Source organism: Luteibacter sp. 621 (assembly GCF_050435445.1).
In the GTDB taxonomy this organism is placed as follows: Bacteria; Pseudomonadota; Gammaproteobacteria; order Xanthomonadales; family Rhodanobacteraceae; genus Luteibacter.
The window spans coordinates 169,552-211,874 of sequence record NZ_JBNDKI010000006.1 but is presented as its reverse complement, the minus strand read 5'-3'; the positions used below and the strand labels follow the sequence as shown (position 1 = coordinate 211,874).

At 65.3% G+C, this 42,323-nt stretch carries 43 protein-coding genes and 1 tRNA gene (1 of these 44 running past the window's edge); 23 read left to right on the top strand and 21 right to left on the bottom strand.

Annotated elements, in window-relative coordinates:
* Positions 1-157 precede the first annotated feature (157 nt).
* Together ABIE56_RS09495 and ABIE56_RS09490 are read right to left on the bottom strand one after the other, a co-directional pair.
* Complete coding sequence (locus ABIE56_RS09495) at positions 158-1,528, bottom strand: FAD/NAD(P)-binding protein (protein WP_429243564.1); 1,371 nt, start codon at positions 1,526-1,528, stop codon at positions 158-160.
* 46 nt (positions 1,529-1,574) lie between these two features.
* Positions 1,575-2,153 carry a cysteine dioxygenase gene (locus ABIE56_RS09490; RefSeq protein WP_429243563.1) on the bottom strand — a complete coding sequence of 193 codons (579 nt, stop codon included), beginning with the start codon at positions 2,151-2,153 and terminating at the stop codon, positions 1,575-1,577.
* A 159-nt stretch (positions 2,154-2,312) separates the two neighbouring features.
* Here ABIE56_RS09490 and ABIE56_RS09485 point away from each other — a divergent pair, with 159 nt between their 5' ends.
* A complete protein-coding gene (locus ABIE56_RS09485; protein WP_429243562.1) occupies positions 2,313-2,603 on the top strand; it encodes a hypothetical protein in 291 nt (96 codons plus the stop codon).
* A gap of 111 nt (positions 2,604-2,714) precedes the next feature.
* Here the strand turns inward: ABIE56_RS09485 and ABIE56_RS09480 are convergent, their stop codons facing one another.
* Together ABIE56_RS09480 and ABIE56_RS09475 are read right to left on the bottom strand one after the other, a co-directional pair.
* Positions 2,715-3,377, bottom strand: a complete 663-nt coding sequence (locus tag ABIE56_RS09480) for an energy transducer TonB (protein WP_429243561.1) — start codon at positions 3,375-3,377, stop codon at positions 2,715-2,717.
* Positions 3,378-3,560: 183 nt separating this feature from the next.
* Entirely contained in the window at positions 3,561-4,388 is an 828-nt protein-coding gene (locus ABIE56_RS09475) for a universal stress protein (RefSeq protein WP_429243560.1), read from the bottom strand.
* A gap of 113 nt (positions 4,389-4,501) precedes the next feature.
* Here ABIE56_RS09475 and trhA point away from each other — a divergent pair, with 113 nt between their 5' ends.
* Entirely contained in the window at positions 4,502-5,167 is a 666-nt protein-coding gene (trhA, locus tag ABIE56_RS09470) for a PAQR family membrane homeostasis protein TrhA (RefSeq protein ID WP_429243559.1), read from the top strand.
* A 102-nt stretch (positions 5,168-5,269) separates the two neighbouring features.
* Here the strand turns inward: trhA and ABIE56_RS09465 are convergent, their stop codons facing one another.
* The 3 genes from ABIE56_RS09465 to ABIE56_RS09455 all read right to left on the bottom strand — a co-directional run bounded on the left by ABIE56_RS09465 (position 5,270) and on the right by ABIE56_RS09455 (position 8,357).
* Positions 5,270-7,033: a DUF885 domain-containing protein gene (locus tag ABIE56_RS09465; RefSeq protein WP_429243558.1), complete on the bottom strand. Its 1,764-nt coding sequence runs from the start codon at positions 7,031-7,033 to the stop codon at positions 5,270-5,272.
* 71 nt (positions 7,034-7,104) lie between these two features.
* Entirely contained in the window at positions 7,105-7,587 is a 483-nt protein-coding gene (locus ABIE56_RS09460) for a DUF456 domain-containing protein (RefSeq protein ID WP_429243557.1), read from the bottom strand.
* On the bottom strand, positions 7,587-8,357 hold the full coding sequence (locus ABIE56_RS09455; RefSeq protein ID WP_429243556.1) for a DUF3298 domain-containing protein: 771 nt from the start codon (positions 8,355-8,357) through the stop codon (positions 7,587-7,589). The genes ABIE56_RS09460 and ABIE56_RS09455 overlap by 1 nt, the downstream gene beginning before the upstream one ends.
* A 95-nt stretch (positions 8,358-8,452) precedes the next feature.
* Between ABIE56_RS09455 and ABIE56_RS09450 the strand changes: the two genes are divergently transcribed.
* Positions 8,453-9,103, top strand: coding sequence for a serine/threonine protein kinase (locus ABIE56_RS09450; protein ID WP_429243569.1), 651 nt, complete (start codon positions 8,453-8,455; stop codon positions 9,101-9,103).
* A gap of 9 nt (positions 9,104-9,112) precedes the next feature.
* Here the strand turns inward: ABIE56_RS09450 and ABIE56_RS09445 are convergent, their stop codons facing one another.
* Positions 9,113-9,889 (bottom strand): ferredoxin--NADP reductase, encoded by a 777-nt coding sequence (locus ABIE56_RS09445; protein WP_429243555.1) that lies wholly within the window; start codon positions 9,887-9,889, stop codon positions 9,113-9,115.
* 241 nt (positions 9,890-10,130) lie between these two features.
* On the opposite strand from ABIE56_RS09445, the gene ABIE56_RS09440 reads away from it, so the two are divergent.
* Both ABIE56_RS09440 and ABIE56_RS09435 read left to right on the top strand, forming a co-directional pair.
* Complete coding sequence (locus ABIE56_RS09440) at positions 10,131-10,523, top strand: hypothetical protein (protein WP_429243554.1); 393 nt, start codon at positions 10,131-10,133, stop codon at positions 10,521-10,523.
* A complete protein-coding gene (locus tag ABIE56_RS09435; protein WP_429243553.1) occupies positions 10,520-11,044 on the top strand; it encodes a hypothetical protein in 525 nt (174 codons plus the stop codon). Before ABIE56_RS09440 ends, ABIE56_RS09435 begins: the two co-directional genes overlap by 4 nt.
* A gap of 93 nt (positions 11,045-11,137) precedes the next feature.
* Here the strand turns inward: ABIE56_RS09435 and ABIE56_RS09430 are convergent, their stop codons facing one another.
* On the bottom strand, positions 11,138-14,164 hold the full coding sequence (locus ABIE56_RS09430) for a TonB-dependent receptor (RefSeq protein ID WP_429243552.1): 3,027 nt from the start codon (positions 14,162-14,164) through the stop codon (positions 11,138-11,140).
* A gap of 686 nt (positions 14,165-14,850) precedes the next feature.
* On the opposite strand from ABIE56_RS09430, the gene ABIE56_RS09425 reads away from it, so the two are divergent.
* The 3 genes from ABIE56_RS09425 (at position 14,851) to ABIE56_RS09415 (ending at position 20,962) form a co-directional block, all read left to right on the top strand.
* On the top strand, positions 14,851-17,022 hold the full coding sequence (locus tag ABIE56_RS09425) for an ATP-binding response regulator (protein WP_429243551.1): 2,172 nt from the start codon (positions 14,851-14,853) through the stop codon (positions 17,020-17,022).
* Positions 17,019-17,870, top strand: coding sequence for an alpha/beta hydrolase (locus ABIE56_RS09420; protein ID WP_429243550.1), 852 nt, complete (start codon positions 17,019-17,021; stop codon positions 17,868-17,870). The genes ABIE56_RS09425 and ABIE56_RS09420 overlap by 4 nt, the downstream gene beginning before the upstream one ends.
* 62 nt (positions 17,871-17,932) lie before the next feature.
* Entirely contained in the window at positions 17,933-20,962 is a 3,030-nt protein-coding gene (locus ABIE56_RS09415) for a sensor histidine kinase (RefSeq protein WP_429243549.1), read from the top strand.
* Here the strand turns inward: ABIE56_RS09415 and ABIE56_RS09410 are convergent.
* Positions 20,959-22,740, bottom strand: a complete 1,782-nt coding sequence (locus ABIE56_RS09410) for a glycoside hydrolase family 97 catalytic domain-containing protein (RefSeq protein WP_429243548.1) — start codon at positions 22,738-22,740, stop codon at positions 20,959-20,961. The genes ABIE56_RS09415 and ABIE56_RS09410 overlap by 4 nt on opposite strands.
* Positions 22,741-22,859: 119 nt before the next feature.
* Between ABIE56_RS09410 and ABIE56_RS09405 the strand changes: the two genes are divergently transcribed.
* Complete coding sequence (locus ABIE56_RS09405) at positions 22,860-23,693, top strand: methyltransferase domain-containing protein (protein ID WP_429243547.1); 834 nt, start codon at positions 22,860-22,862, stop codon at positions 23,691-23,693.
* Between the two features lie 43 nt (positions 23,694-23,736).
* Here ABIE56_RS09405 and ABIE56_RS09400 read toward each other — a convergent pair whose 3' ends face one another.
* Together ABIE56_RS09400 and ABIE56_RS09395 are read right to left on the bottom strand one after the other, a co-directional pair.
* On the bottom strand, positions 23,737-24,225 hold the full coding sequence (locus ABIE56_RS09400) for a hypothetical protein (protein WP_429243546.1): 489 nt from the start codon (positions 24,223-24,225) through the stop codon (positions 23,737-23,739).
* Positions 24,226-24,356: 131 nt separating this feature from the next.
* A complete protein-coding gene (locus tag ABIE56_RS09395; protein WP_429243545.1) occupies positions 24,357-25,169 on the bottom strand; it encodes a plasmid replication/partition related protein in 813 nt (270 codons plus the stop codon).
* A 190-nt stretch (positions 25,170-25,359) separates the two neighbouring features.
* Here ABIE56_RS09395 and ABIE56_RS09390 point away from each other — a divergent pair, with 190 nt between their 5' ends.
* Positions 25,360-25,770: a DUF1801 domain-containing protein gene (locus tag ABIE56_RS09390; RefSeq protein WP_429243544.1), complete on the top strand. Its 411-nt coding sequence runs from the start codon at positions 25,360-25,362 to the stop codon at positions 25,768-25,770.
* Here the strand turns inward: ABIE56_RS09390 and ABIE56_RS09385 are convergent.
* Positions 25,767-26,402 (bottom strand): FMN-binding negative transcriptional regulator, encoded by a 636-nt coding sequence (locus tag ABIE56_RS09385; protein ID WP_429243543.1) that lies wholly within the window; start codon positions 26,400-26,402, stop codon positions 25,767-25,769. The genes ABIE56_RS09390 and ABIE56_RS09385 overlap by 4 nt on opposite strands.
* Positions 26,403-26,434: 32 nt before the next feature.
* The gene (locus ABIE56_RS09380; protein WP_429243542.1) at positions 26,435-27,052 is read right to left on the bottom strand and encodes a LysE/ArgO family amino acid transporter; all 618 of its coding nucleotides are present in this window, start codon (positions 27,050-27,052) and stop codon (positions 26,435-26,437) included.
* A 101-nt stretch (positions 27,053-27,153) separates the two neighbouring features.
* On the opposite strand from ABIE56_RS09380, the gene ABIE56_RS09375 reads away from it, so the two are divergent.
* Complete coding sequence (locus ABIE56_RS09375; protein WP_429243541.1) at positions 27,154-28,059, top strand: LysR family transcriptional regulator ArgP; 906 nt, start codon at positions 27,154-27,156, stop codon at positions 28,057-28,059.
* Here ABIE56_RS09375 and ABIE56_RS09370 read toward each other — a convergent pair.
* Both ABIE56_RS09370 and ABIE56_RS09365 read right to left on the bottom strand, forming a co-directional pair.
* Positions 28,041-28,721 carry a class I SAM-dependent methyltransferase gene (locus ABIE56_RS09370; protein WP_429243540.1) on the bottom strand — a complete coding sequence of 227 codons (681 nt, stop codon included), beginning with the start codon at positions 28,719-28,721 and terminating at the stop codon, positions 28,041-28,043. The two genes, ABIE56_RS09375 and ABIE56_RS09370, sit on opposite strands and share 19 nt — an antisense overlap.
* Before the next feature lie 50 nt (positions 28,722-28,771).
* Complete coding sequence (locus ABIE56_RS09365; protein ID WP_429243539.1) at positions 28,772-29,800, bottom strand: thioredoxin family protein; 1,029 nt, start codon at positions 29,798-29,800, stop codon at positions 28,772-28,774.
* 170 nt (positions 29,801-29,970) lie between these two features.
* On the opposite strand from ABIE56_RS09365, the gene ABIE56_RS09360 reads away from it, so the two are divergent.
* Positions 29,971-30,354, top strand: a complete 384-nt coding sequence (locus ABIE56_RS09360) for a VOC family protein (RefSeq protein WP_429243538.1) — start codon at positions 29,971-29,973, stop codon at positions 30,352-30,354.
* A 92-nt stretch (positions 30,355-30,446) separates the two neighbouring features.
* Here ABIE56_RS09360 and ABIE56_RS09355 read toward each other — a convergent pair whose 3' ends face one another.
* Complete coding sequence (locus ABIE56_RS09355; protein WP_429243537.1) at positions 30,447-31,415, bottom strand: beta-propeller fold lactonase family protein; 969 nt, start codon at positions 31,413-31,415, stop codon at positions 30,447-30,449.
* Between the two features lie 292 nt (positions 31,416-31,707).
* On the opposite strand from ABIE56_RS09355, the gene ABIE56_RS09350 reads away from it, so the two are divergent.
* The 6 genes from ABIE56_RS09350 (at position 31,708) to ABIE56_RS09325 (ending at position 36,603) form a co-directional block, all read left to right on the top strand.
* Entirely contained in the window at positions 31,708-32,601 is an 894-nt protein-coding gene (locus ABIE56_RS09350; RefSeq protein ID WP_429243536.1) for an alpha/beta hydrolase family protein, read from the top strand.
* 88 nt (positions 32,602-32,689) lie between these two features.
* The gene (locus ABIE56_RS09345; protein WP_429243535.1) at positions 32,690-33,049 is read left to right on the top strand and encodes a hypothetical protein; all 360 of its coding nucleotides are present in this window, start codon (positions 32,690-32,692) and stop codon (positions 33,047-33,049) included.
* A gap of 69 nt (positions 33,050-33,118) precedes the next feature.
* Entirely contained in the window at positions 33,119-34,099 is a 981-nt protein-coding gene (dusA, locus tag ABIE56_RS09340) for a tRNA dihydrouridine(20/20a) synthase DusA (RefSeq protein ID WP_429243534.1), read from the top strand.
* A gap of 69 nt (positions 34,100-34,168) precedes the next feature.
* Positions 34,169-34,456 carry a PepSY domain-containing protein gene (locus ABIE56_RS09335; protein WP_247433309.1) on the top strand — a complete coding sequence of 96 codons (288 nt, stop codon included), beginning with the start codon at positions 34,169-34,171 and terminating at the stop codon, positions 34,454-34,456.
* Positions 34,456-35,148 carry a response regulator transcription factor gene (locus ABIE56_RS09330; protein WP_036115892.1) on the top strand — a complete coding sequence of 231 codons (693 nt, stop codon included), beginning with the start codon at positions 34,456-34,458 and terminating at the stop codon, positions 35,146-35,148. Before ABIE56_RS09335 ends, ABIE56_RS09330 begins: the two co-directional genes overlap by 1 nt.
* A gap of 54 nt (positions 35,149-35,202) precedes the next feature.
* A complete protein-coding gene (locus ABIE56_RS09325; RefSeq protein ID WP_429243533.1) occupies positions 35,203-36,603 on the top strand; it encodes an ATP-binding protein in 1,401 nt (466 codons plus the stop codon).
* Positions 36,604-36,658: 55 nt separating this feature from the next.
* Here ABIE56_RS09325 and ABIE56_RS09320 read toward each other — a convergent pair whose 3' ends face one another.
* Together ABIE56_RS09320 and ABIE56_RS09315 are read right to left on the bottom strand one after the other, a co-directional pair.
* Positions 36,659-37,381, bottom strand: coding sequence for a zinc-dependent peptidase (locus tag ABIE56_RS09320; protein WP_429243532.1), 723 nt, complete (start codon positions 37,379-37,381; stop codon positions 36,659-36,661).
* 44 nt (positions 37,382-37,425) lie between these two features.
* Positions 37,426-37,776 carry a hypothetical protein gene (locus ABIE56_RS09315; protein WP_429243531.1) on the bottom strand — a complete coding sequence of 117 codons (351 nt, stop codon included), beginning with the start codon at positions 37,774-37,776 and terminating at the stop codon, positions 37,426-37,428.
* A 200-nt stretch (positions 37,777-37,976) separates the two neighbouring features.
* Between ABIE56_RS09315 and ABIE56_RS09310 the strand changes: the two genes are divergently transcribed.
* The 4 genes from ABIE56_RS09310 to ABIE56_RS09295 all read left to right on the top strand — a co-directional run bounded on the left by ABIE56_RS09310 (position 37,977) and on the right by ABIE56_RS09295 (position 40,722).
* Positions 37,977-38,957, top strand: a complete 981-nt coding sequence (locus ABIE56_RS09310) for a biotin--[acetyl-CoA-carboxylase] ligase (RefSeq protein WP_429243530.1) — start codon at positions 37,977-37,979, stop codon at positions 38,955-38,957.
* Positions 38,954-39,694, top strand: coding sequence for a type III pantothenate kinase (locus ABIE56_RS09305; RefSeq protein ID WP_429243529.1), 741 nt, complete (start codon positions 38,954-38,956; stop codon positions 39,692-39,694). Before ABIE56_RS09310 ends, ABIE56_RS09305 begins: the two co-directional genes overlap by 4 nt.
* Before the next feature lie 84 nt (positions 39,695-39,778).
* The gene (locus ABIE56_RS09300; protein WP_429243528.1) at positions 39,779-40,630 is read left to right on the top strand and encodes an SPOR domain-containing protein; all 852 of its coding nucleotides are present in this window, start codon (positions 39,779-39,781) and stop codon (positions 40,628-40,630) included.
* 16 nt (positions 40,631-40,646) lie between these two features.
* Positions 40,647-40,722, top strand: a tRNA-Thr gene (locus ABIE56_RS09295).
* Between the two features lie 45 nt (positions 40,723-40,767).
* On the opposite strand, the gene ABIE56_RS09290 is transcribed toward ABIE56_RS09295, so the two are convergent.
* Together ABIE56_RS09290 and ABIE56_RS09285 are read right to left on the bottom strand one after the other, a co-directional pair.
* Positions 40,768-41,148 carry a DUF6289 family protein gene (locus ABIE56_RS09290; protein ID WP_429243527.1) on the bottom strand — a complete coding sequence of 127 codons (381 nt, stop codon included), beginning with the start codon at positions 41,146-41,148 and terminating at the stop codon, positions 40,768-40,770.
* A gap of 176 nt (positions 41,149-41,324) precedes the next feature.
* The gene (locus ABIE56_RS09285) at positions 41,325-41,765 is read right to left on the bottom strand and encodes a helix-turn-helix domain-containing protein (RefSeq protein WP_429243526.1); all 441 of its coding nucleotides are present in this window, start codon (positions 41,763-41,765) and stop codon (positions 41,325-41,327) included.
* A 214-nt stretch (positions 41,766-41,979) separates the two neighbouring features.
* Here ABIE56_RS09285 and ABIE56_RS09280 point away from each other — a divergent pair, with 214 nt between their 5' ends.
* On the top strand, positions 41,980-42,323 hold the 5' portion of the coding sequence (locus ABIE56_RS09280; protein WP_429243525.1) for a rhodanese-like domain-containing protein. 49 nt of this gene lie beyond the right edge of the window; only the first 344 of its 393 coding nucleotides appear in the window; it begins with the start codon at positions 41,980-41,982; its stop codon lies beyond the right edge, outside the window.

Here is a 42,323-nt window from a genome sequence, read left to right as displayed (position 1 = left end):
CGGGCCCCCCCCCCACCCCCCGTGTGTTCCCCGCCGAAGCCCCCCCCCCCCCCCCCCGGGGGGGCTCAGTGGTTTGTGGGGGGGGCGGGGGGGGGGGGGGGGGGGGGCGCGCCCCCGGGGGGGCCCCCCCCCCCCCCCCGCTCCTACAGTGGTGAGGTTATTTGACCAGCAGATTCGCCAGTGATTGCGCTTGCTTGCGAATTTCCGGAATCGCGGTGGATTCCCACAGGGCACCACGCAACAAGCTGCCGATGGCGAACAGGTTGCCGCGGGGCTTGCCGTCCCCGTCGAGCAGGTGGCCATCGGGCTGTGCCGAGAGGCCGAGCCCCATCCGGTCGGGCGTGACCAGGCCATCGATGACGAGCTGGCGCATGAGGGTGTGATCCGTGCGCAGCGTGTCGGTGTTCAGGCCCACCGTCTGGATGACGATGTCGTAGGTCTCGGTGACCGTGTCGTCGTGTCCGGTGAAACGGCGGACGACATCCAGATCGCCATCCATGCGCAGCGACACGGATTGCATGCGCCCACGCAGGCGATGGAGCTTGCCGGCGGCTTCCAGCTCATGAACCTTCTTGTTCACCTGCGGCGGCATGCGGTGGCGCGCCCGTTCCCACGCCCAGCGGGCGTGGCGGAGGAAGCGCGCACGTTCGGAAGCGGGCAGCTGTTGCCAAAGGCCCTGGGTGTGCGGGCGCATGCCATCGACCACGGTGCGCCAGTCCTCGGCATTTTCCGTGGCTTCGCGAAGGCGGTGCAGCCATACGCGGATGTTCGGGTCATCCGCCATCTGCTCGGCCAGGTCGTTGCCATCATCGCCCGGTGCTGAAGCGGCGGCGAGGTGTGGCTCAGGCAGGTGGCCGTGGCGGGACAGTGCGGTGAAGCTGGCATTGGGCCAGCGCGCCGACAATTCCAGGACCACGTCGACGGCGGTCAGGCCAAGGCCGACCACAAGCACACGCAACGGCCGGTCGTCGCTTTCCGCGGCGGCGAGATACGGCCACGGATCGGTGACGTAACGGCCGCTGGCGATGGCGGCATCCTGCACACCGGGTAGCGGACGCGGGGGCAACGAGCCGATGGCGAGTACCGCCGCCTGCGCGTGGGCCTCTTCATCGCCATAACCGACCGTCACGCCCTCGCTGGACGGCACGAGGGATTCAGCGGCGAACGGAATGACGTTGATATCGTGGCCAAGCTGGCCGGCGTTCTTGATGGCGGCATCCACGCGCGACTGCAGGAAATCCCCGTACAGCTTGCGCGGCAGGAAATCCGAGCCCTTCACAGCCGGATTACCCGCCTGGGCGAACTCGAGGAACCCGCCGGGTTTGCTCACGAACATGCCCATGGACGCCGCGCGGACGTTGAGCAGGTGGCGATCGGAGGGCGTGCCGTAGGCGACGCCCCGGCCGGGCTGTGCGCTGCCCGCGAACCAGGTGAGGTGCAAGGGCTTGGGTGTCCTGCGCTCCAGCAGTTCACTCACCAGCGTCGCCGCTGCCGCGCCACCGCCGATGATGGCGACCTTTTGAAACATGTATTGGTCCTTCGCCCGTAGGTTGGGGTGGAGGGCCGTGAGACCGTCAGGCCGTCAGGCGTCCCGCAATGATCGATTGCCTCGGTCGTGCGATCCAGTGTCCAGAAGGACCCGGCTGCTCGTACGCGAGGTACTGTGCCAGATCGCCACCGTACACGTGAAGCGTGAGCGCTGTGTCGTGCCGCGACAAATTGCGGCAGCGATGGGCGTGCTCCTCCGCGCCCTCGAACCACGTGGCATCGCCAGGGCCCAGCCAGGTGCGGCCGACGCTGCGCAGCGTTTCGGCGGTGCCATCTTTGAGGAACGACTCAACCTCGAGCGCACCTGCGATCGTGGCCTCGAGGCCCCAGAGCCCGCCATGGTCGTGCACGGGCGTGGCGTAGCCCGGCGGCCAGGCAAGCACCAGCACGCTGACGGCCGGCTTGGCACGCTCGGCGAGCATCCAGCGCTCGAAACCGCGCCGGCGCTCGCGCAGGGCGCCCAGCGCCGCGGTGACTTCGTCATGCCGGGCGTGCAGGGCGCTGCCTATCTCTCGCCCCATGGAGGCGAGGTCGGGGGCACCGGTGTCCGAGTGGTCGAACGCGATGTCCCGCAAGGTTTTGATGATGGAAGAACGCTTACCCATGGAACGGGCCGCCCCGGCAAATCGACTGGCCCCAGTGGACCATGGCACCTGTTAAACAGGCGTAACCCCGGTCTTTCAACCGGCCTTTAAACCGTTTGCCGGCACCCCGCATCGAACCTGCGCACCGCCCATGGGGCGGCCGTTGCACGGAGACACACCATGATCGTCATGACCTCGCTCGTTGTCCTGTTTGCTGGCTTCTGGCTTGCCTTCGCCCTGGTGGGCGCCTTGCTCAAGCTGGTGTTCGGCATTATCGGCGGCGTCTTCCATATTGTTGCCAGCCTGGTAGGTGCGCTGGTCGGTGGCGTGCTCATGCTCGCCATCGCCCCGGTGGTCGCCCTGGCCCTCCTGCCGGTGCTCATCCCGGTGGCGTTCGTGGTTGCGCTGGTGTGGCTCATCGCCCGCGCCACCCGCAAGCCCGATGTCGTGGTAATGCACGCGCCGCGTTAAGCCCGAACAAATCCTGTAGGAGCGCGCTTGCGCGCGATGGGAGCTTGCCGTGAACCCCATCGCGCGAAAGCGCGCTCCTACACTGACGGTGAAGCGGGCGAACGTTGGGCGTTACAGCGAGCGAAGGTCGAAGGTCACGGGGATTCGCGCCCAGGCCTTCACGTGCTGGCCGTTCTGTACCGCCGGCTGGAACCGCCAGCTTGCGAGCACCTGCTTGCGAGCCGCGTCATCGAGCACCTGGTGGCCGCTACTGCTCTCCACCACCACCTCGAGTGGCTTCCCGCTTTCATCGACGAGTACGCGTAGCGTCACCGTACCCTGCATGCGGCCGCGGATGGCCTGGGTCGGGTACTTTGGAGCGGGCGCCGCCACGTAGGCCAGCGTGGTCTCAACGGGCGCCGCTTCGACCACGGGCCCTGGCGTTGCCGGCGCTTCGCTCACCGGCGGTGCCTGGACCATCCCTTCATCGGTCGGCGTGGCCGCGACGACGGGCGGTTGGGGAGCTACTTCATGCGGCTTCGGCGTGGTCACCGGGGTGGCCTTCACCAACGGCTGTAGCTTCAACTCCGGGACCGGCACCGGTTTAGGCGGCGTCGGATGGTCGATGAGCGTGATGGACTGGATCGTGGGTTTGAACGTGGCGATTTCCGCCACCATCGGCCGCATGACGGCGATGAGTGCGGCGGCATTGAGTGCGATGGCCGCGCTCATGGCAACGATGCGAACGGAATCCGGATGAATGCCGGACAGGGCCTGCGGACGGGCGAACGACATGAGCCACCTCCTTCGATGTGGGTGAAGGTGTTGCATAGTTCGTACTGCGTGGCGCCAAACACGGCCGGTGGGGACCGGCGGGGATCGTGTTCAGGTCCGGGTTCAGATTAGGCAGGGTTCGCAGGGACTTGCAATAGTTTCATTTGGATGGCTATTTCGGTTAGCTCTGACCGATTCGCGGCCTCAATGTGCGACCAGCATCGGGATGTCCGATTGCATGAACAGATAGCGCGTGGTGCCACCCAGTACCAGCTCGGACAGCCGCGAGCGGCCCCAGGCGCCCATCACGATCAGGTCCGCCCCCGCGTCATGCGCGATCTTCAGCAGCTCCGGGCCCGGCGAAGAAAGCGCCGACTCATCCAGCTGGCGCACGTCGGCCTTCACCCCGTGCGTATCCAGCCACCCGCAAATATCCGTGTCCGGCAGCGCGCAGGTGCCGATTTCCTCGTCGCGGCTACCGTCGATCACGGTGACCTTGCCGGCCTTGCGCAGCAGGGGCAGGGCCGAGCGGAGCGCAAGCGCCGACTCCCGGCTGCCGCTCCACGCCACCAGCACGTTCTCGCCCAGGGTCTCGACCGGTGCCGTATCCGGCACCACGAGCACGCCACGGCTGGCGCCGAAGACGGTACGCGACACCACGCCGAAACCAATGGGCGCATCGCCGCGCATGGTGGACGAACGTTCCATCACGACCAGGTCATAACCCGCCGAGGCATGGGTGAGCAGGGTCACCGTATCGCCGTTGCCGACCCGCCATTTGCCCTTCAGGCCGTGGGCGGCGAGCAGGTCACCCCAGTCGCCGGCCACCGCACGGGCTTCGGTCGCCCGCTGCCGTACCGCGTCTAGTTGCATCGGCACCGCCTCGGGCACGGTGAAGGCGGCGGCGGGCATATCGACAACGTGCATGCCATCGAGCCGGGCAGCGATACGCGAGGCCATGGCCAGGGCGGCACGCAGGCCGGCCCCCTGCAGGGGCAGGCGCGGGACATTGAGGAGGAGTTCGAGGGTCATGCCTGCATGGAACACCGCCCGGTGGCCCGAGGCAAGCCCCAGTTGCGAACCTTTCGCATCGGGCGGCGGCTTGGAGTACCCTCGGTGGTCACTTTGTGCACCGCGGAAAGAGCATGTCCCTCGAAAGCGCCCAGCCGCGCTACGGCTTTGGCGAAGAACTCGCAAGCAGCCTGATACACGGCCTGGGTATCGTGCTCAGCATTATCGGCCTCGCGGTACTGGTTGCCTTCTCCGCCATGTACGGCGGAACACGCACGGTGGTGGCAAGTTCCGTCTTCGGCGCGACGCTTATCCTGCTCTACACCGCATCGACGCTCTACCACTCGGTGCCACCGGGCGGCGTTGCCAAGCGCACGTTCCGCACGCTGGACCATATCGCCATTTTCCTGCTGATCGCAGGTACCTATACGCCCTTCACGCTGCTGGCGTTGCCGGGGGCTTGGGGGTGGGGCCTGTTTGGCACGATCTGGGGCCTGGCCATCCTGGGCAGCGCGGCGGAACTGGGCATGCTCAAGCGCTACCGCAAGGCGGCGGTGATCATGTACGTGCTGATGGGCTGGGTGGCCGTGGTCGCCATCGAGCCGTTGCGTGAGAACGTTGAAACGGGCGGGCTCGTTCTGCTGTTCGCCGGCGGCATCGCGTACACCGCGGGCGTGCCGTTCTACGTCTCGCGGCGCATGCCGTATGGGCACGCGATCTGGCATTTCTTCGTACTGGCGGGCAGCGTGCTGCATTACCTCGCCATTCTTCTTTACGTTATTCCCGACGCGCCGCGCTAAGGATGGTGTAGGAGCGCGCTTGCGCGCGATGGATTGGGTCTGAAGCCTGGGTGTTAGCGGGCTTCGCCGTATCGCGCGCAAGCGCGCTCCTACATTTACCTATTATTTCTTTTGCTGCTCGGGGATGAAGCGCGTGCGTACGGCTTCGGCGAGCAGATCGGGCGGGAGCAGGCCCTGGGCGATCAGGAAATCGTTGAACGCCTTGCGGTCGAACTTCTTGCCGAGCTTCACCTGGGTTTCAGCGCGTAGCTGCAGGATCCGCGAGTAGCCGTAGAAGTACGCCGTGGCCTGGCCGGGCGAGTTCAGCGTGTAGCGATCCAGCTCCTGGCGTGCCATGGGCTCGGAAAGGCCGACGTCGTTGACGAGGATATCGTGCGCACGGTCGCGATCGACCAGGCCCAGGTTGAGCATCGGGTCGAGGAACGCACGCGCCGCGCGCAGCAGGCGGAACTGCAGGGCGATGAACTGGCCTGCCGGCGGCTCGTACGGCACCATCTCGGCTTCGGCATACAGGGCCCAGCCTTCCACGTTCACGCTGTTGAAAGCGAACAGGCTGCGGGTGAGCGACACGCCCTGTTCCACCATGGCGGCGAACTGCAGTTCGTGACCCGGGCGGCCTTCGTGCGCGGTCAGCGTCCATGCGGCGGCTTCAAAGGTGAAATCGTCGTACATCTGCGACGCATCGCCATTGGCCGGCGGGTTGCCGGTGGTGAGCACGAAGGTGCCACGCTGCCCGGTGTTGTTGATGAAGGGCGGCGGATCCATGTGCGGTGCCGGCGTACGTGCGTTCTCCGCTTCGGAGGCCAGGCGCATGGCCAGCTCGCGCTTGGGCAGCTCTACGATGCGCTGCTTGCGGATGGTGTCTTCGATCTTGCCAATGACGGCGTGGTACGTCGGTACCACCTGGTCCTTGGCGAGCTGTTTCTTCTTCAGCGCCTTCAGCACATCGCGGTAGTCGCCATCGGGAAGGCCCTCGGCCTTAGCCACGACCGGCGCGAGCTGCTGCAGTGCGTACGAGGTTTCCATGAACTCGAGCTCAGCGCGGCCGATCAGGTCACGCGGCGCGATGTCCAGGCCCACCTGTTCCAGGTTGTAGGCGTACAGCGGCTCGGGCAGGCGGAAATCGGTGCGAGAGCGCGGCAGCACCGTCTTCTTCAGCCACGCGTTGTAATCCTTCAGCTGCTTGTCGAGCGTGGCCATCGCGGCTTCGCTGCCGGCAATCTTCTTCTCGGCGAACAGCTTGCGGATGCCGTCGACGTAGCGATTGGTATTGCCCAGCTTCTGCTCGATATCGGCTTTCACCGGACCGAGCAGCTGCTTGTCGCCCAGCTTCTCGGTGGTGCGTGCCTTGGCCTGGTCGACCAGGGCCGTGCAACCCTTGGTCGCACCGATGTAGCAGTTGAGGCGACCGAGCGCGGCCTTGTTCTGCTCCGGCGTGCTCTCGGCGTTGAGCAGCGAGAACTCACCGCTGAAGATCATCTGGCCCGCATCGAACCACGGCAGCATGTACTTGTCGTTGAGGTCGATGCCCTTGATGTTGCCATCGATCTGCTTGACCAGGATCTGCAGGTCCTGGTGCACATTGGGGTCTTTTTCTTCGGCAAGGCGCTTCTGCAGCTTCTCACGCACCTCGACCAGCGCGGCGCGCTGGCGTTTATCGATATCCGGGCCGAGGTCGGCGGTTTTTTCGTCGTAACCCTTCACGCCGATATCGGTGGCCGATTCCGGGCTGAAGCGGGCGGTGACATCCAGCAGCAGCTGCGCATCGGCGTTGCTGCGGGCGATCCAGGCCGGCTGTGCCGTCTCGGCATGCAGGCTACCTACCGCGAACGTGATCGCGGCAGCGAGGGTAAGGCGTCGGAACATGTGCATCTCCCCAGGTGAGTGAGCGGAGACTAGCCGGGAGCGCCTGGGGGCGCCATGTGCCACCGGATGGGTCAGGAGAGCAGCAGTGCCACGCCCGCCATGCCCAGCATGAGGAAGGAGATGACCACCTTGGCCAGCATGCCCACGAGCATGCCGACCCAGGTGCTGACCCCGACGTGTGCCGAGCGCAGGATGCTCTTGCCCGAAGACAGTTCACCGACCACCGCACCCGCGAACGGGCCGATGATGAGCCCGGGGATGCCGAAAAACATCCCGATCGTGGTCCCGACGCCCGCGCCCCACAAGGCCCTTGGCGTGGCACCGATCTTCTTCGCACCGAGTGACGCGGAGACGAAATCGAGCGCGACACCCACGGCGCCGACGATGCCGATGGCCACCAGCCAGCCCCAGCCCAGGTGCTGGTAGTCGTCGACCGCGGCAGCCAGCCAGATCCCGCCGAAGATCATGGGGATGCCCGGGAGGAAGGGCAGGATGGCACCCGCTACGCCGCCGACGATAAGTGCCGCGGCGAGCAGGTAAAGGGCGATTTCCATTAGCGGAACGCCCCGCGGTATTCCGGCTTCAGGTAGGAGAAGAACACCTCACTGGGCACATCGATCGCCTGGGGGCCGGCCGCATAGGCTGCCACCTGGTAGGGCGGGAAGATGAAGGTGAGGCCATGCACCTTGTCATCCGGCCCGGTAAGCAGGTTGAACACGCGGTAGTGATCCTTGCCGGGTGCCGTGCCTTCCTCGATCTGGCGGGTATCGGAGGCGAGCGGCTCATCCTGGTCATCCAGTTGGGTAATGAGCTGGCGCCGGGCTTCCGAGGCAAACACGTGCTCGGCGGCATCGGGATCGGTGAACAGCTCGCGGATGCCGACGACCCGATCAGCATCTTTGTCGAACGTGAAACTGTCCACGATGGGGGCGGGATGGGCGCCGCCGGTGAAGGCCTGGCCATCCACCTGCACATTGATGAAGCGATCGGTACGTGCCGAAACCGCGATGTCCAGATTCAGGTCCCATGGCATCTCACGCGCCCGGTCGCGGGCCCCCGGAGCATCCAGGCTATCGAGGAACGCGCGCTTCTGGCCATCCACGAAACGATCGATCGCATGGCGCAGGGGATCCGCCTTGGGCGGCAGCTTGGGGAGCGAGAGCTCCATGGTATAGAGGCGCTCCTGGCCGGAACGGGTATCCTTATCGGCACTCGCCTGCGCGGGCGGCGCCGTATGTCCGCCGTTCGTCTGGTCGGCGCCGTCGCGGCAGGCGGCAAGCCCGGCGGTGGCGATGACCAGCGACAGGATGTGTCGCACCAGCATTTCGGCATTCTCTCCCTGCGAAGCTCGCATATTAGCGTAGACACCACGCAGCGCAGAGGGCGTCAACGTAACGAAGGAACAGCGTGCACAACGCGATGACGGAAACCGTCACCCTGCTAAAGGCCGATGAACTGGGCCGCATCGAACGCGTGGAGCGCGACGGTGTCGTACTCATTCGCCGTGATATTGCCGCCGCGCGCTGGTGGGCGCGCTGGTTTGCGCGCCGTGCGGCCGCGCGCGAGGCGCGTGCATTGCGGCGGCTGGATGGCGTGGATGGGGTACCGCGGCTGCTGGCGTGGAACGGCAACGTGCTCGAGCGCAGCTACATGGCCGGCCAGCCCATGCAGGTGGGCCGCCCGCTCGATGCAGCGTATTACCGCGACGCCCTGCGCCTGCTGGCGGTGCTGCACCGGCGCGGCATCGTTCATAACGACCTGGCCAAGGAGCCCAACTGGCTGGTGCGAGAGGATGGCAGCCCGGGGTTGGTGGATTTCCAGATCGCCTGGACCCGTGGCCGGCGTGGCTCGCTGTTTCGCCTGCTGGCGCGGGAAGACCTGCGCCATCTGCTCAAGCACAAGCGCACCTACGTGGCCGACCGGCTCAGTGCCCGGCAAAAAGAGATCCTGGCCCAGCCCGCACCGCATTCGCGGCTGTGGCGGGCGACCGGGAAACGGCTTTATAAGCTCATCGCCCGGCGGATCTTCGGCTATTGGGATAACGAAGGGCAGGGGCGCATCCGCAAATAGGCGCGCCGTTTATTTTTCGACGAACGCCCGCTCGATCACGTAATCGCCCGGCTCGCGGGTGCGCGGGGAGGCCTGGAAGCCTTCGCCGTCGAGCAATACGCAGATGTCTTCCAGCATCGAGGGGCTGCCGCACAGCATCACGCGGTCTTCGGCCGGATTCAGCTGGGGCAGGCCGGTGGCGCGGGCCATTTCGCCGTCGGCGATGGCATCCGTGATACGACCGCGGTTGCGAAATTCCTCACGGGTGACCGTGGGGTAATAGACCAGCTTCTCGCGGACCAGATCGCCCAGGTACTCGTGGTTCGGGAGCTCGTTCTCGATATAGTTCGAGTAAGCCAGGTCGTTTACGTGGCGCACGCCGTGGGCCAGGATGATCTTGTCGAAGCGATCGTACGTTTCCGGATCGCGGATGATCGACATGAACGGCGCAAGGCCCGTGCCGGTGCCCAGCAGGTAAAGACGCTTGCCCGGCTTCAGGTCGTTCAGCACCAGGGTGCCCGTGGGCTTGCGGCTCACGATCACCGGGTCGCCCGGCTTCAGGTGCTGCAGCCGCGACGTGAGCGGGCCGTCCTGCACCTTGATGCTGAAGAACTCCAGGTGCTCCTCGTAGTGCGCGCTGGCGATGGAATACGCGCGCATGAGGGGGCGGCCATCCACTTCCAGGCCAATCATCACGAAATGCCCGCTCTCGAAGCGGAAGCCGGGATCGCGCGTGGTGCGGAAGCTGAAAAGCGAATCGTTCCAGTGATGTACGTCGATGACGTGTTCGGTCGCCAGTGCCACCATGGTGTGCGTTGCCTCTGAACAAATAGGGACGAAGCCACCGCGCCCCGCGCGGCAAGCCTTGGAATCAGCTGGGGAAGCGGCCCACGGGCCGCGCTGCCTGGCGCGTGGCGCCGCTCCCCCGTGGGGTGGGTGCGGGCTCAGGCCTATAAGGATACGGCATCCGGGGCCTTGTCGCCGCCAGGGTGGACCATCCCGTCTCGTCCTGGTCTAAGATCGGGCCGTCCCCCCAAGGAAGTTTCCAATGACTCGACCCGAGTTCGCACCGGGCCAGGCCTGGACCTATCGCACCCGTCCGGGTGAGGAAGCCTCGCGGGTCGTTATCCGCAAGAAGGACATCGAGCCGGAGGACGGGGAGGTGTTCCATATCTCCATCCTGGGCGTGAAGCTGCGCAACCATCGCCTGCCCGGTGGCCTGCAGCCGGCGATGCACCACGCCGCGGTGGCGCGCACCACGCTGGACCAGAGCCTGCTGGCGTACGAAGGCGATGGTGATGATGACGAGGTGTGGATGGACGGCTACGCCGTATGGCGCCAGGCGTATGACAACGGCGATGCCGGGGTCTTCGACATCCCGGTTAGCGAGATCCTCGGCTATATCGAGATGGTGATCGCGGCGTCGGGAGAGGTGAATTGATCCGCCGCGCGCTCGCTTGCCTTGTTCCGGTGCTGATCGCGGCCTGTGCCCACGCGCCGCCCATGGAGCCGGTCCGGCCGGCGCCACCGCCGCGCGATGGCAAAGTCAGCTACGAGGTCATTCCTGCTGGCAGTGCCGGGGAATACCAGATGCAGGATGGGCAAAGCTCGTTCGGTGCACAGGCCATCACGAATGATCCGCCGGCGTATCCGCCAGCCCTTGTGGCCGAGAACCTGCCGACGGTCGTGGTCCGTGCCAAGGTCATCGTGGATGGCGAAGGCAAGGTGTCGGATGTCCGCGATCTCGACGCCAGCTCCGTCGAAGCCACCCACAAAGCGTTCTTCGCCGCCACCCGCGATGCGGCCCTGCATTGGGCTTACACGCCTATGACGATCGTGCAGGAACACGAGGATGCCCACGGCAACTTCAGCGAATCCCGCAGCACTGCCCCCTTCAGCCTGGACTATGCGTTCCGCTTTGAGCTGAAGGACGGCAAGCCCGTCGTGACCGCCACGCAATAAAAAAAGAGCGCCCGGTCCTCCCGGAAACCAGCAGGGGAGGTGCTGGTTCCGGGAGGCGGGCGCAAGCGTCACACAGGGATTGGGTAAAGCGGTTTAGAAGTCGTACGAGACCGACAGACGCGCGTAACGCGGGTCCTGCGTGATCAGCGGTACGCGGTACAGCGGGTGCGGCGTACCACGCGACTGCCATTCCGTCGGATAACGGAACACGGCGCGCTGCTGGTTGGTCACGTTGAACACGTTGGCCGAGAACGCCAGGCGATCGCCACCCCAGGTCGGGCGGTAGGTCAGGCCCAGGTCCCACTGGTACGTCCACGGCAGGCGGCCCTTCTCACCCGGAGGCGACGGCTGGCCGTCGCACCAGTGGTAAGCGCTTCCATACAGTGCCGGGTCGGTCTGGCCGGGGCCGTAGTAGCCCAGGCACACTTCCGGCGCGCCCGAGGCGATCTGGAAGTTGCTCGAAAGCTGCCACTCGGGTGCGAACTGCCAGTAACCAAACGCCTTGAACACGTGCGGGTGGTCGTTGCCCAGCGGGCCGTTGGCGTAATCCATCACATAGCTGTTATCCCAGTCCATGCTGCCGGCGGCGCCGTTCTGGCGCGAATCGGTACGCGACTGGCCTTCCGTGTTGCCGTACGAGCGCGAGAACACGTAATCGAACTTGCCGTACCACGTGCCGTCGAACTGGTGCTCCATGTAGAGCTCGAGGCTGTAGTACTTACGCTTGGTGGCGGGCATGCCCATTTCCTTGCGCGACAGGTCCACCGTGAACGGGTTACCGGACGGGTCGAGCAGGGTGAAGGTGTTGCCATGGCCGCCGTTGACCAGGTAGCAGCTGTTGGTCGAGCCGACGGTGTGGCCCTCGGCTTCGGCCTTGGACGTGACCAGGTCGATATCGCAGAAGTCGTCGATGACGGTGTTGAGCTTGCGGTAGGTCGCCTTGGCGCCGTAGGACCAGTTCTCACCCAGCAGCTTGTCGAAGCCGAGGATGTATTCGTCCTGGTTCTCCGCCTTCAGGTTCTTGCCGGCGACCGTCCGTGGGTCGGGCGGGATACCGTACGAGTTGTTGCCCGAAACGACGCCGCTCATCTGGGTGAGGCCCTGCGGGCTACCGTCGGCAGCGATACCGGAATAGGTGTAGTACTGCTGCGTCGAGACGTAGCCTGCGGCAGCGCCCGTCGCCGGATTCAGCGGCAGGCCGAGGTAGTAACGGCCTGCGTTGGCATACACCTTGAAGCTGCCATCACCGTTCACGTCCCACGCGGCACCCAGGCGCGGAGCCCACTGCGGGCGGGTCTGCTTGATGAACGGCTCACTGAACTGGTTGTAGTCGGTGAACTGATCGTTGCGCAGACCAACCGTTACCAGCCAGCGATCGCTGACCTGCCACTTGTCTTCGATGTACTGCGCCTTCTGATCGGAGCGCACGTTGACGAGGTTATAGACGATATTGCGGCTGACGAAGTAACCCGTCTGGCCATTCGCGAACTGCGCAGGCGCGGGCACGTAGTTACGCCCAGGCGTGCTGTTGATCTCTTCGTTCGGATCTTTCTGGAAACCGTAGTTCCAGCTGTAGCCGGGGCCCGGGCTGACGCTGCCAAAGTCGAGCACCTGCGACTTGACGTTATCGATACCCGCAGAAATCGTGTGATCGCCCGCAACGTACTGCACATCGAAACGAAGGTTGTTCGACTTGTTGCCACGACCCGGCGAGCTGATGTCGGCCACCTGGGTGTTCTTGATGGCGGTGCCGCCATTCAAAGCCGGGTTCTGGTTGCCCGATCCATCCACGCGAGCGAGGGTCGGATCGTAGTTGCCGGCCTGGTCATAGTTCTTGACCGACATCTTGCCGTACTGCGCGCTGATGGTCAGGCTATCGGTAATGTAGCCCGTGTACTTCGCGTTCCAGAAATCGCCGCCGACCTTCGTGTCATTCACCGGGCCGATGGTGTTCGTGCGCGACATGTTGACGTAGTCATAGCCGTAGCGCGTACCACTGCCCGAGCGCTTGTCACCCACATCGGTGAATTCCAGGATGTGGTTGTCGGTGATGTTCCAGTCGAGCTTGGTGTACCAGCGCGGGTTCTCGTACGTGTTGGTGGATGCAGGGGTGCTGCTATCCACGGCGTTGACATTGCGCAGGCCGTCCTTCTCAAACTCGGCTGCCGCGAAGAAGAACAGCTTGTCTTTGATCAGCGGGCCGCCGGCGTATGCGCTAACGGTCGTTGCCCACTTGTCGTTCTGGCTCTTCGGCTGGTAGAGGTCACCCGCCGGTGCGGACGAGGGCGTATTCGCATAGTGCAGGTTCGGGCCAGACGCACGCGCCCAGTTTGGCTCCCAGAGAATCTGCGCACCGAAGTGCCATTCGTTGGTGCCGCGCTTACCCACCTGGTTGATCACGCCGCCGTCGGAACGACCGTACTTGGCGCTGTAACCGCCCGTGTAAATTTCCTGCTGGTCGATCGCGCCGTACGGCAGCTGGATGCCGCCGGCCGCATTGAGCGGATCGGTGGTGTTGAAGCCGTTGACGTAGTACGCGTTTTCGTTCGATGCGGCACCGCCGAAGCTGGCCAGCGAGCGGCCGGTATCGCTGGTGAAACCGCCACCGTTGTTCACGACACCCGGAGCCAGGCGAGCCACGGCTTCAGCGCTGCGGCCGAGCGGCAGCTTGGCGAGCTGTTCGGAGGTGATGACGGTACGCGAGTCAACCGAGGTGACGTCAATCGGCGGGATCGCCGTACCCGTGACGGTCACGCCGCTGAGCGAGGTGGCGTCCGCGGCCGTCGCAGCGGCCGGAGCGGCGAACGACACGTCCGTGCTGGCACCGACGCGAAGCGAAATGTTCTTGCGCGTATCGACCACCGTACCGTCGCGCATCAGCGTGACGTTGTAGGTGCCGAGCGGCAGCTGGGTAATGGAGTAGTGACCACGCTCGTCGACCGCGACTTCGCGGTGCAGGCCGTTGGTGCTATCGACGACGACGGTCTGGTTGCCGCCGGCCGGGACGGAACCGTTGAGGTTACCGGTGGTCGACTGCGCGTAGGCGGTGCTGATGCCGCCCAGACAGGTGCCCATGGCTAGCGCCAGAGCGGTCCTGCGAAACAGAAACTGGTACTTCATGCCTTCCCCGAATGGTCAATGCCGAAAATAACGGCAACACGGGGACGCAGCTGCGGGTTCGTGCCCGCGGCTTTCGATTGCTGGAGCTATGAAGAGCCCCTCCCCGCGCTCCGTCGCAAATAATCCATTTGCCTCGATCCAAATGGACTGCCCGCCAAGGTGTACAGCAGCCTAGCTAGGTTGTCCAGCGTCTTTCGTGCGTGCACGCATGGCCGTATAGCCGTCTGAACGCATTGATGCATCGCAGCAGAAAACAGTGTAACTATGGGTATTTGTGCAATTTCATGCTGCCCATCACGGTTCGCGTAAACGATTACATACCCACCGGGAAAAAGCCGAAAGTTTCTTTCGAAAATCCTCATCTGCGAGGTGGTTTTGCTCACGTCTCATGCACATTTGGATCGTGGGAATTCTGACCGACGGGGCGATGGCGCTGTTTGAGTCCGGGTAGAATTCTCGGGGTGTCGCCGCTGTCCGCGAAAAATCGGACGGGAATTCGTCGTAAAATGCGCCCGGTCAACGATTCGAAAGTGCCGTAGGCGTATCCGGGGCAGGATCGATAGGTGGCGCAAGGCGTGGAAAGCCCTTGCAGGGTAATCGAAAGATAACGAAATGAGCCACTTGCCAGCGTCGCGGCAGAACATAGACTAGGCGGGTATTGGGGGAGTGGTGGAAGTCAGCCTGGCATGAAGATCGATCGCGGTAGCGGCAAGCGTGCCGGGCCGGTGATGCTCAGCGAGGTCGCCGAGCGGTTGCGCAACCCGCGCATTGACCGCATCGTGGCGAGCTTCCGCGAGCATCACGTGTCGCTCGTGCGCACCGTGCTGCTCGGCTTCATCGTGGTCTGGACCGCGGCCTGGCTGCATGGCCCGACGCCCATGGCGCTCGAGTCCCACCACGTCTTCCCCCTCGCCCTGGCCTTGTTCGTTTCCAGCACGTTCTGGATGCTGTTCGTTCGCGCGGGTTGGCTCAAGGTCACCTCCCGGCTCGATGCCATCGGTCAGGTGGCGAATTTCGCCATGGCAGCCGTGCTGCTCAAAGCGGCGTTCATGCTGGTCATTACCGTCACCGCTGTGCTGCCGTTCCTGTCAGTTGCGGTGGGCATGCGCTACAGCCGGCGCGCCTTCGCGGCCAGCGTCGTGGCGTCCGTGGCGATCCTGGCGGTGGCGGCGCCTGACGGTTACTGGGTGAACCGGCCGGCCTATGCTCTTTACGCGCTGGCGTTGACCGTTGTACTGCCGATGACGCTGTACCGCATGATCGATGCCCTGCGTGAGGTCTCCGCTGAGGCTATCGCTTCACGTGAGGCCCAGCACCGGTTCATCTCCATGATGAGCCACGAGATGCGCACGCCGCTCAGCACGGTGATCCATGCGGCATCGCTGATCGATACCTCGGTGATGAACGACGACCAGCGCCGCCTGGTGGCCTTGCTTTCGACCAGCGCGAACGCGCTGCTCCACCGCGTGAACGCGGTACTCGATGTGGCATCGTTTGCGGGCGGCAGTTTTACCCTGCGCCAGCAGCCGTTCGCCTTTGACGAAGTGCTCGCGACTGTCGGTGCGGTGTGCCGCCCCTCGGCGGCCGACAAGCGGATTGCCTTCAGCGTAGCCCGCGATGCATCGGTGGAAGGCATTTTCATGGGTGACCCCGGGCGCATCGAGCAGGTGCTCTCCAACCTGGCATCCAACGCGCTGAAGTTCACGCCGCCGGGCGGTACGGTGGATGTCCGCGTTGAACTCACCGAAGGGGTAGGCGGGCGCGACCCCATCATCACCTGCACCGTCCTCGATACTGGTATTGGTATCGCCGATGTGGACAAGCAGCGCATCTTCGATCCGTTCCAGCAGGTGAGCGTGGGCGAAAGCCGGCGTCAGGAAGGTGTCGGTCTCGGCCTGTACATCGTTCGCAATGTGTCGGGCCAGATGAATGGCCACCTCGAGGTGGCTGATAACCCGCTGGGCGGCTCGGTGTTCACCTGGCGCTTTCCCATGCCGCGTGCCGCGTACGGCGCGCGCAGCATGGCGGATATTCCGCTGGTGGATCTGCTCGATGCGCACAGCGCACGCGTGCCGCCGCAGTCGTGCCTGGTGGTGGACGATAACGCCGCCAACCGCGAGATCGTCGGGCGCATCCTTGAACGCGCCGGCCATCGTTGCGTATTCAGCGCCAGCGGCGACGAAGCGCTTGCACGCATGGATCGGGATGCGTTCGACCTGATCTTCATGGACCTGCATATGCCGGGGAGTTCCGGTTGGGATGTGCTGGGCCGGATCGAGGTATTGCGCCGCACGCAGGCGGTGCCGCCCATCGTGATGCTCAGTGCCGATTCCAGCCAGGATGCGGTACGTATCGCTTTCAAGGCCGGTGCGCGCGCCTACCTGACCAAGCCCATCGCGGCGCAGCGCCTGCTCGATATCATTGAGACCATTGCTGCGGAGCGTTCGCTGGCGACGGCGGCAAAGGCGTGGCAGCCCGAGTTGCCCGGTATCGAGCCGCGCCATGGTGGCACCACGCCGCTGGATGAAATGCGCGTGCTGGCCAGCCCCTCGGAGTTCGCCAGCTTCCTCGACCTATGCTCTACCGCCTCCGATGGCCACGTGGACGCCCTGCGCGACGCGATGCTTGCCGGGGACATCGCGGCCGCTTCGGAATCACTGCATGCCTTACGCAACGTGCTGGGCAACCTGGGCGTGCCCGGGGCGAACCGGGTGTGCGATGACCTCGGCGTCTTGATCGATGCAGGCGGCGACATGCGCCCCGCCGTCGCCGAACTGGATACGCTGTGCCGGTCCGTGGGCCACTACGTCACCATGCAGCGCCGCCAGGCTGGCGTGCCGGCGGGTAGTGCCGCGTGACATCGCTGGAGACGCTGGCTGGCGAGATTGACGATCGCGAAGGGGCCATCCCCGGGCTGAAACCCGATAACCAGGCGCGCATCGTGTTCCTTGAAGGCGTGCCGCGTGAGCGACGGGCCCTCTCGGTCGTTTACCTGCACGGTTTCACCGCGAGCCAGGCCGAAGGCGACCCGGCCCACCGGGCGCTTGCCCAGGCGTGCGGCGCGCACCTGTACCTCAACCGCCTGCATGACCACGGGACGGACGAACCGATGGCGATGGCGGGTGCCACGCCGCAACAGTGGCGCGACGACGCGGATGCGGCCTTCCAGATCGGACTCGCCCTGGGCGAGCGCGTGCTGCTCGTCGCGACCTCCATGGGTGGTTCGCTTGCACTGGACCTGGCGGCGACTTATCCGGACAAGGTGGCAGCGCTTATCGCGTGGTCACCGGGCATCCGCGTGTTCGACGAGGAGCAGCTTCGCGCCGCTACGTTGCTCGAGGGGCCGGTCGTCCCGCCAGGCGATCGCACGCCGTATCAGCGGCAGTACTGGTCGTCCGTCGTGCACTCCGATGCCTACCGCGCGATCGCCCGCCTGTTTGTTGAACGCATGCAGCCGGCCAACCTGGGCAAGGTCACCTGCCCGGTCTTGTTCGGCGCATGGGATGGCGGCGCGGGGGACAGCGACACGCTGACCTCGGTGGCGGCGATGCGCGAGGCCTTTGCATGGCTGGGTACGCCTGCATCGTCCCGGCGCTTCATCGGCTATGACCACGCGGCTCATGTTCTTGCGAACCCTAACCGTTCGCCTGCGGCAGAGCGGGTGCTGGCGGATGCGCTCGCCTTTCTCGCCGAGCATCGGCCATAGGTCGAGGCGACTTGGCGGCAGGTAACCGCTATCGTTGCGGCGACCATGTCATGGGGTGGGGAGTGCGGTTCAAACACGCGATCGCAGCGATGCGAGCGGTAGCGCTGGCGTTAGCCGGCTGGGTGGCGCTGATGGGCGCGGCCTGGGCCACGGATACCCGCGACCGCGCCATCGGGCAGTTCTATCACACGGCCTGGACCGTGCGCGAAGGCGCGCCCGGGCAGGTGACCGCGCTTGCGCAGACGGCCGACGGTTACCTGTGGCTAGGCACGCAGACCGGGCTGTATCGCTTCGACGGCGTGCACTTCGAGCGCTACCGGCCGCGAACGGGCGGTGACTTCCCCGCATCCACCGTGGCCTCGCTTTACGCGCCGCCCGATGGCGGCCTTTGGGTGGGCTTCCGTTATGGCTTCGCCAGCTTCGTGGAAGGCGACAAGGCCACGCATTACGGCGCATCGTCCGGGCTGCCGACGGCAACGATCTACGCGATCGCGGGAACGCCGGATGGACGTTTGTGGGGGGCCACGTTCAATGGGCTGGTCGAACTGCGCGGTAACCACTGGACGCTGGTCGGCACCGAGATGGGCCTGCCCGGCAACCGCGCGCGTAACCTCAGCGTGGATCGCGAAGGCAGGCTGTGGGTGGCCTCCGATGTCGCGCTGGGCTGGTTGCCCCCGGGGGGCGATCACTTTGTCATCGCCACGCGAGACGTGGGCAAGATCAACCGCATTGCCGAAGCGCCCGATGGCACGGTATGGGTAGCTGACGTCGACCGCGGGGTACTCCCTGTATGGAATGGCACCAGCGATCCGGCCGAGGCTGGTCCCACCTTGCGCTTGTCATCTTCCGGGCTGCTGTTCGACAGGGACGGTGCGCTGTGGGTGCCCAGCCAGGGCGAGGGCATGCGCCGTGTGCCGCGGGTGGATGCGCTCGCGCGGCAGGTGATCGATACCGAAGGCACGGCCGCACAGCGCTTTGTCGAACGCGATGGGCTTACCTCGGACTACATCACCGCGGTCATACAGGATCGCGAGGGCAACATCTGGGTCGGTGGTAGTCGCGGCCTGGACCGCTTCCGCGCGAGCCGCCTGCTGCCCGCGCCAACGCCATCGGGTGCCACGGATTTCGCGATCGTGCCCGCCACGGCGGGCGGGATCTGGGTCGGCACGAAGAACCGCCCGCTCATGCATGTGCGCGCGCTGGGCGCCACCACGGTGGCGTTTCCCCAGGCCATTACCGCGGCGGCGCGCGATGCGCAAACCACCTGGCTGGGCGGCCCCAACGGCGTGTGGACCATGGATGGGGATACGCCCCGGCCGTTCGCGACGTTGCCGGTGGAAGACTTCACCGGCGTGCAGGCGATCGTCGGTGACGGCCACGGCGGGGTATGGGTATCGATCAACCGGCCCGGCGTCTATCACTACAGCCAGGGCGCCTGGCACCGCGAACTGCTGCCCGCCGTCGCGAACGATCCCTCGCCATTGGTGCTGGTGCGCGACCGTGCCAGCCGCCTGTGGATGGGCTTCGCGCGCGACACGATCATTGTTCGCGATGAAGCGGGCCGGGATACGGTGCTGGGCGGCCGTGATGGCCTGGATGTCGGCAACGTGACGGCGCTGCTGCCCGATGGCGACACGATGTGGGTAGGGGGTGAGCGCGGCATCGACCTGGTCGAAGGTGGCCGCGTGCAGCCCTTGCCATTGCAGATGGATGTGCGTGGCGTTTCCGGCATCGTGCGCGATCGCAACGGGGATTACTGGGCTAACGCATCACAGGGCATCGTGCGCCTGTTGGGCAGTGATGTGGCGCATGCGCGCCGCGATCGTGACTTCCGCGTGCCGGCCATGCTGTTTGATTCGCTCGATGGCCTGCCGGGTACCCCTGCACAATTCCGTCCGTTGCCCACGGCCGTGGCCGCCGATGATGGGCGGCTGTGGTTCGCGACGACCAGCGGTGTCGTCTCGATCGATCCTGAAGACGTGCCGCGCAATACGCTGCCGCCACCGGTCAGCATTCGTGGCATAGCGACGGATAGTGGCTGGTTTGACGCGGCGGGACGGGTTCGCCTGCCGGCCAAGACCGAGCGCCTGCGTATCGTCTACACCGCGACAAGCCTTTCCATGCCAGAGCGCGTGCGTTTCCGTTACCGCATGGATGGTATCGACACGCGCTGGCGCGACGCGGGTACGGACCGCGAAGCGGTCTATACGGATCCGCCGCCGGGTCACTACGTGTTCCGTGTCACTGCCGCCAACGAAGATGGCGTATGGAATGAACAAGGTGCGTCGCTGGGGATCGACGTGGCGCCGGCGTTCTACCAGACCGCGTGGTTTGCCGTGATCGTGGCGGTGCTCGTCGCGGCCGTGATCTGGCTATTGGTACTGATGCGCATGCGGCGGATCGAGGCGCAGTTGCGCGAGCGCCTGCACGAGCGGCATGCCGAGCGCGAGCGCATCGCACGCGAGCTGCACGATACGCTGTTGCAGAGCATCCAGGGCCTCATGATGCGTTTCCAGGCCGTGGCCAACCGGGTGCCTCCTGCCGATCCGTTGCGCACATCGATGGAAAGAGCGCTGGATCGAGCCGAGCTCGCCATCGTGGAAGCGCGCGACCGCGTGCGTGATTTACGTGACCACCTTGGTGATGCGGTGCCGCTGGATATCGGCCTGGTGGAACTGGCACGCGCCTACGCGGAAGAGCATGCGGTGCCGGTGATCGTCGATGCGCCGCCGATATGGCGCGCCATGGACCCACTCGCACGCGACGAGCTTTACGGTATCGCCCGCGAAGCCGTGCATAACGCGGTCGCCCATGCGGAGGCGAGCCGCATTGATGTGACGCTGCACCGCGATGGGACGGAAGTGGTACTGCACATCTACGACGACGGACGCGGGATCGAGCCCCAGATACTCGCTGCCGGAAGGCCGGGGCATTGGGGCTTGCGTGGCATGCAGGAGCGCGCCGAGAACATCGGCGGCAAGGCCTCGATTACCTCTGAGCCGGGCGGCGGCACGCACGTCGTGATCCGCGTGCCGCTTGCACGGGTGATGCCGGCCCCGGCGTGGTGGCGGCGCTGGTTGCCTGGCACTTAGCGGTAGCAGCCGTACTGGAACTGGCCCTTCGCCACCGGGCAGAGAATCGCCGCGAAGCCGCCGTTGGCCGGCACATCGAACGAGAGCGAGCCATCGGCGGTAACGTTCTGGGATGAGCGAGCGACATCACCCCGGCCCGTCCCGTCGCGCACGATATCAGCGCGCCACGGGCCCACGCCCAGCGACGACAACGGCACGCTAAGCCGACGTGCAGGGCCGGCTACGATCGCACCAATGAACCAGCGATCACCACTGCGGCGCGCGAAGATCGCTTCGCCGCCGGGCGCACCCGAGATCAGTTTTGTTTCGTCCCACACCGTGGGAATCTGGTCCAGGAACATCAGTGCGTTCGGTCGGCGCTGGTACGCCTCCGGGCTATCGGCCAGGTGCGTCCAGCCCGATTCGAACACGATGGGCAGCGCGATCTCGTGCGCGATGCTGGCCTCCTGCTTACCGACGTCGAGCGCGACGGGCGTGTAGTCCATCGAACCGACAACGTTGCGGGTAAACGGCTGGATCGTGTTGCCTACCGCCGGCGGATCATTCTCCGCACCGCGCACGCCCTCCATGGTCATCAGGTGCGGCCACGTGCGGGCCAGCCCGTGCGGGATGGTGCCCCCGTGGAAGTTCACCATGAGCTGGAAGCGCGCCGTATCAGCGAGCGTATCGTCATACCAGCGAAAGCGTGCCTGGCTATCGGAGCCCATGAAATCGATCTTGACGCCCTTGGCACCCCAGCCCTTGATGCGGGTGAACCACTCCTGGCGCTTCGCGGCCGTGTCGAGCTTCGTCCACGGGAACCACATCAACACGTCTACGTGTTTCGCGTTTGCGTACTGGATGAGCTGCGGCGCCCACGAATCGCTCCAGCCTTCATCCAGCAGCACGAACGGCATGCGGTTGGCGGCGGCGAAATCCACGAAGGCCTTCTGCCGTTCAAAGCTCTTCGGGCTGTCGTGATCGCTGATCCACGACCACGCCACGCGGCCGGGCTTCACCCACGTGGTGTCCGTGAGCTTCGCAGGATCGGCGAGATCATCGACAAGCGTTGATTGCGTGACGGTCGCCAGGTCGCCGGTGATCACGGTGCGCCACGGGGTAGTACCGGTGCTGTCGACGCGCGTGTCGGCCAGGGCCAGGCCGTATAGCGGTGAATTCGCGACGTGTGAGAGTCGGCTACCGTCGTAGCGCCCGTCCGCGTTGGCCTCGGTGATCAGTACGTAGCGCTGGCCTGTAAGGAACAGGGAGGGATAACCGTAATCGCCCGAGGGCGCGGCCACCGCGCTGGTCTGGATGCGTTCCTTCTCGTTGCTGGGGTCGTAGGGCAGGAGCCACGCGCGCGCGTCGGCGGGCAGCTTGTAGCTGGTCGCTTCGCCCGTGACAGTCACCTGGGTGGCGCCGGGGATTTCGTAGCGGAACGCCACGCCATCGCTCGCGACGCGCACCACCACATCCAATTTCTCGCCCTTGTCGTTCTGCAGGGCGTAGCGCGTCTCGGCAAGGTTGGCGCTGCGCACCAGGCGCTTGCCCGTGGTCATCCGGTAGTTTTCGGTGAGGTTGCGCTGCGTGGTGCCGATCAGGCGCAGGTCGTGGGTCAGGTCACTTCCTGCGGTGCGCAGGCCAAGCTGGGCATCGACCAGCGCCGCGCCTTGCGGATCGGTGATGCTCAGCACCGGACGCCCGCCATCGTGGAAAACCACGGTGGCCAGGGGCGGGGTCGCAAAGGCGGGCATGGCCACGAGGGCGGTGAGTGCGGCGAGGCAATGCGGCGTCTTCATGGGGGCTCCTGGGCGGGCGTGCCGGGCGCCGAGCATTCCACAGCCAGGCGCGATCGCTCAAGGAAGACGTGCCGCGCGTGAGAACCGCGTCAACGCCCGCGCCCGTTACCATGCGCGGCATGACCGATGCCCCTTGTGCCTTCCTCGATCTGCTCGAATCCGACGCATCCTGGCGTGAACCCGGCGCGTTTCGCTGGCGTGCGGATGCGGCCGACCAGTTGGACCTGCTGTTGCTTGCCATGACGGCCGATGCGCAACGCCAGCGTGCAGAGACGTTGCTCGGCGCCATGTCGGCAATCGACGAGGAGCTATTCCGGACGCTGCGCGTTGCGATCGCTGCCGGCGAGGGGAGTGCCGCCCTCGCGCCCTGGCTGGATATCGGTGAGCCGGTGGGGGCGCACTACGATGCGCTCGATGCGCTGCTGGCAGGCGTGCTCGCGATGGACGAGCCTTTGCTGGATGACCCGCGTCCGCCGACCGACATGGTGTTCTACCAGCCAACCCCTGCGCGGCACATCGTGGATGCGGTGCGGCGCACGGCGCTATCCCCGGCGGATCACCTGCTGGACCTGGGCTCGGGCCTGGGTCATGTGCCTCTGCTGGCGCGAATCCTTAGCGGCGCGACGGTCGCCGGACTGGATCGTGAGCCGGCCTATGTGGCGAGTGCGCGGAAGGCGGCAGAAGCGCTTGGCCTGCCTGAAGTGACCTTCCAATGCGGCGACGCACGCAGCGCCGATTACTCCCAGGCGAACGTGTTCTACCTGTTCACGCCCTTCATCGGGCCGGTATTGCGCGACGTGGTGGCTCAAATCGAAGCGGAGGCGAGGAAGCGGCCGCTACGCGTCGTGGCGCTTGGCCCGTGCACCCGTACCTTCGCCCGCCAGCCCTGGCTAAACACGAACGACGCCAACCCCGAAGCCACGGACCGCATCGTGCTCTTCACCACCCTGTAGGAGCGCGCTTGCGCGCGATGCTCCCGGGCCGGAGCGGCAGACCTCACCGCCCGTGAAAATGCCCCGTAGCGCCACCGACAGAAATACTGACCCCACCCGTGGGGTGTTCGCAGCTGCCGAACGCCTGCGAAAGGCTGACCGCACCACCCTGGTAGCTGCCGCTGCCGCCATGGCTGGCGCTGACGACGCCGGTGGTCACGCTGCCGTGAACCTGGGGCTTGTTGTAGGTGGCGTCGTCGCAGTGCGGGCCATCGTCTTCCACCACGTCGGCACCGGCCATGCGGCCGCTGGTATCGCCGTAGTAGGTGCCCGGCGGATCCTTCGGGTGCGCCGGGGTTACGGCCACACTCTCCTTACCGTTCTTGGAGCCGGTGGCGGCCGCAGAGGACGCTGCGGCGGGCGCGGGGGCGGTGCTGGAAGCCGCGGGCACGTAGTTCGACGGCAGGTTCAGGTTAAGCGGCTTACCCGCCTCCTGCGCGGCAGCCGTGCCAGCAAGCAGGGAAAGGGCGGTAACGACGAGGAAGGATTTCATGGAGCGCTCCGGGGGACCTGCCATAGAACGCCTGGGGGAGCGTCCGGTGTACTGGGGCTTGGAACATCCCGGGGAACGGTAGTTCCCGACGGGCCCCATCGCGCGCAAGCGCGCCTACACAGTAGCCCTTATCAGGCCTCTTCGGTGGCTTCCAGGGCCGGTTCGCCAAGGCGGGCGCGCAGGGCATCGATCTCGCGGCGCAGGTTGCGGTTCTCGGCTTCCAGCTCGGCGATCTGCTCCTGCAGGGCCACCACATCGCCCGAGGGCTTCTCGCGGGGCTTGCGCTTGGATTCGCGGACCCGTTTGGCGGCCTGCTTCAGTTCCTGGTCGCCCGCGGTGGCGGCCGCGCGCTGCTCTTCCTCCGGCAGCGAGGCAACGGCGGCGCCCGCGCTGATGGAGAGAGTGCCGGATTTGACCGCAGCAACCACCTCGGGCGCAGCTTCCTTGCGGATTTTTTCGATCATGCCCACCTGGTTGGCGCTGATCCGGGCCTCGCGGGCGATTTCCTTGCGGCTATCGGTGGGATTGGGGCGCGGCGCCTTGGGCCGGGCCGGCTCCGAGCCCGTGGCATCGAACGGCAGGTCGTTCTCGTCCGCCCTGGCGGGCTCTTCGGCCTCGCGGCGCGCGGCAAGGATCTCGCGCTTGCGCAGGGCCAGCACGCCGCGCTGGAAATCCGAGACGCTGCGGCGGCCCAGGTGCTGCTCGATCATCCACAGGTGCACGTCATCCATGGACTGGAAGCGCTCGTTCTGCACCGTCTTGAACGGGATATCGTGCTTGCGGCAGATGCCATAGCGGTTGTGCCCATCCACCAGGGTATCGCCCCACAGCACCAGCGCATCGCGGCAGCCTTCGGTCAGCAGGCTCCGCTCCAGCGATTCGTGCTCATCCGGGGTGAGCGGATCGATGTAGGCCTTGAGGTCTTCGTTGACGACGATATGCATGGGCGGGGCGCAGAATGGTGAGCAGGCGGCCGCGCATTCTAGTGCCTGCGGGTCTCACGTGCAGCGATTGGCGGGCCTTGACATGCGAGCGCGGATCGGCCGCGGCAGCGCATGCCGTTTTCGCAAAGCAGCGCGACACATGCTCGTCGTTGCCTTACCCTCGGCGGCGGGAGACACACGGGGAGGTACCATGGCAGCAAGCAAAGACGCGGCGCCGGCGGTTGATGCGGCCGCCTTGATCGACGAACGCATCGCCAGCCTTGGCGATTGGCGCGGCGAGGCACTGGCTCGTGTGCGCAAGCTCATCCACGAAGCGTTGCCCGACGTCGTCGAGACCTGGAAGTGGATGGGTACGCCGGTGTGGGAACACAACGGCATCATCTGCACCGGTGAAAGTTACAAAGACAAGATCAAGCTCACCTTCGCGAAGGGCGCTGCACTTGCGGACCCGGCGAAACTGTTCAATGCCAGCCTCGATGGCAACGTGCGTCGCGCCCTGGATATCGGCGAGGGCGAGAAGCCCGATGCCACGAAGTTCAAGGCGTTGGTGAAAGCCGCTGCCGCGCTTAACGCCTCCAAGAAAGCGGCCCGTAAACGCTAGTCCTTCGGCGTTCGCGAGGCGCGCATCGCATTGGCAAGCGCGAGGTTGCCGCTGCCTTCGACACCGTTCACCGCACCTTCGAAATCGCCCGAAGTACGGTTCTGCGAGAGCTTTCGCTTCCCTTTGAGCCGGGTGATCTCCACTTCGATGCCGACGATATGGGCGAGTTCTTCGGCGAGGTAATCCGCAGGCGCATCGCTCATCTTCCATGGCTCCGGCAGCCGTGCCTCGTGTTCGCGGGTCAGCCGCGCCACCACGCCGCGCACGTACTTCTCGTCGTCGATAACGCGGATGCGACCATGGGCATGCACGACCTCGTAGTTCCACGTCGGAACATGGCGGTGCGTTTCCTGCTTGCTCGGATACCAGTTGGGCGAGATGTAACCGTGGGCACCACGGAACACGATCAGGACGTCGTCACCATCGGCGACGTCGCGCCACACCGTATTGGCGCGAGCGACATGCGCCACCAGGACACCCGACCCACCGCGCGCCTCATCGAGCAGGAAAGGCACGTGGTTCGCATCGAGGCCGGCCGCGGTATGCGTGACCAGCATGCCGAGCGGATGCTCGCGCACGAAGCGGTGCAGGACTGCGGGATCCGATTCAGTGAAGAGGGCGGGTACGTACATGGGCAGGCTGCGTTGAAGTGGGGAGGGCGCGCTCAGTTGAGCGGGCGCACCCATAAAAACACGCAAAGGGCCAGCATGAACAGGGCGACGCCCGCATCCATGACCCGCCATGCCGTGGGATTGCGGAATAACGGGGTCATCAGGCGAGCCCCGTAGCCCAGCGCGAGGAACCACGTGATGCTCGCCGCACACGCGCCCGCGGCAAACACCCAGCGCAGGGTGCCCGGATAACCGCTGGAGAGGCTGCCTAACAGGATCATGGTGTCCAGATAGACGTGCGGGTTGAGGAAGGTGAACGCGAGGCAAGCGAGGGCAGCTTTGTACCACGCAGGCGGCGTGCCGCCGGCGGGGTTAAGGCCGCCGCCTCCACGCCATGCACGTGCGGCCGCCATCACGGCGTACACCGCGAGGAAGGCAGCCCCGCCATACCTGAGTGCTTGCAGGAGCCAGGGCGCGCGCTCCACCAACGCCCCTATGCCGGCCACGCCGAGCAGGATGAGAATCAGGTCGCTGAGGGCGCAGATGGTGACCACCATGCCCACATGCGCGCGCTGCAGGCCTTGCCTGAGGACGAATGCGTTCTGGGCGCCGATGGCCATAATCAGCCCGGCGCTGGCCGCGAAGCCCGCGAGTGCGGTGGTGAAGATCATAGGGGGTGGTCCGGGAAAGGTAGGGCCCCATGGTCGGCCCCCGCGTGGGGTTAGGCCAGCTAAAGATCCTTGGGATGATTAAGAATTGCTAATCTAGGGGCATGGATCTTCTTCATCCGCAGCTAGCAGCGTTTGCCGCCATCATCGAAGAGGGCACGTTCGAGGCCGCCGCGCGCCGCCTGGCCGTGACGCCGTCGGCGGTGTCGCAGCGAATCAAGGCGCTGGAAGACCGGCTAGGCCAGGTATTGGTCGTGCGCCAGTTCCCCTGCAAGCCCACCGCAGCGGGCGAGCGGTTGCTACAACGGCTCCGGCCCATGCAGGCGCTTGAGGCCGAGGCGATGGCCGATTTCCTGCCTGAAGAAGTACGTCCTTCCCAGCTTCGCCCTATCGGCATCGCCGTGAACGACGATTCGTTGCATACGTGGGTGGTCACCGCGCTGGCGGCCTTGCACGAGCAGTACGGTTACTTCTTCGATGTGCGCGTGGATGACCAGGACCACACGCTGGATCACCTGCGCGAGGGCGCCGTGCTGGGGGCGATCACGTCGGAGCGTAAGCCCCTGCAAGGCTGCAACGTGTATCCGCTGGGCCGCATGCGCTACCACGCGATCGCATCGCCCGCTTATGTTCGCCGTTACTTTCCCAAGGGCATGGATGCGCTGTCGCTGGCCGAGGCGCCCATGATCGTCTTTAACCGGAAGGACGAACTGCAGGCCCGGTTCATCCGTCGCGTCACGCGCGCCAAAGTAGCGCCGCCGATCCATTACCTGCCGACCTCCACGGGCTTCGTGGAGGCGGCGGGCAAAGGGCTTGGCTGGTGCCTTGCGCCAGACCTGCTGGCGCAGCCCGCGCTCGCCGCCGGGCAGGTCGCGATCATCGACGAAGCGCGAGTCCTCGACGTGCCGCTCTATTGGCAATGCGCCGGTGTGCGTTCCACCACGTTGCAGCACATAAGCAACGCGCTACGCAGCGTTGCCGCCGGCGCGCTTCACGGTGATCGGTTGTAGGCCACCCAGCCACGAAACGTAAAGCCAGCGTAGAACGGCTCGACGTTTTCGAAGCCGGCTTCACGCAACAGCGCTTCATCCTGTTCGGGTGAAAGCAACGGAAGGCGCGCGCTGATTGCCACCGATGCGTTCGCTGCATCCTTCGCTGGAACGCCTGATACGGTCGCAAATGCGGCGTAACGGGCCAGCCAGCGCTCCCGGGCTCCGTTTTCGAGCGGAAAGCTATGGTGGGCCACGACCAGTGGCGCACCCGGGCGGAGCCGGCCGCGGAGTTCGCGCAGGGTGTGCAGGCGTTCGTCGGCGTTGAGAAAGTGCAGGGTCAGCAGGCATGTCGCGCCATCGAACGGCCCGGACGGGGCGGTGTCGATATAGCCTTCATGGAGCACGGCTCGCGACGCCAGCGCGCCGAGCGTTGCATGGGCGAGCTTAAGCATCTCGGCGGAGGGATCGACACCGACAAACGTCCAGCCGGGCTGTGCTTCGGCAAACGCCTTCAACTCAAGCCCGCCACCGGCGCCGAGGACGAGTACCGTGCCGCCATGCGGTACCGCTTCGGCGAGGAGGATGGCAGCCATCTGCTGCATGCCATGGAAACCGGGAACCTGGCGTACGGGGCCTTCCGCGTAGCGGGCGACGGCCTGGGGATCGGAGAACGACGACACGGTGCGCTCCACTTTGAGAAGTGAAACATTATAACAGTGTGTCGGATCGCTCAGCCGAACGTAAACGAATAAGCCTGGGCACCGGGATCGAGGAATTCGATCTCGAAGACGTGGTCGGTGATGGGCGGTGTCTGCCGGATCAGCTGGTACATGCGTGGCTGGCTGATCGTGCCATTGCCGTTGGCGTCGGTATCGACGCCATGGGCCTCGCCCGGCGGCTTGCCGTCCATGGTGACGCGATAGCGAAGGCTCGCGCCCTTCGCCGCGGGCCCAAGCACCAGGTGCAGGTCGCGGGCGTGGAACCGGTAAACGATCCTGCTACCCGGGCCATGCGATGTCGCGAACTCGCGCCCCATGGTCCAGTCACCGGCCAGCCCCCAGTGGTTCAACGGAAGGTTCCTGGGTGCTTCGTAGGCGTGGCGCTGATCCTGGACCACGCCCCCTGCCGATGCGAACTGCTCGGTGCGCCCGTAACCGGTGTAGGTCTCGGGCGAGCGTTCGTCGTCGGTATCCGCCGGCGCCTCCGCGCCCTGGCCTGTGGGGGCAACGAGCGGGCCCTCCACGGGCTTATGGCCCGCCTCGGCAAGCAGCTGACGGATCAGTCGTTCGGACTTGTCGTAATTGCCTTCACCGAATTCGGCATGACGCACCATGCCCTTGGCATCGATGAAATAGAGCGCCGGCCAGTATTCGTTGTGGAAGGTATTCCAGACCCGATGGTCGCTATCGATAGCCACGGGATACGTGACGCCATACTCACCCACGGCCCGTTGGATATTGCCCGCATCGCGCTCAAAGCCGAACTCCGGGGAATGCACGCCGATGACCACGAGACCCTCGTTTTTGTACTTCTCTGCCCACGCGCGCACATAGGGCACCTGGCGCAGCGAATTGATGCAGGAATACGTCCAGAAGTTGACGACGATGACTTTGCCGCGGAGATCGGCATCGACCAGCGGCTTCGCGTTGAGCCAACCGGTGGCCCCATCGAACGGAGGCACTGCGGCCGCTTGGACCGACGTAGCACAGCCCACTGCCAGCCCCACGGCGAGGGTCGCCCGGGTAAGGATTCGATTCATGGGTGGGCTCCGGCGCAGGCGTGGGGCGGACAAGAATTACATCAGGGCCGGGGCCTGTTCGATTGCACCAACGTATCGGTTTCACCCGATGTACCGGCGCGGCAGGATTTGCGCGATGCTACCGGGGTTCAGCCTCGCGTCGACCGTACCCAACCCGTCCAGGAGGTTCCATGAAACGAGTCACCGGCATTGGCGGCATTTTCTTCAAGGCGAAGGATGCGCCCGCGTTGCGCGCCTGGTACCAGAAACACCTGGGCATCGATGTACAGCCGTGGGGTGGCGCGGCATTTACGTGGACCGATGACGAAGGCAAGGCGTACGCCGGTTCCACCATCTGGTCCATTTCCTCCGGCGCCGATGGCCAGGTACCCGAAGGCCAGCCTTTCACCATCAATTACCGTGTCGATGACCTGCATGCCCTGGTCAAAGTCCTGCGCGACGAAGGCTGCAACGTGCTCGATAAAGTCGATGACTCCGAATACGGAAAATTCGGCTGGGTGATCGACCCGGAAGGGAACAAGGTCGAGTTGTGGCAGCCGCCCGAAGGGCAGTAAACGTACCCGGCTGACACAGAAACGGCCACCTGATCAGGGGTGGCCGCTCCTTTGCAAGTCACGCGCGCATGGTCAGCGCGCGCCAGCCTGGCTTACTCCGGCTGCACCGCGATAGCCGACGGCGCGTTGCCAACGGTGACGGTGGCCACGACCTTGTTGCTGATCGGGTTGATCACCGAGACTGTGTTCGAGCCGGAGTTGGTGACAAACACGCGACCGAGAGGGAGGCTGACGGCGAGCGGGCCCGGCGCAACGCCGACCGGAACCGTGGCGATGACCTTGTTGCTCATCGCATCGATCACCGAGACCGTGCCATCGGCCAGGTTGGAGGCGTAGGCGCGCGTACCCAGCAGGCTGGCGGCGACGGCGTCCGAACTATTGCCGGTCGCGATGGTGGACTTCACCGTGTTGCTCGACGTATCGATCACCGAAACGCTGTTCGAACCCTGGTTGGCGACGTAGACGCGCGCGCCAAACGGGCCGACATCCAGGCCGATCGGTGCCACGCCGACCGGCACGCTCGCCACGAGCTGCTTCGTGCGCGTATCGACGACAGAAACGGTGTTTTCGCCTTCGTTGGCGGTGTAGATGAACCTGCCGGTCGGGCCCACGGCCACGGCGAACGGAAGGTTGCCGACGGGCAGCGAATTGACCACCGTGTAGCTGGCCGTGTCGATGACCGAGACCGTGTTGTCATTGGCGTTGGTTACGTACGCCGAACGACCATCCGGGCTGACGGTCACGCCTAACGGAAAGCCGCCGACGGGGATGGAGGCAACCACGGCGTTGGTGGCGGCCTTGATGACGGACACCGTATTGTCGCTGGCGTTGGTGACATAGACCTTGTCGCCATCCGGGCTGACGGCGACGCCCAAGGGCGTGTTGCCCACCGGGATCGATGCCGTGACGACATTGCGGGTGGTATCGATCACCGATACCGTGTTGTCTACCTGGTTCGCCACATAGGCGTTCTTGTTGAAGGCAGCAGCGGGCAGCGCCACGGCAACCATCAGCAAGGGAAGGGCGGCACGAACAGCTTTGAGCGTCAGTTGCTTATTCATCCTGGAATGCCTCGGTAGTGGAATGGGGCGCAATACTTTCCCGCCACGCCCGAGGTTGCGGGCATGTCGAGCCTCGTTGCTCGGTGCCCGCGCCTGGCTGGAGCCGGCTCACACCGACTTCGTCGTTGAGCGGCGTCACACTATCGAAAGCTCGTTACCGGCTGTTTCCCCGGGCGTGACGCCGGATGTTGCACAGGCATTGCACCCCGGGCTCGCGAGGCGGTCCGTGCGCTAAGATCGGCCGGTAGCCGTGGGTAGTGGTTCCGTTTCTTTCTTCCTTGGGGAGTGGGGTATGACGATGCGTAGGGAATGTCTCGCACTGTGGTTATGCCTGACCTTGGTCGCGATGCCGGCGCTTGCCGATGAGAAGCCAACCGCTCCGCAGGCCGCTATCCCGGCCACTGCCAAAGCCTCGATGGAAACGATGCAGATCCCCAGCCACGGCGGCCTGATGAACGCGCTGGTTTACGTCGCGGCAGGCGAAGGGCCGCACCCCGTGGTCATCCTGTTGCACGGCTTTCCTGGGAACGAACGGAACCTGGATCTGGCCCAGGACATGCGGCGCGCCGGCTGGGATGTCCTGTTCTTCAACTACCGCGGATCGTGGGGGTCGTCCGGCGATTTCTCGTTCGCCCACGCCATAGAAGATGTCGCCTCGGCCATCGGCTACCTGCGCGATCCCGGCAACGCAAAACGCCTGCGGGCGGATCCCTCGCGTATCGTCCTGGTCGGCCACAGCATGGGGGGCTTCATGGCTGTGCAGGGCGCCGCCGCCGATCCGGCCATCAAGGGGATCGCCATGATTTCCGGCGCCGACTTCGCCCAGATGTTCGGGCAGCTCAAAGGCACGAAGCCGGAGGCAGTAAAAGCCATGGCGGCCGGCCTGGCCAAGGAGGGTATGGCCCCACTCAGCGGTTGTACGCCCGAGAGCCTGGCCCAGCAGGTGGCCGATCATGCAGCGACCTGGTCGTTCCTCGCAAAGGTCGATACGTTGAAGTCGCGGCCGGCATTCGTCATTACATCCGATGATGGGCTTGCACCGGCGGACAACGCCTTTGCGGATGCACTGAAAAAATCCGGCGATACGCGCGTAACGACGCTGCACCTGCCTACCGATCATGCGTACTCCGATCAACGTACGGAGTTGTCCGCTGCATTGCTGAAGTGGCTGGCGGCCGTTAAGTGAGTTACGCCCCTAAGTGATCTGACGCGCCGGTCTTTTGTTTCCAACCCGTTGTTTGGGTGCAACACAACGCGAGATAAGGAGAGTCACCATGCGCACTTTGATCATCGCGGGATGGATGGGTTTGGCCACGCCTGTCGTCGCCATGGCGCAGGAGGCCGTTACCCGCACGTCGCCCATCACGACGATGGGGACGACGCGAACGCCCGAACAATTCGTCGCCTGCATGCTTCCGGCAGTTCAGAAAGATTTCCCGGCCAGTAGCGCTAGTGAAAGCAAGGGCGGGTCGCACCAGACGCTGCTTGTTACCGCGGGACCACAACCGGTGAATGTGGCCGTGGTCGATATCGGCGATGGCGACAAAGGCAAATCATTGGTCGTAATCCATACCGAGAAGCCGCACGGTCAGCCGGGCATGGGCATTATCAAGGCGGCCAGGAACTGTACGTGACGGTAGCGGCGGCGCCGGAAGGCAAGCCGGCGCCAAACGCTTGAGCGCCGGGGTTGCTAAAATGCCCCCATGCAACCCATTGACCCCTCAGCCTTTCGCCTCACGGTAGCCCCTATGATGGATTGGACGGACCGGCATTGCCGGTACTTCCACCGTCTGCTTTCGCCGCATGCCCGCCTGTATACCGAGATGGTGACCAGTGCCGCGCTAGTGCGCGGCGGCCAGTTGCGCCTGCTGGAGCACAGTCATGAGGAGCACCCGGTCGCCCTTCAGTTGGGCGGCAGCGACCCCGCTGAGCTGGCCCAGGCGGCGATCCTCGGCGCCCGGGCGGGGTACGACGAGATCAACCTCAACGTGGGCTGCCCGTCCGATCGGGTCCAGTCCGGCAAGTTCGGCGCCTGCCTCATGCGCGAGCCCGAACTGGTGGGTGAGTGCGTGCGGGCCATGGCCGATGTGGTGGACGTGCCGGTGACGGTGAAGTGCCGCATTGGCGTGGATAACCAGGATGAATACGCCGACCTGCAGCACTTCACCCAGGTGATGGTGCAGGCGGGGGTGAAGATCCTGGTCGTACATGCCCGCAAGGCCTGGCTGGAGGGGCTCAGCCCGAAGGAGAACCGGGAGATCCCGCCGCTCGATTACGGCCGGGTCTACCGCCTGAAGCAGGAATTCCCCGACCTCACCATCGTCATCAACGGGGGCATTACCACGGTCGAGGCGGTACAGGAGCACCTGGCCCGCGTGGATGGGGTGATGCTGGGCCGGGCGGCCTACCACGACCCGTTCGTGCTGGCCCAACTGGAGACGGCGCTTTACGGCGCCCCCCTGGCCGACCGGGCAGATGTCCTGGAGCGGATGCGTATCTATATCGAGGCCGAACTGGCCCGTGGTACGGCCCTGAAACACATCACCCGGCACATCCTGGGGCTTTACCAGGGCGAGCCCGGTGCCCGTGGTTTCCGCCGCCAGCTGTCGGAGGGCGCCCACCTTCCGGGGGCGGATTGGGGGCTTATCGCGTCGGCCATGGCCCCCCTGCGCCGGGCGGCCTAAGTTTCGTTCAGCTTCAGGCGGGGCGGCGCTCGGCATGATCGGCCCGAATCGCATGCCACCGCGCCAGACATGAAAATCACGTTCCGTCCGCTAATTTTCGCCGCCATCTGTGCCGGCGCCCCTTTTGCCGCCCTGGCCCAGCAGTCGATGACGCTGGAACAGGCGGTAGCGAAGGTGCAGAAAGATACCGGGGGGAAGGTGCTTTCGGCGGACACCCGTCTGGTCGAGCGCGGCCGCATCACCGAATACCGGGTCAAGGTCCTCACACTGGACGGGCACGTGAAAGTGGTGCCCCTTCGAACCGAAACTGCCAAGCCCCTGGATGCTTCCGCCGGGGATAACAAGGAGAGACATTAATGCGAATCCTGCTCGTTGAGGACGAAGCCCCGCTGCGCGAAACCCTCGCGGCGCGCCTGAAGCGCGATGGCTTCGCCGTCGATGCCGCCCAGGATGGCGAAGAAGGCCTCTACCTTGGTCGCGAGGTCCCGTTCGATCTCGCCATCATCGACCTGGGCCTGCCCAAGCTTTCCGGCATGGACCTGGTCAAGGCCCTGCGCGAGCACGGCCAGCGCTACCCCATCCTGATCCTTACCGCCCGCGGTAGCTGGCAGGATAAGGTGGAAGGCCTGAAGCACGGCGCCGACGATTACCTGGTCAAGCCCTTCCACGTGGAAGAGCTGCTGGCCCGCATCAATGCCCTGGTCCGCCGCGCGAGCGGTTGGTCCAAGCCGGTGCTGGCCTGCGGCCCGATCAAGCTGGATACCACGGCCCAGACCGTGACCGTCGAAGGCCGCCAGGTGGACCTCACCAGCTACGAGTACAAGGTGCTTGAGTACCTGATGCTCCATGCTGGCGAGCTGGTCTCCAAGGCCGACCTCACCGAACACATCTACCAGCAGGATTTCGACCGCGATTCGAACGTGCTGGAAGTGTTTATCGGCCGCCTGCGCCGCAAGCTCGATCCGGAAAGCGCGCTCAAGCCCATCGAAACCGTGCGCGGCCGTGGCTACCGTTTCGCGATCCCGCGCAACGAAGCGGACGAAGACTGAGAGTATCGTGGCGGCGCGGCACGACGCCCGCCGCCATGAAGGTATTTGCGAAGCATGGACACCGCTTCTTCGACCAAACGCCGGCCCCTGTCGCTGGCCGCGCGTGCGGCGCTCGCCACCGGCTTTGCGCTGGCGGCGTTCCTTGGCCTGACCGGCCTCGCGCAGAACAAGGCAAACTACGCGTCCGAGCTGTCGGCCATGCACGACCGGCTGCACAACTACGCCATTGCCTATATCACCGGTACGGACATCACCCGTGCCGGCAAGGTCACCACGCCCGATAGCCAGCCCAACCCGGATTTCTCGCGGCCGAATTCCGGGTTGTACGCCATCATCATTGGCAACGACGGCTTCCGTTGGGAGTCGTCGTCGGCGGTCACGTCCACCATGGGGCGTGATTTCGATTTCGTGCGCATGCTCTCCCCGGGCGAAACCGCGTTCGAGCCGGTGGAAACCCGCAGCGGCAAGTTGTACGTCTTCAGCTACGGCGTCTCGCTGGATAGCACGGACAAGCGCAGCGTCCCGCTGACCTTTGCCGTGGCGCAAACCGAAGACCAGTTCGAGCGCCAGGTCGCCACCTACCGGCGTACGCAGTTCCTGTGGCTGGCCATGCTCGGCATGATGCTGATGCTGCTGCAGCTGTTCCTGCTGCGCTGGAGCCTGTTGCCGTTGCGCCGCGTATCCAGCGATCTGGCGCTGATCGAGCGCGGCACGCGCGATCATCTCGATGGCCCGTACCCGGTCGAGCTGACCGTCCTTACCCGCCGCCTCAATGCCTTTATCGACAGCGAACGCGAACAACGCACGCGTTACCGCGATACGCTGGCCGACCTAGCGCACAGCCTGAAGACGCCATTGGCCGTGATCCGCTCGCAGCTGGAAACGGATAATGACGCGCGCAGCCTGCGCGGCGATATCCTGGATCAGGTGCGCAAGATGGACGAGATCGTCGCGTACCAGCTTTCACGCGCAGCAACCTCGGGCCGGCGCACCATCGCATCGGAAGAGCCGATCGCCGGCCACGCGGAAGACCTGGTGCAGAGCCTGGAGAAGGTCTACGCCGCAAAGAACGTGCTGTGCGAATTCGAACTCGAAGATGGCGTGGCGTTCCCGGGCGAGCAGGGTGACTTGCTGGAGCTCATGGGTAACCTGGTCGAGAACGCCTTCAAGTGGGCCTCGCACCGCGTGCTGCTTACCGCACGGGCCAAGCGCCAGGGCAAGAGTGGCCGCAATGGCCTGGAGCTGATCGTGGAAGACGACGGCCCGGGCATTCCCGATGAGAAGATCGAAAAGATCCTTCAACGTGGCGTGCGTGGCGACGAAAAGGTGCAAGGCCACGGCATCGGCCTGTCGATCGTGCAGGACATCATCAAGGCCTACCAGGGCACGCTGCACGTTGACCATTCCGAAGAACTGGGCGGTGCCCGCTTCCGCGTAAACATCCCCCCCGCCTGAGCGACACTGCTGTTGTAGGAGCGCGCTTGCGCGCGATAGCCCGCTCGCGGCAACCCTACGGCGCAGGCGAGGGCCCATAAAAATCGGCCAACAACTTCGCCACCTTCGGCTCCGCCGCGCGCAGCACCGCGGGCTGCGAAAAATGCAGCTCGCTGGTCACCGCGAAAAACTCTTCCGGTGCCTCGGCGGCATACGGATCAATCGCCGTCTCGCGCCCACGCTCCACCTGTTTCACCTGGCGGTCGAACGCCGCCTGCATCGTGGCGATCCATTCGCGCCGGTTCATGCCGGCGAGCAAGGGAGGGACGCCGTTCACGGGCGCGGCGAGCATATCCAGCTTGTGCGCCATCTCGTGCACCACGACGTTGAAGCCATCCCAGGGCGCTTCGATATCCAGCTTTACATCCGCCAGCGAGAGCACCATGGGGCCGCGGTCCCACGCCTCGCCAATCAGCGTGTCATCGCGTTCGGTGACGACGCCGCTTTGCGCATCGCGATGATTGCGCCGCACGTTGAACTCGCCGGGGTACACCAGCACGTTGGTCCAGCCCTTGAAGGCTTTCGGCCCACGGGGCAGGGCAGGCAGGCTGGCCTGCATGGCGATCACCAGGGTCCAGAAGGCGTCGAGCTCGGCACCACCCAGGGCGTGGAAGCGCTTGGTGTGCAGGAACAGCGCGGTGAGCTGGCGCAGGTAGTGCAGGCGTGGCGCATCGAGCGCGCGGGCAAGCGGCACCCTGGCCACCGCCTCGTTCCAGCGCGCGTCATCGATGGGAGGCACTGGCGCACGAAAACGCGCCAGCCAGCGCTGCCAACCGCGAAAAATCAGAGCATGGACCCCGGGAGCAGCGACTGCCAGCTCGGTGCCGGTGCGCGGATGGGGGCCGGGCCATCGCGGTTCGCATCGTCGGGATCGACGGTGGGCGAGGAGGAAGCTGACGAGCCGCCGCTGGCGCGGTTGGCGTTGCCGGGACGCGTGGACATGACATCCCCGCCCGTGGCGCTGTCGTGGGGCGCACTTCCCTGCGAACGGCCTGCCGAGCCTTCAAACGACGACGACGCGGCCGCCCCGCCCATGGAAAACAGGCCGGCGGATGGGTCGATGTCAGAAGCGGCGGCGGTGCCGGTGGCACCGACGAGGCACAGACATCCGAAGATGTACGGTCTGGCGTTCATCGGTAAACCCCAAGGCCCCCGGACAATACGGGGGGACGACCGATCCTCGCAGAAAATTCACAGGGGCGCCAGTGTGGTTCGTCCGCGGTGGGGCTCATGGGCCGGGACCCGGGCGAAATCCTTTCGCCTGCCCTAGAATCAGCGGATGTCCCCGTTTCCTCTACCCCCGGCAGGGGCCGCCTGACGGCCCGACGGCACCCATGCTCGCACGCGACCTACTCGAAGCCCTTGCCGGCGGCGACGCCGTGTCCGGCGCCTCCCTGGCCCGCCAGGCCGGCGTGACCCGCGCCGCCGTCTGGAAACAGATGGAAGCCCTGCGCCTGAAAGGCGTGCCCGTCGAGGCCAAGGTGGGCGGCGGTTACCGCCTGCCGTGGCCGACCCAGCTGCTCGATGCCCAGGCCATCCGCGCCGCGTGCCCGCCAGCGGTCTTGCCGCATATCGGCATGCTCGAGGTGCATTGGGATATCGACTCCACCTCCAGCGAGCTGGCCCGGCGTAACCCGGTGCTGGACGACCTGGCCTTCGTGCTGGCCGAGACCCAGTCGGCCGGGCGCGGGCGCCGCGGACGCACCTGGCTGTCCCCCCCGGGCATGAACCTCTACCTCTCGGTGCTCAAGCGCTTCGATGGCGGCTTTGCATCGCTTTCCGGCTTGTCGCTGGCGGTCGGCGTGATGTTGCTTCGCGCGCTCGACGAGGTGGGTATCCGCACCGCCGGCCTGAAGTGGCCGAACGACGTGCTTGCCGGCAACGCCAAGCTGGCCGGCATTCTGGTCGAGCTCTCGGGCGAATATTCCGGTCCCTGCGCCGCCGTGATCGGTGTCGGCCTCAACATCCGCCTGCCCGATAGCCTGCACGAGCGCGCGGGCCAGCCGATTACCGATCTGGCCGCCTTGAGCGGCGGTCAGCCGCCGGATCGCAACCGCGTGGCAGCCGCCGTCATCAGTTCGCTCGCTGAAGGCCTGCGTTCGTTTGAGCGCCAGGGCTTTGCCGCGTTCGCGAAGGAATACGCCGCCAGCGATTTGCTCCACGGCCAGCCGCTGCGCGTGATCGATCCGCGCGGTGAATACCTCGCAACCGGCGAAGGCATTGATGAGCGCGGCGCACTGCGCGTGCGCAAGCCGGAAGGCGAGCTCGTCACGGTAGATAGCGCCGAGGTCTCTGTACGCAGGAGCGCGCCATGATCCTGCTGCTGGACCTGGGCAATACCCGCCTGAAGTTCGCCCTGTACGACGGCGGCGACTTCACCCATCGCGGCGCGTTCGGTTGGGATGCGGATATCGCCCATGAACTCGCCACGTTGTGGGCCGCCTGGCCGCGGCCCGATCGGGTGGTCGGCGCCTCGGTGGTGGATGGTGCGCGCGAAACGGCGGTGGCCGTGGCCGCCGGGAAAGTATTTGGGCGCGAGCCCACCTGGGTGCGTACGCCGGCGGAAGCCTGTGGCGTGCGCAACGCGTACGCCGAACCACAGCGCCTCGGTGTGGATCGTTTCCTCGCGCTCGTGGATGCGTGGGATGCGGGCAGGGCGCCCTGTGTGCTCGCCAGCGTCGGTACCGCCCTGACCCTGGATGCGCTGGATGCCGAAGGCCGCCACCTCGGCGGCTGGATCGCGCCCGGCCCGCTGCTTATGCAGCAGTCCGTGCTTGGCGCCACCGTGCAGGTGCGGCCGACCCAGGCCGGCGCCGTGCGCGACCTGGCCGACAATACCGCCGACGGCCTCGCCTCTGGCTGCTGGCAAGCCAGCGCGGCGCTGGTCGATCGGTTCGTTCGCCGGGCGGCCCCGCAGCTTGGCGGCGCGCCCAGTATTACGCTGGGGGGCGGCGATGCCGAGTTGCTGGCGCCTCTTCTGGAACATAGCGTCAGCATCGTTCCCGATGCCGTGCTACGTGGCCTTGCCGTCTGGGCCAGAACGCACGCCTGATCGCCCGAAAATCCCATAGAATCCAGTCGCTGCCGGTTCTTACAGGGGAACGCGCGCAGGCCCACTTCAACACGTAAGGCCACCATGCTGCTGCGTTTGCTGTTCGTACTGCTGATCGCCCTCAATATCGCGGTGGCCGCCTGGCTGTTGCTGGGCGAAAGCAGCACGCACGCCGTGGAGCCTTCGGATAAGGGCGTGCCCGAGCTGAAGCTGCTGACCGAGTTGCCGGTGGCCTCGAGCGCGGCGCCGGCAGGTTCGTCGAGCACTGCCGCGGTGGCTCCGCCGGCCGCGGTTTCGGCCGCTCGGGCCAGCGCTGGCGCTGCCATCGAAAAGCCAGCGACGCCTGTCGCCACGCCGCCGGTTAACGCTGCCGCCAATCCGGCACCGACGCCGCCGAAACCGGCGCAGGCGCCCGAGGCCGAAAAGACGGTGGCGGAAGCTCCCGCCCCACCGGCTACTGTCCCCACCAGCGCCAAGCGCAGCTACCGCTGCCTCGCCGTGGGCCCGTTCTCGACCCAGGTGGATCTGCGCACTGCGCGCACGACCCTGGCCGCGCGTACCGTCCGCAGCCGCCAGCGCCAGGAACAGACCACCGAATCGCACGGCTGGCGGGTGTTCCTGCCGGCGCAGGCGACGCGCGAGCAGGCGCTGGCCCAGGCCAAACGCCTGGAGGCCAAAGGCATCAAGGATTACTTCGTGGTCACCGCCCAGGGCGAGCTGCAGAACTCCGTGGCGCTGGGCTTGTTCCACGACCCCGCGAACGCCCGAAAGCGCCGCGATGAAGTGATCGCGTCGGGTTTCCCGGCCCGCATGAGCGAGCGCACCGAAACCACCCCGGTGTGGTGGCTGGATGTGGTCGTGCCCGACGATGCGGGCAACGACATCCGCCGTGCCATCCGCGCCCCCGCGACGGCTCGACCCACGGGCTGCTTCTGATAAACTCCCCGCCTTCGCCGGCATAGCTCAGTTGGTAGAGCAACCGCCTTGTAAGCGGTAGGTCCCCAGTTCGAATCCGGGTGCCGGCACCAGAATGACGAAAAAGCCCGCAGTGATGCGGGCTTTTTTTACATCGGCTACTGGTACACGAACACGGCGGGCGAATAGTTAGGCGCGAAGCCGCACGAATCGCCCTTGTTGGCGAGGACGGCGCAAGCCTGGTCTTGCGTGATCCCCGGAGGGAGGTGCGACCAAACGTCGGCAGGCTCCCAGCCAGATTGCTGATCACCTTCATACCCGGGATAGCACGGGTACGTCTGCGCGACCATGTAAGACGTCACCTCGCCGCCTTCGAAATGTTTGTTCTCGCAGCTCCAAAGCGACTGGCCGACGAAATTACCCGCAGCGTCGAAATACGCATACGAAGACATATCGCTGCGGGCTGCCATCGCCGGTGCGGCAACGCCGCCCGAGAGCACTACTGATACCACGCAAACGATCTTCATGAGAGAGCGCATGACATAGCCTCCTGCCCCGAGGGCAGCCTTGTAGTTGATTTACTTCCCCTGCTGGCGGGCGCCAGCCACTAAAGGCTAATCGGGATTCGCGAACTGAGAATGCGATCCAGTGCGCGCAATCGGCCGCAATAACGTGCGGTTGTGTAAGGCTTTCCCTACACATCTTCGGTTCCAGATCACCCCATGCGTTGCCACTTGTTTCCGTCCTCGCGGAACGTGAGTCGATCCTCGTGTTTCACGGCATCATCGATATTGATCTCGTCGATGGCTTTGCGAATGGTGGCGTGGCCATTGCAGAAGCCGAGCACAATAAGTCGCAGCAATTTTTCAGACGGGCGTGGCATGGCAGATCGGTCCTTCTCCCACATGGCAACCGACTGCACGCCGATTCCGATGAGCACAGCGAGCGATTCCTGTGAGAGCTCCATATGTTTGCGGAGAAAGCGGATCTCGGTGCCGCTCAGTGCCGAAGACTTCGTGACCAATGCGGTGGCGATTGCCTTGCTGAGCCCCGGAATGTCCGCGATCGCGACTGTCGGGCCGTACGGACTATCACCGTATCGGTAGCCGTTTGCGAGCCAGATATTGCTGAGTCCGCTGGTGAGGTAGTGATGCATAGTTACGATACCCAAAAGGCAGTGATAACGAGAACGTGCGGTTCGAGCGGCACAGTCCGAACGTGAAGGACAGTAGCCTATAAAAATTATAGTTTTCAAAAGAGCGGCGCAGACCAGGCTTCGATGTAGGGCAAAGGCGGCTGCGCATGTAGTCCGGCCGCCGGCCTGCCGCACTGCAACGTGGCTGTGACACCCCCCGGTGTAAACTTGCGGAATGAGAACTTTCCGCGTGTCGTTGGTGTGCGCCCTGTTTTCCCTGCCGTTCGCGGTGTGGGCGCAGGATGTCTCCCGCGATGAACTCGCGGGGCGGATGGCCTCGCACGATGCCCCTGCGCTGCTGGATGTGCGCACGCCGGCCGAATACCGCGAGGGCCACCTTGCTGGCGCTCTCAACGTCCCGGTAGACGAGGTGGCTGCCCGTAACGGCGCCCTGGGCGTCAAGCGCGACCAGGAACTGGTCATCTACTGCAAATCGGGCAAGCGCGCCGCGCGTGCCCGCGACACCCTGCAATCCCTGGGCTACACCAACGTGCACCTGCTGGAAGGCAGCGCCGATGC

Excerpts from the sequence above, each read along its gene's own strand:
- ABIE56_RS09495 (WP_429243564.1), bottom strand. The coding sequence starts at position 1,528 with ATGTTTCAAAAGGTCGCCATCATCGGCGGTGGCGCGGCAGCGGCGACG.
- ABIE56_RS09490 (WP_429243563.1), bottom strand. The coding sequence starts at position 2,153 with ATGGGTAAGCGTTCTTCCATCATCAAAACCTTGCGGGACATCGCGTTC.
- ABIE56_RS09485 (WP_429243562.1), top strand. The coding sequence starts at position 2,313 with ATGATCGTCATGACCTCGCTCGTTGTCCTGTTTGCTGGCTTCTGGCTT.
- ABIE56_RS09480 (WP_429243561.1), bottom strand. The coding sequence starts at position 3,377 with ATGTCGTTCGCCCGTCCGCAGGCCCTGTCCGGCATTCATCCGGATTCC.
- ABIE56_RS09475 (WP_429243560.1), bottom strand. The coding sequence starts at position 4,388 with ATGACCCTCGAACTCCTCCTCAATGTCCCGCGCCTGCCCCTGCAGGGG.
- trhA (WP_429243559.1), top strand. The coding sequence starts at position 4,502 with ATGTCCCTCGAAAGCGCCCAGCCGCGCTACGGCTTTGGCGAAGAACTC.
- ABIE56_RS09465 (WP_429243558.1), bottom strand. The coding sequence starts at position 7,033 with ATGTTCCGACGCCTTACCCTCGCTGCCGCGATCACGTTCGCGGTAGGT.
- ABIE56_RS09460 (WP_429243557.1), bottom strand. The coding sequence starts at position 7,587 with ATGGAAATCGCCCTTTACCTGCTCGCCGCGGCACTTATCGTCGGCGGC.
- ABIE56_RS09455 (WP_429243556.1), bottom strand. The coding sequence starts at position 8,357 with ATGCTGGTGCGACACATCCTGTCGCTGGTCATCGCCACCGCCGGGCTT.
- ABIE56_RS09450 (WP_429243569.1), top strand. The coding sequence starts at position 8,453 with ATGACGGAAACCGTCACCCTGCTAAAGGCCGATGAACTGGGCCGCATC.
- ABIE56_RS09445 (WP_429243555.1), bottom strand. The coding sequence starts at position 9,889 with ATGGTGGCACTGGCGACCGAACACGTCATCGACGTACATCACTGGAAC.
- ABIE56_RS09440 (WP_429243554.1), top strand. The coding sequence starts at position 10,131 with ATGACTCGACCCGAGTTCGCACCGGGCCAGGCCTGGACCTATCGCACC.
- ABIE56_RS09430 (WP_429243552.1), bottom strand. The coding sequence starts at position 14,164 with ATGAAGTACCAGTTTCTGTTTCGCAGGACCGCTCTGGCGCTAGCCATG.
- ABIE56_RS09425 (WP_429243551.1), top strand. The coding sequence starts at position 14,851 with ATGAAGATCGATCGCGGTAGCGGCAAGCGTGCCGGGCCGGTGATGCTC.
- ABIE56_RS09410 (WP_429243548.1), bottom strand. The coding sequence starts at position 22,740 with ATGAAGACGCCGCATTGCCTCGCCGCACTCACCGCCCTCGTGGCCATG.
- ABIE56_RS09405 (WP_429243547.1), top strand. The coding sequence starts at position 22,860 with ATGACCGATGCCCCTTGTGCCTTCCTCGATCTGCTCGAATCCGACGCA.
- ABIE56_RS09400 (WP_429243546.1), bottom strand. The coding sequence starts at position 24,225 with ATGAAATCCTTCCTCGTCGTTACCGCCCTTTCCCTGCTTGCTGGCACG.
- ABIE56_RS09395 (WP_429243545.1), bottom strand. The coding sequence starts at position 25,169 with ATGCATATCGTCGTCAACGAAGACCTCAAGGCCTACATCGATCCGCTC.
- ABIE56_RS09390 (WP_429243544.1), top strand. The coding sequence starts at position 25,360 with ATGGCAGCAAGCAAAGACGCGGCGCCGGCGGTTGATGCGGCCGCCTTG.
- ABIE56_RS09385 (WP_429243543.1), bottom strand. The coding sequence starts at position 26,402 with ATGTACGTACCCGCCCTCTTCACTGAATCGGATCCCGCAGTCCTGCAC.
- ABIE56_RS09380 (WP_429243542.1), bottom strand. The coding sequence starts at position 27,052 with ATGATCTTCACCACCGCACTCGCGGGCTTCGCGGCCAGCGCCGGGCTG.
- ABIE56_RS09375 (WP_429243541.1), top strand. The coding sequence starts at position 27,154 with ATGGATCTTCTTCATCCGCAGCTAGCAGCGTTTGCCGCCATCATCGAA.
- ABIE56_RS09365 (WP_429243539.1), bottom strand. The coding sequence starts at position 29,800 with ATGAATCGAATCCTTACCCGGGCGACCCTCGCCGTGGGGCTGGCAGTG.
- ABIE56_RS09360 (WP_429243538.1), top strand. The coding sequence starts at position 29,971 with ATGAAACGAGTCACCGGCATTGGCGGCATTTTCTTCAAGGCGAAGGAT.
- ABIE56_RS09355 (WP_429243537.1), bottom strand. The coding sequence starts at position 31,415 with ATGAATAAGCAACTGACGCTCAAAGCTGTTCGTGCCGCCCTTCCCTTG.
- ABIE56_RS09350 (WP_429243536.1), top strand. The coding sequence starts at position 31,708 with ATGACGATGCGTAGGGAATGTCTCGCACTGTGGTTATGCCTGACCTTG.
- ABIE56_RS09345 (WP_429243535.1), top strand. The coding sequence starts at position 32,690 with ATGCGCACTTTGATCATCGCGGGATGGATGGGTTTGGCCACGCCTGTC.
- dusA (WP_429243534.1), top strand. The coding sequence starts at position 33,119 with ATGCAACCCATTGACCCCTCAGCCTTTCGCCTCACGGTAGCCCCTATG.
- ABIE56_RS09335 (WP_247433309.1), top strand. The coding sequence starts at position 34,169 with ATGAAAATCACGTTCCGTCCGCTAATTTTCGCCGCCATCTGTGCCGGC.
- ABIE56_RS09330 (WP_036115892.1), top strand. The coding sequence starts at position 34,456 with ATGCGAATCCTGCTCGTTGAGGACGAAGCCCCGCTGCGCGAAACCCTC.
- ABIE56_RS09325 (WP_429243533.1), top strand. The coding sequence starts at position 35,203 with ATGGACACCGCTTCTTCGACCAAACGCCGGCCCCTGTCGCTGGCCGCG.
- ABIE56_RS09315 (WP_429243531.1), bottom strand. The coding sequence starts at position 37,776 with ATGAACGCCAGACCGTACATCTTCGGATGTCTGTGCCTCGTCGGTGCC.
- ABIE56_RS09310 (WP_429243530.1), top strand. The coding sequence starts at position 37,977 with ATGCTCGCACGCGACCTACTCGAAGCCCTTGCCGGCGGCGACGCCGTG.
- ABIE56_RS09305 (WP_429243529.1), top strand. The coding sequence starts at position 38,954 with ATGATCCTGCTGCTGGACCTGGGCAATACCCGCCTGAAGTTCGCCCTG.
- ABIE56_RS09300 (WP_429243528.1), top strand. The coding sequence starts at position 39,779 with ATGCTGCTGCGTTTGCTGTTCGTACTGCTGATCGCCCTCAATATCGCG.
- ABIE56_RS09290 (WP_429243527.1), bottom strand. The coding sequence starts at position 41,148 with ATGCGCTCTCTCATGAAGATCGTTTGCGTGGTATCAGTAGTGCTCTCG.
- ABIE56_RS09285 (WP_429243526.1), bottom strand. The coding sequence starts at position 41,765 with ATGCATCACTACCTCACCAGCGGACTCAGCAATATCTGGCTCGCAAAC.